Here is a 56,287-nt window from a genome sequence, read left to right as displayed (position 1 = left end):
CGAGGGCGTCGCGGCCGGCGGGGACGGCACCGGCGAGGCCGGCGAAGCCGTGGACCATGCCGTCGTACCGGGTGGTGGTGACCTCGACGGCGGCGTCGGCGAGGGCCGTGGCGTAGGCCTCGGCGTCGTCGCGGAACGGGTCGTGCTCGGCGGTGACGACGAGCGTCGGGGGGAGGCCGGCGAGGTCCGTCCGCGGCGGCACCAGCCCCTCACCGCCGGACGGGGCGTACATCGACCACCCCGACCGCACGAGGTCGGCGCTCACCAGCGGCACCCCGGACACGTCCGGCACGGCCTCGGTCAGCACCGGGTACAGCAGCGCCTGCGCGCGGAGGGACGGTCCGCCCTCGTCGCGAGCCCGACGGGCCGTCAGCGCCGCGAGCGTCCCGCCCGCCCCGTCACCGGCGATCGCGAGGGACGCTGGGTCGATGCCCAGTTCCTCGGCGTGCTCGGCGATCCAGGTCAGCGTCTCGAAGCAGTCGTCCGGCGCCGCGGGGAACGGGTGCTCCGGCCCGCGGCGGTAGTGCACGGCGATCACGGCGCAGCCCGACGCCGCGGCGAGCGAGCGACACAGGGTGTCGTGACTCTCGAGGTCGCCGAAGAAGAACCAGCCGCCGTGGACGAACAGCACCGCCGGCAACGCCCCCGCCGCCGGGCGGTAGAGCCGCAGCCCGATCCCGCCGAGCCGCCGCGGGATCGTCACGTTCCGCACCTCGGCGAGGTCCAGCGCCGGACCGGCGAGCCGGTCCGCGAACCGGGCGAACACACGCCAGCTCGGGACGTCGGTGGGCCGCACCTCGGCGGCGATCGACGCGAGCTCGGCCAGGGCCGCCTCGACGCCCTCCCCCACCTCCACGGTGCACGTCAGGGGCAGACCGGTCACGTCGCGCTCTCCTCCCGCAGCCACAGCGAGTCCAGGTGGGTGTCCGTGCCCGGCACCGTACCGACGAAGGGCGAGCGCCACCGGACCTCCGCACCGGCAGCGGCCACCGCCGCGTCGTGCGCGACACCGAACTCCGACGAGCCCTCCGCCGACGCGAGGAACCACAGCCCCAGCACCACGTCCATCGCCTCGGCGGGCCCGGAGCGGAAGTTCACCGCCCGCGGCACGTCCCCGACGACGAGACCGACGCCGGGCCGCTCGCACAACGTCCGCGCCACCGCGCGGTACACATCAACGGCACCGGAGACGAGCGTCAGCATCACCGCGGGATACCGGCGGTCCAGCGCCAACGCCGGCGGGACACCGGCGACGGCCGACGTCTCCGTCCACGGTGCGGGCAGCCACCACACCCGCTTCACCCTGCCGGGCGCGGTCATCCGGCCGGCCGCGGTCAGGACCGGGATCTGCTCCACGCACCAGGGCCAGAAGGCAGAGCCCTCGTCGGCGAGCCAGTACGCGTTGAGCAGCGTGCCGACGTCGGGCTCGTCGGCGACGCGGTCGCGCTTCTCGGCCGCCCGGGCCACGAACCGCCCGCCGGCGAGAACACCCGGCCCGAGCAGCACGCCCCCGTAGAAGTGGTCGCGCTCGTACCAGCGGTTGAACTCGACCTCACGGCCGCGATCGGGGTCGATCAGCGTCAGCAGCGCGCTGCCGAGCGGCGTCACGTAACCGGTCATGCCGCCACTCTGGCCGATCTACGCCGGCGCCGGACGCTCCGGGGGGTCCGCCGCGGTGCGGACCTGGTCCGCCACCTCGTGCAGCAGCGACCGGTGCTCGAGCTCGGTGAGGTCGGCCGGCAGCGGGATCGACCAGTTCGGCCGTCCACCGTCCGCCCCCGGGATGTTCGGACGATCCGCCGCGCCGGCGACGTCGTCGAGGGCGACGGTGAGTAGCAGGCTCGGGGTGCGGGCGAGCAGACCGTAGGCCCCCGCCACCGCCTCCTCGACTGACGCATCGTCAGCCAGGCTCGCGCCGGTCGCGAGGCGGTCGCGCATCTCCGCCGTCCCCTCCTCGTTCGGATCCATCCCGAGCTGGCGCTGCTCTCGCAGGTCCGACCCGGTCCACAACCCCGCCACCGTCGGAAGGTCGTGCGTCGTCACCGCGGCCATCGCCTGCTCGGGCCAGGACGCCGGCTCGTCGGACTCGAACCACAGCAGCCGGTAGGACAGGATGCCCCGGTCCGCCATCGCCTCCCGGACGCCGGGCTCGACGGTCCCGAGGTCCTCCCCCACGGCGAGCGCCCGGGCCCGCCAGCTCTCCAACGCGACGATGTCGAGCAGGTCCTCGGCCGGGTAGCGCACGTACGCCCCGTCGGCCGGCGAGGCGCCGCCCGGCACCCACCAGAGCCGGAACAGTCCCATGACGTGGTCGACCCGCAACCCGCCCCCGGTGGTCATCGACGCGCGCACGGTCTCGATGAACGGCTGGTACGCGGCGTCGACGAGACGCCACGGCACGAACGGGGGCAGACCCCAGTCCTGGCCCTTGGTGTTGAACTCGTCCGGGGGTGCGCCGACGCTGACGTTCTCGGCCAGCAACTCCGGCCAGGCCCACGCGTCGAACCCGCCCGGGTCGACGCCGATCGGCATGTCCTGGATCAGCGCGATCCCCTGGCTCGCATCCTTGAGCTGACGCTGCGTCAGCCATTGGAGCCAGCAGTAGAACTCGATGCGGTCGGCGTGACCGTGCGCGAAGGTCGTCACCGCCGACGACATCGGCGTCCGCAGCGGCACCGGCCACGACCGCCAGCCCGGCCCGAACTCCTCGCTCAGGACGCACCAGGTCGCGAACTGCTGCAGCGACGGCCCCGAGGTGCGCGTCCATGCCTCGAAGTCCGGGCAGGGGTCGCGCCGGCGGATCGCCCAGATCCGCTCCAGGGCCGCCAACTTCAGCCGCCACACCTCGTCCCGGTCCAGGTGCGGGTCGGCGTTCAGCGCGCGTCCCGCCTGGGCGGCCCGTTCGACCTCGACCACCCCGGCCGCACCCGGCACGTGCTCGACCGCGAGATAGAGCGGGTTCAGGAACCGCCGGCTCGCGGGGTAGTACGGGCTCGCCTGCTGGGGGATCGTCGGCGAGACCGCCTGCACCGGGTTGACGAGCACGAACCCGGCCCCGAGCTCACGGCTCGACCACCGCGCCAGCCGGCGCAGATCCTCCAGGTCACCCATCCCCCAGCTGCGCTCGGACCGCATCGCGTAGACCTGCGCGGCCCAGCCCCGCATCCGCCGGTCGGGCAGGTGCGCCCGCCCCGGTCCGAGGATGAGCCGCCGCGCGCGCCCGGCGGGGCCGATCATGGCGTGGTACCCGTACGGCAGGTCGGCCGGGAAGAAGTCGGCGACCTCGCGGGTCGACCCGTCCTCGAGGACGAGGTACGCGTGCCCGTCCGGCACCGGCTCGCCGGGGCGCGTGACCAGCGGCCGCGGCGGGCGGTCGTCCGGCGGAGTGCCGATGCGGTCCCGGACGGCCTCGAGGACCTCCGGCGCGATCGACCGCACCGTGCCGCCCGCGTCCAGGAACCGGTCGTCGATCCCCCACGCGTCGGTCACCGGTACGGACCTGTCGCCGGCGGACATGTCGTTGGAGGGAGACACCCGAAACCTCGCAGACCTGGAGCGGTGAGCAAGAACTCCCACCGAACCGGGCCCGGAAACCCCGTCCGCGGGAGTTCTTGGCCGGTAGCCCCGGGCGCCTCAGCGACGCAGCGTCGCGGCGTGCAGGACGGCCCGCTCCCGGGCCAGGCGGACCTTGCGGGGGTGGAGGCGCCGCCGCAGCGCGCGGGCCTCGGCGAGCTCGGCAAGGAGGATCTCGCGGCGGCGCAGCCGGAGCTCCTGCTGGGCGGCAGCCGCACGCCCCGGCTGATCGGTCTCGGAGGCCTCCGGCTCGACGTCGGACATGGTTAAACCCTGCCCGGCCCGCCGGGGTTACACCTCGAGGCCAAGAATTAAGCCGATTCAAAGGTCGTGGCGGGTCCTAAATCGGCAAAACCGGGGTACACCTGTACTCGGGATAGGAAGCCCGCAACCCACCCACAGCTCGGGCAGCAGGTCCGCCAGCCGGTGACTTGTAGCTGTGGGTTAAGGCACCCACCACGTTGTGGGTGCCTTTGCGTGTCCGGACCCGGGCGCCGGTGACCGTCATCGCGCGGCGAACCAGGTGTCCCAGTCGGGCCCCCGCCGGAGCGCGCCGGGACCGGGGACCATCGACCCGCCGGCCATGCTCGCCGGCGCGGGCACCGCCTCCACGCGCACCCGCTCACCGGTGCGCGCGACGACCCGCTCGACCAGGTCGACCAGCCGCTCCACCTGCGGCCCGGCGAGGTCGACGTCGCCGTCCACCTGCCCGGTCGCGGCCTCCAGCAGCAGCGCCACGACCTCGTCGGTGGACACCGGCTGGGTCGGGACGTCGACGATCCGGACCACGTCCCCGTCCCGGTTCCACTCCAGCATCTGCCCGGGGAACTCGTGGAACTGCGTCGCGCGGACGACGAGCGGCCCGGGTGCCGTGGCGCGGGTGGCCTCCTCCTGCGCGAGCTTGGCGACGTAGTAGCCGTAGTCAGGGCTGCGGTCGACCCCGACGATCGAGAGCACGACCGTGCGGCCCACCCCGGCCGCGCTCGCGGCCTTGCCGAGGTTCTCGGCCACGGTCACGAAGAACTCCGTCGCCTCCTTCTCGTCCAGCGCCGGCCCCTGCGTGACGTCGACGACGGCGTCGACACCGGCCAGTGCCTCCTCCAGCCCCACCGGGGCGAGCAGGTCGTACCCGGTGCTGCGGGCGAGGCCCACGACCTCGTGCCCCTGCGCGGTGGCGAGCGCCACCAGCTTGCGCCCGACCATGCCGGTGGACCCGGCGACGGCGATCTTCATATCCACTCCTTCGAGAACGCGACGACAAACGCGGATAACTACTATCCGGGTTCATCTAAACACGGACACTCGAAGTCCGCGATACCCTGGGGAGGTGAAGCTCGCCACCGGGGTCGAATGGGCCGTCCACTGCTGCGTCGTCCTGAGCGCGGCGGACGGGCCGGTGCCCGCGCCCCGGCTCGCGGAGTTCCACGGGGTCTCGCGGACGTACCTGGCGAAGAGCCTGCAGGCCCTGTCCCGGGCCGGCCTGGTCTCCTCGACCGAGGGCCGGGAGGGCGGTTACGTGCTGAACCGGCCACCGGCAGAGATCACCGTGCTCGACGTGGTGCTCGCGGTCGAGGGCGACGCCCCCGCCTTCCGGTGCACCGAGATCCGGCAGAACGGCCCGTTCGGCGCGCCCCCGGAGCGGTGCGTCCGCCCCTGCGGCATCGCGGCCGTGATGGCGCAGGCCGAGCAGGCCTGGCGCGACTCCCTCGCCGCGACCACGATCGCCGACCTCGCCGCCGCCGTGGCCGAGATCGTCCCGCCCGACGAGGCCCGCGCCGCCCGGGCGTGGCTGTCGCAGTAGGGGCCAGTCAGTCGCGGCCGCGCGTCAGGACGGCGCCGGGCCACCCGGGCCGGGCAGGGTCGGCCGGGACCCGGTGAACAGCCAGGTGTCGAAGAACCGGCCGAGGTCGCGGCCCGAGACCTTCTTAGCGTGCGCGACGAATTCGGAGATCGTCACGGCGTCGCCGGCGCGCTTGGTCGCCCAGCTGCGGAGCATGCGGAAGAAGGTCGAATCTCCCACGACCTGACGCAACTGATGGAGCGTCATGGCGCCCCGGACGTACACCGCGCCGTGAAACAGGTTCTCCGCGCCGGGGTCGCCGATGCGGACCGACCAGAAGTCCGGGTCGTCCGCGTAGGCCTCCCAGGTCTCGGCGAACCGCTTCGCCGCGGACTGCCCGCCGGTGCGCTCGGTGTAGAGCCACTGCGCGTACGAGGCGAAGCCCTCGTTCACCCAGATGTTGCGCCAGTCCGCGAGGCGGAGGTTGTCCCCGAACCACTGGTGCGCGAGCTCGTGCACGACCACGCCGACGCCCGAGCCGCCGGGCACGAAGAACTTCGGCGAGTACACCGGGCGGGTCTGCGTCTCGAGCGCGAACTCCGCGGCGGCGGCGTGCACGATCGCGCCGCCGATGTCGTACGGGTACGGCCCGAACATCTCGGCCAGGGTCGCGATCACCGTGGACTGCTGGGCGAGCGCGTCGCGCGCGAAGTTCGGGCCGAGGATGCGGTCGACGGCGTCCCAGTAGCGGATGCCCTCCTTCGTGTACGCCTTCAGGTCCAGGTCGCCGATCGCCAGCACGACGAGGTACGACGCCATCGGGTCGTCGGCGCGCCAGGTCCACACCGACCGCCCGGCCGCGCTGCGCCGCTCGGCGAGCACGCCGTTGCTGACCGCCGTCAGCCCGGCCGGCACGTCCACCGTCACGGTGTACGTCGCACGGTCCTTCGGATGGTCGTTGACCGGGAACCACGCCGTCGCCACGTGCGGCTGACCGGTGAACACCGCCCCGGTCAGGGTGCGGTGGAAGCCGCGGGCCTCGGTCCCGGACAGCGTCGGGTCGGGGATCCCGTCGTACGTGACGACGGCCGTGAAGGTCCGCCCCCGGATCAGCCCGGCGGCCGGGGTGATCTCCAGTTCCTGCCCGCTGCGGGTGAAGCGGGCCGCGGCGCCGTCGACCGTGACCTTGCGGACGTTCAGGCCGACCAGGTCGAGGTTGAACCGCGCGAGGTTCTGCGTGGCCTTCGCCCGGATGGTGGCGACCCCGGCGAGGTGTCCCGGGAGCGGGTCGTACCGGACGGCGAGGTCGTAGTGGTCGACGTCGTAGCCGCCGTTGCCGTCGCCGGGGAAGTAGGAGTCCCCGACGCCGGCGGCCCCGGGGACGAAGGCGTCCTGCGCCTGCGCGTTTCCCGGGGCCGTGAGCACCGCTCCGACGAGGGCGGCGGTCGCGAGGGCGAGCCCGGACCGCAGCGGCAGGCGAAATCGGCGCATAACGCTCAGAGTGCCATGCCGACCGCTGCGGTGCGGGCCGGTCCGTCAGTCAGTTCGCCAGCCCAGTTCGCCGGCTCAGTCCTGCGGCTCGACGAACTCGGTCAGGGCCTTCCACTCCTTGCCCGTGTACTGCGCGATGCGGGCGCCCTTGGTGCCGCTGTGGCCGCCGGGGAGCGCGCCGAACGTCACCGGCGGGATGAGGCCGGTCTTGAAGTCGGACAGCTTCTCGCCCTCGGCGCGGAACTTCGCCCAGCAGACGTCGTCGCCGAGTCGCTTGACGATCTCGAAGAAGACCTGCGCGGAGGCGTAGTTCTGCAGCGCGAAGGAGTTGTCGGCCTCGGCGCCGCCGCCGGCCTTCATCGCCTCGCGGTACTTCTGCACCTCGGGGGCGTCCGAGGTCGGGAACTCGAGGATCGCCGAGGAGATGAAGCCTTCCGCCGCGGGACCGGCCGGGCCGACGGTGCTCGGGCTGCCCGGGCCGCCGGAGGACGAGTTGCCGACGATGAGCGTCGACCACTTCAGGTCCCGCGCCTCCTTGAGCAGCAGCGCGGTCTGCGCGTTGTCGGTGCCGGAGATGACGGCGTCGGGGTTCTTCGCCTTGAGCTTGAGGATCGCCGAGTCGACGTCGGTCGAGTTCGGCTCCAGCTTCTCGTTGGCGACGAGCTTGACGTCGTGCTTGGGCGCCTGCTCGTCGACGGCCTCGGCGAAGGCCTTCCCGAGGTCGTTGTCCTGCGTCAGCAGCGCGACGGTCTTGACCTTCTTCTCCTTGGCCAGCCAGTCGATGATCACGCGGACCTGGTCCTTGTGACCGGTACCGAGCAGCCAGACCTCGCCCTTGTCGGGGTCCGGCGGGAGGACCGGGGCGAACATCGGCATGCCCTTGCGCTCCAGGTAGGAGAAGCTGCCGGGCAGGTTCGCCGTACCGGCCGGGCCGAGGACCGCGAAGACCTTCTCCTCCTCACCGAGGCGGCGGATGTTCGCCACCGACCGGGCGGCCTCGAAGCCGTCGTCGAGCACGACGAGGTCGACCTTGCGGCCGTTGATCCCGCCGTTGGAGTTGACCTCGGCGACCGCGGCCTTGAGCCCGGCCTCGAAGCCCTTGCCGGCCGTGGCCGCGCCGCCGGAGAGCGGCAGCGAGGTGCCGACCTTCAGCGCGGTGTCGGTGACGCCCTGCGAGACGCCGCTGCACGAGCCGTCCCCGCCGGCCTGCACCGCGGGCTTGTCGTCGCTCTGGGAACTGCAGCCGGCAGCCGCCAGCAGGATGGCAGCCGCGGCGAGCGCGGTCCGGCGCGTGGTCATCGAGAACTCCTTGCTCGGGTGGGATCCAGACGGGGGCAACGGGCGGGACAAGTTCCGGAACAGGGCATCAGTGCGCCCCGAGGTAGGCGCGGACGAGTCGGTCGTCGCCGGCGAGCTCGGCGGCGGGAGCCTCGAGCACGGTGCGGCCGCCGGCGAGGACGTAGGCGCGGTCGGCGATCGCGAGCGCCGCCGCGTGCTGCTCGACCATGAGGAAGGTCGTCCCCTCGGTGCGCAGCCGCTGCACCAGGCCGAGCAGTTCGTCGACCACGGAGGGTGCGAGACCGAACGACGGCTCGTCGAGCATGACCAGCCGCGGACGGGCGAGCAGGGCGCGGGCGAGGGCGAGCATCTGCTGCTGACCGCCCGACAACGCCGCGGCCGACTCCTTGAGTCGCGGCTTCAGCATCGGGAACAGCTCGAGCAGGTTCGCGCGGTCGGCCGCCACGGCCGCCGCCCCGTCCTTGCGCAGGACGGTGCCGAGGTCGAGGTTCTCCGCCACCGTCAGCCCGGCGAGGATGCCGCGGCCCTCCGGCACGTGGCCGAGACCGCGCGCAGCCCGCGCCTCGGGTGGCCCGGAGAACAGCCGGCCGTCGAAGGTGATCGACCCGGCGCGTGCCGCGACGACGCCGGAGATCGCTCGCAGCGTCGTCGTCTTGCCCGCACCGTTCGCGCCGAGCAGCAGGACGATCTCGCCGGGGGCGACGTCGAGCGAGACGCCGCGCAGGACGTGCGCGCCGCCGTAACCGGCTTCGAGATCACGGACCGACAGCAGCAAAGCCCGCTCCCAGGTAGGCGTCGACGACCTCCGGCTGCGCGAGGACCTCGGCCGGGGTGCCCAGGGCGATCACGCCGCCCTGGTGCAGCACGGCGAGCCGCGGACACAGCCGCGAGACCAGCGCGAGGTCGTGCTCGATGATCACGACCGCGAGGTCGTTGTCGGCGGCGAGTTCGACCAGCGGCGCCACCATCGCCTCGACGTCCTCGGCGCCGAGACCGGCCGCCGGCTCGTCGAGCAGGACGAGGCGCGGGCTGGCGATCAGGGCCCGCGCGACCTCGACGATCTTCTGCGTCGCGAGCGGGAGCGCCGAGGCCTCCTCGTTCGCGTACTCGACGATGCCGAAGCGCTCGAGCAGGTCCAGCGACCGCTCCCGGGCCGGGCGGGAGTCGCGACGCGACCCGGCGATCGCGCGCAGGTGCGCGAGCGGCCCGGCGCGCCCGTCGAGGCCGAGCATGACGTTCTCGACGACGCTGATCCCGGCCACGAGCTTCGGCGTCTGGAAGGTGCGCCCGACGCCGCGCCGCGCGATCGCGTCGGGGGCGACGCCGATCAGCGTCTCGCCCCCGAGCCGGACGTCGCCGCCGGCCGCGCGCACGTAGCCGGACACGACATTGAACACGGTCGTCTTGCCCGCCCCGTTGGGGCCGACGAGGCCGGTGAACCCGGTCGGCACCTCGAGGTCCACCGACCGCAGGACGTGGTTGCCGCCGAAGCTGACCGCCAGCTCCCGCAGCGTCAGCACCGATTCCGGAGTCGCGGCCGGAGTCGAGTCGGTCATCAGGCGTCACCCCCCGAGGAGGCCAGGGCGGGTTGTTCGCCCGCGGCCGGAGCGGACGGCGCGGCGGCGGAGCGCCGCGTCCGGAACCGGCGCCAGAGCGCCGGCAGACCGGCCAGGCCACTGGGCAGGAAGCGCACGACGAGGATCAGCGCGATCGCGTACGCGAGGCGCTGCCCGGCGCCGAGGTCCTGCAGCAGCTCGCGGGCGACGACGACGAAGATCGCGCCGAGCAACGGGCCGAGGAGGAACGTCACCCCGCCGACGAAGGCGACCACGAGGAACTGGATGAGCAGGCCGACGCCGAAGATCTCCGGCGTCAGGTAGGCCTGCAGCTGGCCGTAGACCGCACCGGCGAGCGCGCCCATCGCCGCGGACAGCGCGAAGGCGACCAGCTTGTAGCGGGCGGCGGAGATGCTGACCGACGCCGTCGCGACCTCGGCGTCGCGCACCGCGAGCAGGCACCGGCCGAGGCTGGTGACCCGGATCCGCCAGGCGACGAGCAGCGCGAACGCCGCCACGCTGAGCGCGAGGTACCACTGCGAGGCGGCGACGTCGAGGCCACCGAACTGCACGGGCTCGACGTCGGTGCCCGCGATGCCACCGGTGATCGAGTCGAGCTCGACGAACCCGCGGCGGACGAGCTCGGAGAAGGCGAGCGTGGCGATCGCGAGGTAGAACCCGTGCAGGCGCACGGCCGGGAACCCGATCACCGCGCCGGCCGCCGCCGCGGCGAGGCAGGCGAGCGCGGCCGCGAGCGGCCAGGGCATCCACTCGTGCCAGTAGGCCGTCAGATAGGCGCCCATCCCGAAGAAGGCCGCCTGCGCCAGGACGACCTGCCCGGTCCAGCCCATGATGATCGTCAGGCCCAGCCCGGCGACCATGTAGACGGCCACCAGCGAGACCAGGAACAACCGGTACGGGTTGACCAACGAGGGAAGCGTAAGAAGGACCATCACGACGGCCGTGACGGCGAGCGCCTTGACGACCGTCAGCGCCTTGATGTCGCGCAGCACCGGTCAGACCTCCCGTGTCCGTACCGTGCCGAACAGCCCCTGGGGGCGGAGCAGCAGCACGAGCAGGACGACGAGCAGCGCCACGGCCGGGCGCGCGGACGTCGAGATCCAGTAGCCGGCGAGGTTCTCGATCACGCCGAGACCGAGGCCGGCAGCGAGCGCTCCCCACACCGAGGTGAAGCCGCCGACGGTCGCGGCGACGAAGCCCTTGAGCACCATCGAGCCCGCGTTCTGGTCGGTCAGCAACGTCGACTGGCCCTGCAGGACCATGGCCAGCGTCGCGATGACACCGGCCACGGCCCACGCGGTCCGGAAGACCCAGGAGACGCTGACGCCGACCAGTCGCGGCGTCACCCGGTCCTCGGCGACGGCGCGCATACGAACACCGCCGGGAGAGCGGAAATACCTGGCCAGCGCGTAGGTCACGGCGATCGCGAGCCCGAGCGACACGAGCTGATTGGCCGTCACGCGGGTACCGAAGACGTCCCAACTGGCGGTGAACGGCGAGTCGACCTCACGCGGCTGCGAGCCCCAGAACAGCTGGGTCAGCGCGTTGAGTCCGACGAAGATGCCGATCGTCATCAGGACGCCGGCGAACTCGGACTCGGACAGCAGAGGCCGGATCAGCACCCGTTCGAGCACCACCGCCAGCAGCGCACCGCAGAGCAGGGCGATCGGGATCGCGATGAAGTACGGGATGCCGGCGTCCATCAGCGTCCAGAGCATGAACGCGCCGAACAGGCCCATCTCCGCCATCGCGAAGTTCGGCACGTTGGTGGCCCGCATGACCAGCACGAGAGCCAGTGCCATGAGGGCGTACCAACTGCCTGACTCCAGGCCGTTGACGACCTGTTCGCTCACGGGCGCCCCAGCGTCGTTGGATGGCTAGCGACTATAGGAGGGCCGCGGGAACCGTGACAAGGATTCGGCTCCGTCCAGGGGCTCCGCGGGACGCGGCGCGGCCCCTCCGGGTGACGCCGCCTCAGGCGTTGGTGACCCCGAGGCCGAGTCCGCCGTCGATGGTCAGGACCGCGCCGGTGTGCCACTCGGCCTGCGCGAGGTACTCGACCGACTCGGCGACCTCGTCCGCGGTCCCGGGGCGACCGATGGCGTGGGCGGGGCCGAGCGAGGCCATGCGCGCGGCGGCGGTGGCGTCGTCCATCAGACCGGCGCGCTGGTTGATCTCGGTGAGCACCCCACCCGGACGCACGCAGCTGACCCGCACGCCCTGCGGGCCGAGCTCGGCCGCGAGGACCCCGGTCAACGTCTCGAGTGCGCCCTTCGTCGCGGCGTAGGGCGAGGCACCGGGGAAGGCGCGCTGGGTGTGGACGGACCCGAAGAAGATCACCGCGCCGGCGCGTTCGCGCAGGTGGGGCAGGGCGAGGCCGGTCAGCAGCATCGGGGCGATGACGTTCGAGGAGAAGATGTCCTGCAGACCCTCCTCGGTCAGCTCGTCCACCGGTCCGCGGTACATGTTCGCGGCCGAGTTGACCAGGACCTCCAGCCCGCCGCCGAACTCGACCGCGGCCTCGATCATCGCCGCGCGGTCCGCCGCGGAGGTCACGTCGCCGGGGACGGCGAGGGCGTTCGGGCCGGCCTTCTCCGCCACCGTCTGGATCTTCTCGGCCCGGCGCCCGGTGAGCGTGACCTTCGCGCCCTTGGCGGTCAGGCGGTGGACACACGCCTCGCCGATCCCCGAGCCACCGCCGGTGACCAGGACCGACATCCCTTCGAGCCGACGGCCCATGATCAAGTTCCCTTCGTTGTCTGACGGATGTTCAGCGGCTGGTGCCGGTGCTCAGCGACCGGTCGTCCAGCGGATCGCCCGGCGCACGATCTCCCGGTGCGCCGGGACCTCGTACGAGGGCGGGTGGTGGCCGAGCGCGTCGTAGACGACGCGGCCGCCGCCGTACTCGCGGGACCAGAGCAGCGGGCGCGCCGGCCCCTCGGTGCCGGGCGCGACCGCGGTCAGCAGCCCCTCGACGTCGGGCCGCAGGTCGAGCTCGGAGTAGACCTCGTCGACGAGGTCGAACGGGTCGATGTCGGCGGTCAACGCGTGCTCGTCGGCCGCGTGCTCGACCGGCCGCACGGAGATCTCCGGCCCGATCTGCGGGTGCCAGGAGGTGCCCCACACCCACGCGCCGCCGAGGATGTCACCCCACTCCGGCCAGTCGTCGAAGCAGATGGCGGCGGTGTGCATCCCGAGCAGCCCGCCGCCGGCCGCCAGGTGGCGCGCGAGCGCCTCGCGGGCCGCGGGCGAGACCGTCCGGCCCTCGACGTCGGCGAGCACGCGGTACCGGTCGGGCGTCGCCCCGGTCATCGTCCAGCGCAGGGCGTTGACCACGAACAACGCGGCCCCGGGGAGCGCGGCGAAGGCCGACTCGACGTCGGTGTGGACGTCCGCGGTCACTCCCTGCGCGTCCAGCAGGTCCGCGAGGCACGCGGTCGTGGCCGGGAAGTCGTGGGTGAGACCGCCGGACAGAACGACCGCTCGCACGAAGCAACTCCTGGAACTCTACGGTGATGCCGAACGTTTTTCACGATCAGCGTGCGGACGTCAGGATGACGCTAGCGACGACCCCGGACCCGAACAAGGAGCCTCGGAAAGCGTCCAGGTTCAGCTCAGGGACTGCGCAACCCTTGAGTGATGGCCCTCATAGTAGCTACCTTCGTAACGACTAGTCCAGTGGTACGGCGAAAGGCGGACGAATGAGCGTCACCGCAGAGGTGTCGCGGCCGATCGTGCTGAGCACGTACGCCGACGTGCGGGAGGCGCTGCGCGCCCGCGACCTCAAGCAGGCGCTCTACGACGCCGGTGGCGCGGTCATGTCCGGCGCGCTGATCACCCTGCACGGGGACGAGCACAAGCTGCGCCGCCGCGTCGAGAACCGACTGTTCCGCCGGGGCACCTTCCGGTACTGGGAGCTGACGCTCGTCCCGGGGACCATCGAGCAGAGCTACGCGCCGGTGCTGGCCGACGGGTCGACCGACCTGGTCCACCTCGGACGGCGGACGATCATGTACCTGACCGCGCTGGTCGCCGGCATCGACCCGCCGGAGAACACGGACCGCGCCGACCGGCTCGAGGACCTCGCCCGCGTGTTCAGCGCCGGCGCGACCGCGATCCACTCCACCCGCGACCCGGCCGAGCTGCACGCCGAAGTCACCGCAGCGATGGAGGTCTTCGAGACCGAGTTCCTGCGCCCGTCCCGCGAGCGCCGCGAGCAGCTGCTCGCCGACCTCGCCGCCGGCCGGATCACCGAGGAGGACCTCCCCCGCGACGTCCTCACCGCGCTGCTGCGCAACCGCGCCGAGCTGGGCGTCGACGACGGCCAGATCCGCCGCGAGGTCGCGTTCTACCTGCAGGCCGGGTCGCACAGCACCGCGAACCTGTTCACCCACTCCGCGCACCAGGTGTTCCTGCGGATGGACGACCCCACGTTCGCGGCCCGCCTCGACGACCGCCGCTTCCTGCAGCGGTGCGTGCTGGAGACCCTGCGCCTGAACCCGGCCTCGCCCGTCGCCTGGCGGACCGCGGTCGAGGACATCACCCTGCGCAACGGCATGGAGATCCCCGCCGGGTCGCTCGTCGAGCTCGACCTCAAGTCCGCCAACACCGACCCCGCCGTGTGGGGCCCGGACGGCGAGCTCTTCGACCCGGACCGCGAGCTCCCCGACGGCGTCCCGCCGTGGGGCCACTCCTTCGGCGGTGGCATGCATGCCTGCATCGGCATGGAACTCGACGGCGGGGTGCAGAACACCGGTGCTCCCGACGACCACGAGCCCGTGTTCGGCACCGTCACGCTCATGATTCACGCTCTGCTGCGCAGCGGCGCCCGTCCGGACCCGGCGAACCCGCCGCGGCTGGACTCCGACTCCAAGCGTCACAACTTCGCCAGCTACCCGGTCGTGTTCGAGGAGGCCCTCCGATGACCGTCACCGCTCCGTCCACGCCCGAGGCCAAAGAGCCGCTGGTCGTCAGCACGTTCGCCGAGGCGAAGGAGGTCTACCGCGCGAAGGACCTGCGGCAGGCCCTCTACGACGAGGGTGAGGTCGTCATGGGCGACGTCCTCGTCAACCTCCACGGTGCCGAGCACCGCGCGCGGCGCCGCGCGGAGAACAAGATGTTCCGGCGCGAGGTCTTCGAGCGCTACGAGCGTGAGCTCTTCCCGCAGGTCATCGAGCGCACGCTCGCCCCGTACGTCGAGGCCGGTCGCGTCGACCTGGTGACGCTCGGCCACGAGCTCCTGCTGAACCTCGCCGCGCTGACCGCCGGCGTCGACCGGCCCCAGGGCACGGCCGAGGAGACGCACCACCTCTACAGCTACATGATGCTGTTCATCGAGGGCGCGACCCTGGCGCACTCGACGGGCGACAAGGACGCCCAGCGCAAGTGCATCTACGCCGGCCTGCTCGACTGGGACCGTGACTTCCTCGCCCCCTCGATCGAGCGTCGCCGCGCGCTGCTCGAGCGCAAGGCCGCGGGTGAGGACGTCGAGCTCCCGCGCGACGTCCTCACGACCCTGCTGGAGAACTGGGACGAGCTCGAGCTCACCCACGAGGTGCTCCGCCGCGAGATCGCGTTCTTCCTCCTCGCCGGCGCCCACACGACCGCGACCGCGTTCGTGCGCTCGATCGACCACATCCTGAGCTGGGTCGAGAAGCACCCCGAGGACCTCGAGGTCATCCGCACCGACCAGCTGTTCGTGCAGCGCTGCATCCACGAGACGGTGCGCCTGAACCCGTCGAGCCCGATCGGCAAGCGCCGCGCGCTGGCGCCGGTGTCGCTGTCGTCCGGCGAGGTGAACGAGGGCGACTTCGTCATCCTCGACCTGCAGAACATCAACCGCGACCCCGAGGTGTTCGGCGAGGACGCGGCCGAGTTCAACCCGCGCCGGCCGCTGCCGCCGGGCGTCGCGCCGTTCGGGCTGAGCTTCGGTGGCGGCATGCACGTCTGCATCGGCCAGGACCTCGCCGCGGGCGTCGTCCCGCGTGCGGACTTCGAGGCCGACAACCACCTGTTCGGTCTGCTGACCGGATCGGTGCAGGCCGTGCTCACCGCCGGCGTCCGCCGCGACCCGGACAACGCGCCGGAGCGCGACAAGAACACCCTGCGCCCGTACTGGGGCAGCTACCCGGTCCTGCTCGGGGACGGGTCGTGAGCGGCTTCCGGCACGTCGTGATGTTCCGCTGGCAGCCCGAGGCGACGGCGGAGCAGCGGGAGGCGGCAATCTCGGCTCTCGGCCGCCTCAAGGAGGAGGTCGCGGACCTCGGCCGCCTGAGCGTCGGTCTCGATGCCGGGCTGGCCGAGGGCAACGCGGACGTCGTCGTGGTCGGCGACTTCCCGAACTCCGAGGCCTACCTCGCCTACCAGTCGGACCCGCGGCACACCAAGGTCGTGACCGAGTACCTGCGCCCGATCATCGCGGAGCGCGTGGCGCTGCAGTACGAGCTCTGACGCTCCCCCGCGCCGCACCCTTGCCGGCGGCCTGCCGCACCAGCGGCAGGACCCGCCGCGGGATGCGCTGCGTCAGCGCGACCTGCGAGCGCGTCCGCACGACGCCGGGGATCGCGATGATGCGCTGCACCACGTGCTCCAGCTCCGGGGTGTCGCGCGCGACGACCTGACAGAGCAGGTCGCCGTCGCCGGTGACGGTGTGCGCCTCGATGACCTCGCCGATCTCGGTGAGCGCCTCGACCACCGAGTCCAGGTGACCCTGCGCCAGGTCGAGCTGGATGAACGCCGCGACGGGGTAGCCGAGCGCGCGGGTGGAGACCTGCGGCGCCAGGTCGGTGATCACCCCCGTCTCCTGCAGACGCAGGAAGCGCGCCGCCACGGTGCCCCGCGCGACGCCCAGCACCCGTGCGTACTCCCGCAGCCCCGCTCGGGGGTGTTCGAGCAGTTCCAGCAGCAGGGCACGGTCGAGGTCGTCGACGGACATGGACAGGTGCTCCGTTCGGCGCGGTCGGGGTGGACTCGGACTGAGCCAATGGCCCAGTTTCGAAAACTGTAGCTGGACGAGTGCCCGATTCGTGCCTAGCGTCCGAAGCACGATGTCGAATCTCGCCCTCTCCGACCGCTACGTCGCCACGGGCGACGTCGTCCACCTGACGGGTATTCAGGCTCTGGTCCGCCTGCTGCTCGACCAGCGCCGGGCCGACCGCGCTCGCGGCCTGAACACCTCGACCTTCGTCTCGGGCTACGAGGGGTCCCCGCTCGCCGGTTTCGACCTCGAACTCGGCCGCCGACGCCAGCTCCTCGACGCGCACGACGTCGTCTTCACACCGGGCCTGAACGAGGAGGCCGCGGCCACCGCGGTGCAGGGCAGCCAGCTCGCCGCCGTGGCCGGCGGCATGCGCCCCGACGGGGTCGTCGGCGTCTGGTACGGCAAGGCCCCCGGTCTCGACCGTGCGACCGACGCCATCCGTCACGCGAATCTGATGGGTACTCACTCCACGGGCGGGGTGCTGGCCGTGGTCGGTGACGACCCGGCCGCCAAGTCCTCCAGCGTGCCGTGCGCGTCGGAACTCGCCCTCGCCGACCTCGCGATCCCGACGCTCTACCCGGCGGACCCCGCCGAGGTGATCACCTTCGGCCTGCACGGCATCGAGCTCTCCCGCGCGTCCGGGCTGTGGGCCGCCCTCAAGATGGCCACCGCCGTCGCGGACGGCTCGGCCACGGTCTCGGTGGAGCCGTTCACCTTCGTCGCACCGGACCGGACGATCGACGGCCGTCCGTTCACCCACACCGTCACCGGCCGGCTCCTGCAGCCCACGCTCGGCCCGCTCGAGCGTGACCTGCACCGGGCCCGGCTGGAGATTGCCCGTCGCTACGCCGCGGCCAACCCGATCAACGAGATCGTCGCGCGCTCCGCCGACGACACGATCGGGTTGGTCGCGGCGGGCAAGACGTGGCTGGATCTGCGCCACGCCCTCGCCCGGCTCGGCCTCGGCGAGGAGGACCTGCGCCGCCGCGGGATCCGGCTGCTCAAGCTCGGCATGGTCCACCCGCTCGAGCCCGGCATCGTCCGGACGTTCGCGCAGGGTCTGCGCGAGATCGTCGTCGTCGAGGAGAAGCGGGCGTTCCTCGAGTCCGCGATCAAGGACGCGCTCTACGGCGTCCCGAACGCCCCGGCGGTCTCGGGCAAGACGAGCCCCGACGGTTCGCCCCTGCTCCCGCCCCACGGCGAGCTCGACCCCGAGAGCATCGCGAAAGCCCTCGCGGCTCGGCTCGGCCTGACGGCGCCCGCCCCCGCGCGGAGGACGTCGGGTCCGACGCCACTGCCGCTGCTGCCCCGGACCCCGTCGTTCTGCTCCGGCTGCCCGCACAACAGCTCCACGCGGCCGACCGAGGGATCACTGGTCGGCGCCGGAATCGGCTGCCACGCCATGGTGCTGCTCATGGACCCGCGCCAGGTCGGCGACGTCGTCGGCCTGACGCAGATGGGCGGCGAGGGCGCGCAGTGGATCGGGATGGCGCCCTTCGTCGAGACCCCGCACCTGGTGCAGAACCTCGGCGACGGCACGTTCTTCCACTCCGGCAGCCTGGCGATCCGCGCCGCGGTCGCCGCCGGGGTCTCGATCACCTACAAGCTGCTCCACAACGGCACCGTCGCCATGACGGGGGGTCAGGACGCCGTCGGTCAGCTGTCGGTCCCCGCCCTGACGCGGCTGCTCGCGGCCGAGGGTGTGGCGCGCACGATCATCACGACCGAGAACCCACGCCGGTACCGCCGGACCCGTCTCGCGCCGGGTGTGCAGGTGTGGAAGCGCGAGCGCCTCGACGAGGCGCAGCGCGTCCTGGCGGCGACGCCCGGCGTCACCGTGCTGATCCACGACCAGGAGTGCGCGACGGAGCTGCGCCGCGCGCGCAAGCGCGGCCTCGCCCCCACGCCCACGAAGCGCGTCGTCATCGACGAGCGGATCTGCGAGGGCTGCGGCGACTGCGGCGCGAAGTCCGGCTGCCTGTCGGTGCATCCGGTCGCGACCGAGTTCGGCCGCAAGACTCGCATCCACCAGGGCTCGTGCAACCTCGACGCCACCTGCCTGGCCGGCGACTGCCCGTCGTTCGTCACCGTGGAGCCGGGCGCCGACTCCGCCGGCGTCGCGAAGGCCCGCCGCGCTCCGGCCCTCGACGACGCCGAGCTGCCCGCCCCGCCGGCCTCCCGGCCGGACGAGGTGCGCGTCCGGCTCGCCGGCGTCGGCGGCGCCGGTGTGGTGACGGTGGCTCAGGTCCTCGCCAACGCCGCAGTGATCGACGGTCGCCACGTCCGCGGCCTCGACCAGACCGGCCTCGCTCAGAAGGGCGGTGCGGTCGTCTCCGACCTCACGCTGAGCACCTCGCCGCTCGACGTCCCGGGCCGCCTCGCCGCCGGTGAGGCCGACGTCCTGATCGCGGCCGACCTGCTCGTCGCCGCGGACCCGGCGCGCCTGTCCGCCGCCGACCCGAACCGCACGGCCGCGGTGGTCTCGACGGCCCAGATCCCGACCGGGTCGATGGTCGTCGACCCGACCGTGCAGTTCCCGGTCGTCGACGAGGTCCTGAGCCGGATCGCTGCGGCGACCCGGACCCAGTTCACCCTCGACGCCCACGGCCTGTCCGCGCAGCTGCTCGGCAGCGACCAGTACGCCGCGATCCTGCTCGTCGGCGTCGCCTGCCAGTCCGGTGCGCTGCCGCTGCCCCCGGCCGCGATCGAGCGCGCGCTCGAGCTGAACGGGGTGGCGGTCGCGGCCAACGTTCAGGCCTTCCGCCGCGGCCGGCAGGCCGTCGCCGACCCGGCCGGTCTCGCCCGCGCCCTGGGCGCCGAACCGGAAACCTCCCCGGAGACCTCCCCGGAGACCGACGACCTCGACGCGCTGCTCGCCGTGCGGGTCGCCGACCTGACCGGGTACTCGGGGCCGGAGTACGCCGCCGAGTACGCGGCCGTGGTCGACCGCGTCCGCGCCGCGGAGGCGGCCGCGGTCCCCGGCAGCACCGCGCTCGCGGCCGCCGTCGCCCGGAACCTGCACAAGCTGATGGCCTACAAGGACGAGTACGAGGTCGCCCGGCTCGCGCTGGACCCGGCGAACCGCGCCGCCCTGACCCGCGAGTTCGGCCCGGGAGCCCGCGTCACCCGCCACCTGCACCCGCCGGCGCTGCGTGCACTCGGCCTGAAGCGGAAGATTCCCGTCCCCGAGCGGGTCGCCGACCCTGCCTTCCGGGCCCTGGTCCGGGCCCGCCGCCTGCGCGGCACCCGGTGGGACCCCTTCGGCCGCGCCGAGGTGCGCCGCGTGGAGCGCGAACTGGTCGCGGAGTACCGGACGGTGATCGAGCGGCTCCTGAGCGGCCTGTCCCCGGCGGCGCTCCCCGCGGCGGTCGAGATCGCGGACCTGCCCGACGAGGTCCGCGGCTACGAGGAGATCAAGCTCGCGAACGTCACCCGCTACCGGGAGCAGCTCACCCGGGCGCTCGCGGCCTACCCGCCGGCGCCCGCGCCCGGCTCCGGCGACGCCGTGAGCACGTCACCGAGCCGCTCCCTCCAGGTCGCCAGGTCCACGTAGTCGCGGAACGCCGTGATCAACCCGGCCGCCGGGTCGATCTCGGCGACGCCGTTGCACTCGATCGCGTACTCGCGGCCGTCGATCCAGAACCGGTCGACGCGTTCGAGCCACGCCCGGTCCGCGGTGTACGACGCCGAGACCAGGTCCCAGCGGACCCGTTCGGAACGATTCAAAATCGGCGAAAGCAGCCCCGCGACGCCCGCCGGCCCCACCACGGGCGGGTGCGGCATGTTGGCGTAGGTGGCCCCCGGCGCGAAGCAGGCGCCCGCCGCCACCGCGTCCCTCGCAGCTACGGCAGCCAGGAAGCGGGACACCGTCGCAAATGCGGTGCCGGACTCCGCGGTAAATGACATCGACGTCACCCTTGATCCCGAGGGGGAGTTGTGGTTCTAGCGACGCCCAGATTCCCTGGTCCTACGCTGAGAAGCAAAACCCTGGCCCATATCGTCGCTAGAACCTTGACTCCGCCTTTTCGCCTCAGGCAGGGTCATAACCTGAGAGACGTAGACCACAGGGGTGCTTTCGCCCGGCACACAGGAGAGTCGAGGTCATGGTCGACGCACAGAGCACCATCGGTGCTGCCCCCAGCAGTGCGCCCGCGGAACCCGCCGCCGGCGAGGTCCGGCTGGGCCGCCGCACGTTCCTGACCTTCCTCGTCGGTGTTCCCGCACTGTCGCTGGCCACGTCGGTGACGCTCGACGGCTTCCTCGGTGACGTCGCGGAGGCGGCCACCGGCAGCACGCAGGCGGTCCCGTCCGGTCAGTCGATCGAGGAAACGTTCGACATCGCCGACGCCATCATCATGGCGGGCGCGCCCACGATGCCGCTGCTGAAACTGGACATCGGCACCGACGGGATCGTGCGCTTCGACATCCCGCGCATCGAGATGGGTCAGGGCATGACCACGTCGATGGCCATGCTCATCGCGGAGGAGCTCGACTGCCCGCTCGAGCAGGTCAAGGTCACCTGCGCCGACGCGCGCCCGGAGCTCGCCTGCAACCAGATGACCGCCGGCTCCTGCAGCCACCGGCAGTTCCACGACCCGCTGCGCGTGCTCGCCGCCACCGCCAAGATGCGGATGACGGCCGCCGCCGCGCAGCAGTGGGGCGTCGACCCCTCGACGCTGTCGGTGCACGACGGCGTGATCGTCTCCGGCGACGGCCGCACCGCCACCTTCGGTGAGCTCAGCCGCGCCGCCGCCGACCCGAACCTCAAGATCGGCCAGGTCCGCCTCAAGGAGGCGAGCCAGTACAAGATCGTCGGCAAGCCGACCCGTCGCGTCGACGCGCTCGACATCGTCACCGGGCGCAAGAAGTTCACGATGGACCTGCAGGTCCCCGGCGCGCTGCCCACCATGGTCCGGCGCGCGCCGACGCTGAACGCCGAACTCCAGGAGTTCCGGAACAAGGCGCAGGTCGAGAAGATGCCCGGCGTCATCGCCACGGCGCTCCTCAAGAACGGCGTCGCGGTCGTCGCCGAGACCTTCGAGCAGGCCCGCGCCGGTGCCGCCGCCGTCGAGGCCGTCTTCGACTCCGGCCCGGTCGCGAACGAGTCGAACGAGACCGTCGGGCAGAAGCTGCGCGCGAGCATGCTCCCGTTCATGGCCCCGCCGGCCGGCGAGAACACCGTCGAGGCCGAGTACGAGTGGGCCCCCGCCGCCCACGGCTTCCTCGAGGTCGAGTGCGCGATCGCCGACATCCGCTCCGACGGCGGCGACCTGTGGAGCGGCTTCCAGGCTCCGATCGTCGCGGCCCAGCAGGTCGCACTGGCCTGCGGCCTGCCGATCGAATCCGTCAAGGCGCACGTCGTCCCCGTCGGCGGCGGTTTCGGCCGGCGCGTGTTCTTCGACGCCGCGATGGAGGCCGCGCTGGTCTCCAAGCAGGTCGGCCGCCCGATCAAGCTGATGTGGACCCGCACGGACGACTTCCGGCACGGCCGGCACCGCCCGCAGAACGTGCACCGCTTCCGCGCCACGATCCTGGACGGCAAGGTCGTCTCGTCCGAGCAGCGCGTCGCCGGTGTCTCCACCGACTACCGGCACGGCCTCGGCGAGATCTTCTCCGCGATCATCACGGAGATGCCGCAGGGCGCGAAGCAGGCGATCGTCAACGACGGGTTCGGCCAGGGCGTCTTCACGACGATGGTGTCCTCGCCGTACAACCTCGGCGCCCAGGACAAGCGTCAGCTCGAGGTCTCGCTCGGCATGCCGACCTCCTCCTACCGCAGCGTCCCCTGCCAGACGGCGCGCGGCAGCGAGGAGATGTTCATCGACGAGCTCGCCGAGAAGCTCAAGGTCGACCCTTACGAGTTCCGGCGGGCCCTGCTCAAGTCCGACCGCTCGCGCGCCGTCCTCGACGCCGTCGCCGAGCGCGGGCAGTGGGGCAAGGCGATGCCGGAGGGCCACGCCCAGGGCATCGCGTTCCACTCGGAGAGCCGGTCGCACACCGCGGCGCTCATCGAGCTGGACGCCCGCAACCCGAAGCTGCCGCGGGTGACCAAGGCCGTCATCGCCATCGACTGCGGCAAGCCGATCAACCCGCTCGGCATCATCGCGCAGATGGAGGGTGGTCTCGCCGAGGCCATCTCGCTGACGCTCAAGGCCGGCCTGCACATCGTCGACGGCCTGCCGCTCGAGGGCAGCTTCTCCCAGTACAAGTGGCTGCGGATGCGGGACATGCCCTCCGACATCCAGGTCATCGTCATGCCCGACAAGGGTGACCCGATCGGTGGGACCGGCGAGGTCGGCATGGCCGCCCCGACCGGCGCGATCGCCCAGGCCTACGCCAAGGTGACCGGCATCCGCCCCCGTAAGTTCCCGATCATCCATCCGGTCGACTTCGAACCGTTCGCGCCCGGCCAGCTGCCCCCGCCGGCGTTCTCGTAGAGAAAGGGTGTTCCGTGCCCAAGTACACCTTCCGGCTGAACGGCAAGAACGTCACCGTGGACACCCCGAGGGACCTCCCTCTGCTGTGGGTGCTCCGGGACAAGCTCGCCATCACGGGCCCGAAGTACGGCTGCGGCATCAATGACTGCAAGGCCTGCACGTCCCTGCTCGACGGCCAGGCGATCACGCCTTGCTCCGTCAAGGTCTCGGAGGTCGCCGGCAAGTCCGTCACGACCATCGAGGGCCTGGCCAAGGGCGGCAAGCTGCACCCGGTCCAGGAGGCCTGGATCGAGCAGGACGTCCCGCAGTGCGGGTTCTGCCAGCCCGGCCAGATCATGAACGCGGTCGCGCTGCTGAAGCGCACGAAGAAGCCGACCGACGCGCAGATCCGTTCCATCCAGAACGTCTGCCGGTGCGGCACGTACTTCCGCATCCGCAAGGCGATCGAATCGGCAGCGCGAAAGATGGCCGCCAAGTCGTGACATCGGGACTGCGGCAGGGAACCAGCACCACTCTGCTCGTCGGTGGAACTCTGATCGACGGGACGGGGGCGGCGGCCCGCCCGGGCGAGTCGGTCCTCATCCGGGACGGACGGATCGCCGCTCTCGGCCGGGCCGCCGACGACGAGGCCGCCGCGAACGGTGTGGACGTCCGCATCGACGCGACCGGCCGCACCGTCATGCCCGGCCTCATCGATGCGCACACGCACCTCACGTTCGGCGAGCCCACCGGCAACGACGAGCTGTTCCACCACCGCACCGAGGCCTACAGCTCGATGCTGTCGGCGTACAACGCCCGCAAGGTCCTCCGTGCCGGCGTGACGAGCGTCCTCGACGCTGACTGCCTGTGGAACATCGGCGTCGAGCTCCGGGACGCGATCGAGACCGGCATCGTCGAGGGTCCGCGCATGCGGGCCGGCGGCCAGGCGCTGATGACGATGCTCGGTGGCACCGCGGGCCGGATGATCAAGGACGAGGGCACCACCGGGTACGCGACCGTCGTCCACAACCGGGACATGATGGTCAACGAGATCCGGCGGCAGATCAAGTACGGCGTCGACTGGATCAAGATCATGGTCACCGGCCTGATCCCGTCGATGAAGGGCCCCGAGGTCAAGGTCTGGAGCTTCGACGAGCTCCGTACCGTCTGCGACGCCGCGCACGAGCTGAACACCAAGGTCGTCGCGCACTGCCGGAACTCCGAGAGCACGCGCGAGGCCGCGCTGGCCGGGGTCGACCTGATCTACCACGCGTCCTACATGGACGACCGCGCGCTCGACGCCGTGCTGGAGTCCGGGTCCGCGCTCTGCCCGACGTTCACGCTGCTCGGCAACCTCGCCGACTACGGCCTGAAGATCGGCACCGCACCCGAACTGCTCGACGTGTTCCGCGCCGAGGTCGAGGTGACGGCCAATCAGATGGCCAAGGCGCACGAGCTCGGCGTCACGTTCCTCGCGGGGTCCGAGACCGGATTCGCCGTCACGCCGGTCGGCGAGTGGCACGCCCGCGAGCTGGAGATGTTCGTCCAGTACATGGGCATGACCCCGATGGACGCGATCGTCGCGGCCACCCGCAACGGCGCCTTCGCCATGCGGATGGAGGGCCAGCTCGGCACGCTCGAGGTCGGCCGCATCGCCGACGTGCTCGTCATCGACGGCAATCCGCTGGCCGACATCACGATCCTTCAGGACCAGTCGAAGATCGTGGAGGTCATCAAGGAGGGTCGGCGCATCGACCTCACGACGCCGATCCCCGAGCGGAAGATGCGCAGCAGCGATCAGGTCCGCATGCTCGCCTCCTGTCCGCTGACCCGCGGCCTCGCCCTGACCGAGGAGCAGCTCGAGAAGCTCGCTCGTGTCTGACGTCGCGTCAGCTTCAGGCTCCACGCGGGTCGTCGACGTCCACGCCCACGCGGTGCTCGAGGTCAGCCTCGGCGCCGCGGGGGCGGCGGGACCGGAGCTCGGCGTCGCCGAGGACGGCACGCCCTTCTACCGCGTCGGCGAGTACGTGCTGCGCGGCGTCCGCTACCGCGGCTCGCCGTTCATGGACGTCGACGTCCGGCTCGCCGCGATGGACGCGGCCGGCATCGACGTCCAGCTGCTCTCCCCGAACCCGCTGACCTACTTCGGCCGGCTCGACGCCGACGCGGCCATCGGGTTCGCGCGCACTCACAACGACGCCCTCGCCGAACTCGTCGGCAAGCACCCCGACCGTCTGCTCGGTTCGGCCCAGCTGCCGATGCAGGACGTGCCCGCCGCGATCGCCGAGCTGCGGCGCAGCGTCCGCGACCTCGGCCTGCGTGCGGCGTACATCGACACCGACCCGGCCGGGCGGACGCTCGACGACCCCGCGCTCGACCCCTTGTACGAGGCGCTGGTCGAGCTCGACGTCCCGCTGTTCGTGCACCCGACCCCGCTCGGCGAGCAGGGCCCGCCGGACGACGTACGGCTGCGCCGGTTCGACCTCGACCTGCTGTTCGGCTTCGCCCGGGACGAGACGCTCGCCGTCGCCGCGCTCGTCTGCGGCGGCGTGCTGGAGCGGCACCCCGGCCTCGACGTGTGCATCAGCCACGGCGGCGGGGCGGCCGCGTTCCTCGCCGGCCGGCTCGCCCGCGCGGTCGAGGTCCGGCCGTGGGCCTCGAAAGCGCTGCGGGAGAACGGTTTCGCGCACTACTACCGGCAGCTGTGGTTCGACACCCACGTCCACGACGCGGGCTCGCTCGACCTGCTCGTCTCCCACGCCGGCACCGAGCGCCTGGTGTTCGGCACCAACTTCGCGGGCTGGGACTCCGGCGCCTCCGACGGCCCCGGCGCCCTCGCCCCGACCCTCGCCGCCAACGCCGCCCGGCTCCTCCGCCTCCCCTGACCGCCCCCTGCACTGGAGATGACATCTCTAGTGCAGGGTGAGCCGATCTGCACCGAGTGCGCAGTTGAGCACGGGTGCCCGCGCCGCGACCGGTGCTGATCTGCGCACTCGGCGCAATCGGGCACCCGGCCCCGACGCCCTGCACTGGAGATGACATCTCTTGTGCACCCACCCCTGCACTGGAGATGACATCTCTTGTGCAGGGGAAGGCGGGGTTACTGGAGGGCGCGGTTGGCGCCGCCGTCGGCGGGGATCGCGGCGCCGGTGATGTACGCGGCGAGGTTCGAGCAGAGGAACGCGACGAGCGCGCCGAACTCGGCCGGTTCGCCGAGGCGGCCGGCGGGGACCCCGGAGAGCTGGGCCGCGAGGGCCTGCTCGTCGAAGACCCGGCGGACGCGGTCGGTGGCGTGGACACCGGGCTGCACCGAGTTGACGGTGACGCCGTCGGCGGCGACCTCGGTGGCGAGGGTGCGCAGGAAGCCGGTCGCGCCGGCGCGGGCGGCGTTGGAGAGCGCGAGGTTCGCGTACGGCTGGCGGACCCCGAGCGAGGTGATCGCGACGATCCGGCCCCACTGCTGCGCACGCATGTCGGGCACGGCCGCGAGGCACTGGCGCACGACCGCGAGCAGGCTGCGGTCGAGCGCGGCCTGGTACGCGTCGGCCGGGGTGTCGAGCGCGGTGCCCGCCGCGGGACCGGGGCCGTTGACGACGAGGACGTCGAGCCCGCCGAGCCGTTCCTTGGCCTCGTGCACGAAGCGCTCGGCCCCGAGGGGGTCGGCGAGGTCGGCGACGAGCCACTGCGTCCCGCCGCCGAGCTTGTTCGCGGCGGCCTCGGCGCGGCCGGCGTCCGACCCGCAGATCACGACCTGAGCGCCCTCGGCGACGAGAGCCTCGGCGCAGGCGTACCCGAGTCCGGCGCTCGCGGCGCCGACGGCCGCGCGGCGGCCGGAGAGTCCGAGATCCATGACGTCAGGCTTCCACCTCGACGCCGTCCTCCTGCAGGTGGATGGCACCGGCCGGGCAGTTGCGCACGGCGGCGACCAGCAGGTCACGGTGGGCGTCGAACTCGGCGTCGATGTCCGCGTCGGGGACGAGTTCGGCGATCTCCTCGTCGTCGAAGCGGAACACGCGCGGCAGGTCGGCGACGCAGCGACCCGAGCTCATGCAGACGTCGGAGTCGATCCAGAGCTTGGCGGTCATTTCCACGCACCTCCTCGGGGGCGGACGGTCGGGGGCGGCGAGGTCGAACTGTAATCGCTCGGCCCCGGGGTCAGCTAGGCCGACGGCTCACTAGTAGCTAGGCCCTTAGCGTCTTCGGGCGCGCAACCCATCACTGCGCCAAAAATCGGCGTTACACGCATGTATCAGCGAACAAATGCGCGGGACGACGCTGGACGATCGGTCGGCGAGGAAGTAGCGTCGTTACAAGAACAACGTCGCATGGGCGCCGTCCGGATCGGTAGCGGTCCCACGGGGTGAGGAGGGGCTCGCATGACCGAGAAGTGGGCGGTGGTCACCGGCGCCGGGAACGGCATCGGCACCGTCATCGCGCGGTCGGCGGCGAAGCTCGGTTACCGCATTGCGGCCTGGGACGTGAACGCCGCCGGCGTCGAGGAACTCGCCGCCGAGCTCGGTGACATCTGCGTGCCCCGTCAGGTCGACGTCGTCGACGAGGCCTCGGTCGAGGGCGCCGTCGCCTCCCTCCCCGACGCCCCGGCCCTGCTCGTCAACAGCGCCGGCATCGTGCGCTTCGGCCCGCTGCTGGACGTCTCGCTCGCCGACTGGGAGCAGGCCCTGCGCGTCAACCTCACCGGCACCTTCCTCGTCGGGCGCACCGTCGCCCGCCGGATGGCCACCGTCGGTGGCGGCGCGATCATCAACATCGCCTCGGTCAACGGCGTCGCGGCCGCCCCCAACGCCGGCGCCTACTCGGCCTCCAAGGCGGGCGTGATCCGGCTGACGGAGCACCAGGCGATGGAGTGGGCGTCGCTCGGGATCCGCGTCAACTGCGTCGCCCCGGGCCTCATCGACGCCGGGATGTCCGACGCGATCTACGCCGACCCCGAGGTGCGCCGGCTCCGCCAGGCGCGCGTCCCGCTGGGCCGTCTGGGGTCGAGCGAGGACATCGCCGACACCGTCCTGTTCCTCGCCTCGGAGAAGGCCACGTACATCACCGGTCAGGTCCTGGCCGTCGACGGTGGCCTGCTCAAGAGCACCCTCGCCAGCCTGCCGCGACCGAAGTCGGTCGACTCGGTCGGCCCGGACGACGACTCCCTGGCCTAGGACCGCGGTGTCCGTCTCCCCGTGGGCCGCGGGGCGCTACCCCCGGCACGCGTTCGCGGGGTGGAATGATGGCGGGATGTCGCAGCAGAACGTCATCGAGGAGCTGCAGCGACTCGGCATGTCCGGCTACGAGGCGAAGGCGTACGTCGCCCTCGTCGCGGCCGGGGCGCCGCTGAACGGCTACGAGGTCGCGAAACGCTCCGGCGTCCCCCGCAGCACGGTCTACGAGACGCTCGCCAAGCTCGTCGCGCGCGGCGCCGCGTACGAGGTCCGCGCCGGTGAGGACAACGTCGGCTACATCTCGCTGCCGCCGTCCGCGTTGCTCGACCGGATGCGGCGCGAGTTCGACCAGTCGATGGACACCCTCCGCGAGGCCCTCCCCGAGATCGCGTCGCCGTCGCAGGTGCGCCTGGTCCACAGCCTCTCCGACCGCTCGTCGCTGCTGGCCCGGGCCGAGGACGTCATCGCCGCCGCGCGGACCGACGTCTTCCTCTCCGGCTTCCCGGCCGAGCTCGACCCGCTCAAGCCCGCGGCGCGCCGGGCCGAGGCCGACGGGGTCGACGTCTCCGTCGTCACCTTCGGCGAGGACAAGGACCCGGTCGGGAACACCACCCCGCACCGCTTCTCCTCGCCCGAGGTCGTCCTCGAGAACCTCGGCTGCCGCCTGCTCGTCGTCTCCGGCGACCGGGAGCAGGCCGTCATCGGCGGCGTCGTCAACGGCGACGCCTGGGGCGTCTACACCGATGACCCCGCGGTCGTCCTCGTCGCCGTCGAGTACGTCCGGCACGACATCGCGATGCACCTGATCGCCGAGCGCTTCGCCCCGGACGAGTTCGAGTCGTTCTGGACCGAGAACCCCCGCCTCCGCCGCCTCCGCGCCGACCACGGCGCCCCCGCCGCGGTCCTCAAGCGGGGCGCCGGCACCGGCACCCCGCCGCGCCGCCCCCGCCGCTAGGCCACCCCCGCCGCGACACCGCGCCCCGCTGTGAAAAAAGGGTGACACCCCTTACTGCGCAGTAAGGGGTGTCACCCTTTTTTGACCGGGGTGGCGTCAGACCAGGCCGTGGGCGTGGACGGCTTCGGCGACCTGGAGGAAGCCGGCGACGTTGGCGCCGAGGACGAGGTTGCCGGGGTCGCCGTACTCCTCGGAGGTGGCGTGGCAGCGCTGGTGGATGTCGCGCATGATCTCCTCCAGCCGGGTCTCGGTGCGCTCGAAGCTCCAGCGGTCGCGGGAGGCGTTCTGCTGCATCTCCAGCGCCGAGGTCGCGACGCCGCCGGCGTTCGCCGCCTTGCCGGGTCCGAAGCCGACGCCGGCCTCCTGCAGAACGCGGACCGCCTTCGGGGTCGTCGGCATGTTCGCGCCCTCGACGACGATGCGGCACCCGTTGCGGACCAGCGCGACGGCGCCGTCCTCGGGCAGCTCGTTCTGGCTGGCGCTCGGGATCGCGACGTCGCAGGGGACGTCCCAGATACTGCCGTCGGCGGCGGGTACGAACACCGCCCCCGGACGGCGGGCGGAGTACTCGCTGATGCGGGCCCGCTCGGAGAGCTTCACCTGCTTGAGCAGGTCCAGGTCGATCCCGTTCTCGTCGACGACGTAGCCGCTGGAGTCCGACACCGTGACGACCCGCGCACCGAACTGCTGCGCCTTCTCGACCGCGTAGATCGCGACGTTCCCGGAACCGGAGACGCTGACGGTCTTGCCCTCGAACTCCTCGCCGCGGACCGCGAGCATCTCGGACGCGAAGAACACCGCGCCGTAGCCGGTCGCCTCGGTGCGGACGAGCGCACCGCCGTAGGAGAGGCCCTTGCCGGTCAGCACGCCCGCCTCGTAGCGGTTGGTGATGCGCTTGTACTGGCCGAACAGGAACCCGATCTCCCGGGCCCCGACGCCGATGTCGCCGGCCGGCACGTCGGTGTACTCGCCGAGATGCCGGTAGAGCTCGGTCATGAACGACTGGCAGAACCGCATGACCTCGGAGTCCGAGCGGCCTTTGGGGTCGAAGTCCGAGCCGCCCTTGCCGCCCCCGATGGGCATGCCGGTCAGGGCGTTCTTGAAGATCTGCTCGAACCCGAGGAACTTCACGATCCCGAGGTTCACCGACGGGTGGAACCGCAGGCCGCCCTTGTAGGGGCCGAGCGCGCTGTTGTACTCGACGCGGAAGCCGCGGGCGATGTGGACCTCGCCCCGGTCGTCCTGCCACGGGACGCGGAAGATGATCTGCCGCTCGGGCTCGCAGATCCGCTCGACGGTCTTGTGCGCGGTGAACTCGGGGTGGCGCCCCAGCACGACCGCCAGGGACTCCAGGACCTCGCGGACCGCCTGGTGGAACTCGGGCTCGGCGGGGTTGCGACGGATCACGTCGGCGTAGATACGTGCCACTTCAGCGTCGACGTCGACCTTCACGAACTCTCCTGGGGCCAGGTGGTGGGGGCCCCTCAACGGTAAACACCGTGTTTCCGACCTCTCACTCCGGCTGGTCAGACGACCGCGACGGGCGCCTCCGCCCCGTGGACGACGGCCATGCTCACCGAGCCCGCGATCATCCCCGTGAAGGCCCCGCGGCCCCGGGAGCCGACCACGACCATCCCCGCGCCGGCGGCGGCCGCGAGCAGCACCTCGGCCGCCGGGCCCTCGGCAAGCCGGGTGCGTACCTCGACCTCCGGGTGGGCCACGGCGACGGCCGCCTCGGTCACGGCGAGGATCTGCCGGGCCGCCTCGTGCGGGTCCATGGTCGTGACGCCGTAGAGCGGCGGCTCCCCCGTCGAGCAGAGGACCTCCAGCGCCGCCCCGGAGCGCTCGGCGACCCCGGCGGCGAACTCGACGGCACCCGCCGCGTGCTCGGAGCCGTCGGTGCCGACGACGACCCGACGCTCCGGCCCGGGGCGCGTCCGCGCGCACGCCGGCTTCACCACGACGACCGGGCACGCCGCCCGGGCCGGGACGATCAGGGAGATCGAGCCGAGCAGGGTCCCGAGCAGCGGGCCGTACCCCCGGGACCCGATCACGAGCAGCGCCGCATCCTCCGAGGCCTCCATCAACGCCCGGGTGGGGCTGGTGACCTCGGTCCGGCCGGAGACGGCGAGGTCCGGCTGTAGCGCCAGGGCCTCGGCGACGCCGCGGGTGGTGACCTCGTTCGCCGCGTCCAGCGCACCGGGCTCCAGCTCGATGCTCGAGCCGGGCGGGGTGATCATGCCGGGATAATTGGCGGCGAACAGGACCTGGAGTGGCCTTCCCCACGCCGCTGCCTCGTCCGCCGCCCAGGCGAGCGCCTCGCGGGAGTCCTTGCGGTCGTGGTACCCGACGACCACCGGCCGTGCGTCCATGTGCTTCCTTTCGCCCGCCTAGGCTGATCATGTCCGTCCGGCTATCGAAGGCGTACCCCTTTGCTCGCGATTCTTGCTGCGCACTTCGCCGTCGCAGCGGTCGCGCCGTGGCTCGTCCACCTGCTGCGCCGCCGGGCGTTCCTCGTGCTCGCCGTCGTCCCGCTGGTCTCGTTCGTGTGGCTGCTCACCCGGGCCGACGTGGTGCACGACGGCCGGCCGCCGACCGAGACCTACGGCTGGGTCCCGACCCTCGGGATCGACATCGCGCTGCGGATGGACACCCTCGCCTGGGTGCTCGCCCTGGTCGTGACCGGCGTCGGCGCGCTCGTGCTCGCCTACTGCGCCTGGTACTTCGACGACGACCACCCCGGCCTCGCCCTGTTCACCGGCACGTTCACCGCGTTCGCGGGGTCGATGCTCGGCCTGGTCCTGTGCGACGACCTGCTGGTCCTCTACGTCTTCTGGGAACTGACGACGGTCTTCTCGTTCCTGCTGATCGGGACCGACCCCACCAAACGCGCCGGCCGGCAGGCCGCGATGCAGGCGCTGATGGTGACGACGTTCGGCGGCCTGGCGATGTTCGTCGGCATGCTGCTGCTCGGCCGGGAGGCCGGCACCTTCCGGATCAGTGAGATCCTCGCCGCCCCGCCGTCGGGGACGCCGACGACTGTCGCGGTGGTCCTGCTCCTCGTCGGAGCGCTGAGCAAGTCCGCGCTGGTCCCGTTCCACTTCTGGCTCCCGGGCGCGATGGCCGCCCCGACCCCGGTCAGCGCGTACCTGCACGCCGCCTCGATGGTGAAGGCCGGCGTCTTCCTGGTCGCGCTCCTGGCCCCGGCCTTCGCCGGGACGCCGGGCTGGCACGAGACGGTGCTGATCCTCGGCGTCGGGACGATGATCCTGGGCGGCTGGCGGGCCCTGCGGCAGCAGGACGCGAAGCTCCTGCTCGCCTACGGGACCGTGAGCCAGCTCGGCTTCCTCATCGTCGTGTTCGGCGTCGGGACGCGGGCGAGCGCCCTCGCCGGCCTCGGCCTCCTGGTCGCGCACGCGCTGTTCAAAGCGACGCTGTTCCTCGTCGTCGGCATCGTCGACCACCAGGCGAAGACCCGCGACATCCGCGTGCTGTCGGGCGTCGGCCGTACCGCCCCGGCGCTGTTCGTCGTCGCGCTGATCGGCGGGGTCTCGATGGCCGGCCTGCCGCCGCTGCTCGGCTTCGTCGGCAAGGAGAGCGTGTTCGCCTCGCTCCTGGACGTCGCCCGCGACGGCGACCGCGCCGACCTGAGCTCGACCGCCGGCTGGCTGGTGGTGCTCGGCGTGATCGTCGGCTCCGCGCTCACCGTCGCGTACACCGCCCGGTTCCTGTGGGGCGTGTTCGCGACCAAGCCCGACGTGGAGCCGACGAACTTCCCCGCGGTGCCCCTCGGCTTCCTCGGCGCCCCGCTGGTGCTCAGCACCCTGACGGTCGCGCTCGGGTTCGCGGGGCACCCGCTGACGACCGCGTTCGAGCCCCACGCCGAACAGTTCCCCGCGGGCGTGCACCACGCGGAGCTCGCGCTCTGGCACGGGTTCGAGCTGCCGTTGGCGTTCTCGGCGATCACCGCCGGCGTCGGTCTGGTGCTGTTCGCGTTCCGCCGCCCGATGGCGCGCTTCCAGCACCGGGTGCGATTCCGCTGGACCGCGGACGGCGCCTACCGCTTCGGGATGCGCACCGTCGACCGGTGGGCGGTCGAGGTCACCAGTGCCGTGCAGCGCGGTTCGGTCGCTGAGTACCTCGTCGTGATCCTGCTCGTGGTGCTGCTCCTGCCCGGCATCGCGGTGACGATCGCGCTCGACGACGCCGTCGACGTCGAGCTGTGGGACACGCCCGCGCAGGCGCTGGTCGGCCTGGTCACCTGTCTCGCCGCCTTCGCCGCGGCGCGGTCCCGGCGCCGCCTGCGCGCGGTGATGCTCGTCGGCGTCACGGGCTACGGGACGGCCCTGCTGTTCGTGCTCCACGGCGCCCCGGATCTGGCGCTCACTCAGGTTCTGGTCGAGACGTCGAGCCTGGTCGTCTTCGTGCTCGTCCTGCGGCGGCTGCCCCCGTACTTCACCGACCGCCCGCTGTCCCCGCGCCGCTACCTGCGCATGGTGCTCGGCGTCCTCGTCGGCGCGACCGTCGCGGTCGTCATGTTCGTGACCACCGGCGCCCGGACCGCCGAGCCGGTCTCGGCGACGTACCCGACCGAGGCCGTCGAGTTCGGCGGTGGCTACAACATCGTCAACGTCATCCTCGTCGACATTCGCGCCTGGGACACGATCGGCGAGATCTCCGTGCTGGTCGCCGCCGCGACCGGCGTCGCGAGCCTGTTGTTCCTCAACACCCGGCGCTCCGGGATCCGCCGCATGGTCGACGCCGACACCGAAGTCGTCGACCGCGTCCGGGACGCGACCGGCAAGCACATCTGGCTGCCGGGGCCGCGGACGCTGCCCCCGGACCGGCGCTCGATCCTGTTCGAGGTCGTCGCGCGCCTGCTGTTCCCGATCGTCGTCGTCTTCTCGATCTACCTGCTGTTCGCCGGCCACAACTTCCCCGGCGGCGGCTTCGCCGCAGGCATGGTCACCGGCCTCGCGCTGATGGTGCGTTACCTCGCGGGCGGCCGGTACGAGCTCGACGAGGCCGCCCCGATCGACGCCGGTGTGCTCATGGGCCTGGGCCTGTCGGTCGCCGCCGCGTCCGCCCTCGCCCCGCTGGCGTTCGACGGCGCGATCCTGCAGAGCGCGATCGTCGACCTGCACATCCCCGTGGTCGGCGACATCCACTTCGTCACGTCGACGTTCTTCGACATCGGCGTCTATTTGGTGGTCGTCGGCCTCATCCTCGACCTGCTGCGCACGCTCGGAGCTCGCATCGACACCCAGATCCTCGCCGAGGAACAGGAGGCGGCCCTGCGATGAGCGGCAACCTCACGCTGATCCTCACCGCGTCGTTCCTCATCGGCTGCGGCGTGTACCTGATCCTCGAACGCAGCCTGACGCGGGTGCTCGTCGGCCTCCTCGTGATGGGCAACGGCGTCAACATGCTGTTCCTCGTCGCGGGCGGCCGCGCCGGGTCGGCACCGATCGCCAACGAGTACCCACCGGCGGAGATGTCCGACCCCGTCCCCCAGGCCCTCGTGCTCACCGCGATCGTCATCGCCCTCGCCACGACCGCGTTCCTGCTCGCGATGGCGCACCGCAGCTGGCAGCTCTACGGCAACGACGACGTCCAGGACGACGTCGAGGACGCCGCGATCCGCCGCCTCGCCGCGGCGGACGAGGCGTCCGACAGCCACGACCTGATGTCGCAGGGCGTCGACCTCCCCGAGGACGACCTCGAACGGCTGCGCGAGGAGGAGACGGCGTGAACGTTCTCGTCCCCCTGCCGGTCCTGCTGCCGCTGTTCGGCGCCGGCGCCGCGCTCGCGCTCTCCCGGCACCCGAAGATGCAGCGGGCGATCACGGTCGCCGTGCTGTCCGCGATCGTCGTCCTCGCCGCCGCCCTGATGGTCCGCGCCGACCAGCAGGGCCCGCAGGTCGCGTGGATCGGCGCGTGGACGCCCCCGCTCGGCATCAACCTCGTCGCGGACCGGCTCTCCGCGCTGATGCTGCTCGTCTCGGCGGTCGTGACCCTCGCCGTCCTCCTGTACTCGATCGGACAGGGCCTGACCGACGACGACTCCGAGGCCCCGGTCTCGATCTACCACCCGACGTTCCTGGTCCTCGTCGCCGGCGTCTCGAACGCCTTCCTCGCCGGCGACCTGTTCAACCTGTTCGTCAGCTTCGAGATGCTGCTGTTCGCGAGCTACGTGCTGCTCACGCTCGGCGGCACGGCGACGCGCATCCGCGCCGGGACGATCTACGTCGTCGTGAACATGCTGTCCTCGACGCTGTTCCTGATCTCGATCGCGGCCGTGTACGCGGCGACCGGGAGCCTGAACTTCGCGCAGCTCGCCGGACGCCTCGACGACCTGCCCGACGGCGTGAGCCTGACGCTGCAGCTGCTGCTGCTCACGACGTTCGCGATCAAGGCGGCGGTGTTCCCGCTCTCGCTGTGGCTGCCCGACAGCTACCCGACGGCACCAGCCCCGGTCACCGCGGTCTTCGCCGGGTTGCTGACCAAGGTCGGTGTCTACGCGATCCTGCGGACGCAGACGCTGCTGTTCCCCGACAGTCCGCTCTCGGACCTGCTGATGTGGGCCGCGCTGGTGACGATGGTCGTCGGCATCCTCGGCGCGATCGCGCAGTCGGACATCAAGCGAATGCTGTCCTTCACGCTGGTCAGCCACATCGGCTACATGATCTTCGGCATCGGCCTGGCGACCGAGGCCGGCATCTCCGGCGCGATCTTCTACGTCGCGCACCACATCACGATCCAGACCGCGTTGTTCCTCGTCGTCGGTCTCATCGAACGAAGAGCCGGCAGCACGGCCCTGCTCCGTCTCGGTGGGCTGGCGCGGCTCGCGCCGCTGCTGGGAATCCTGTTCTTCGTGCCCGCGATGAACCTCGCCGGGATCCCGCCGATGTCCGGGTTCCTCGGCAAGGTCGGTCTGCTGCAGGCCGGCCTGGAGGTCGGCGGCTGGCTCGCGATCACCCTCGTGATCGGCGGGACGGCGACGAGCCTGCTGACGCTCTACGCCATCGCGAAGACCTGGTCGGCCGCGTTCTGGCGGACGCCGGAACAGGCGCACGACATCGCGCAGTCGCTCGCCGCCCCCGACCCCGAGCAGGACTCCGGCGACTCCGGCGCCCGGATCGTCCGGCACCGCGGACACGTCCACGTCGGCGCGACGGCGTTCGGTGACCGGGAGATCGCGGCCGCGCGGCGCGTGGTCGACGACGAGTCCTCGGACCGTGACCTGCACCAGCTGCTCCGGGACGGCGACCTGCCCTCCCGGCTGCCGGCGGCGATGGTCGGGCCCGCCGCGGCGCTGGTCGGCGTGAGCCTGATCTTCACGTTCCTCGCGGGTCCGTTGTTCCGGTACACCGACCGCGCGGCCGAGGACCTGATGCTCCGCTCGCCCTATCTCGAGGCGGCGCTGAACCCGGACGACACCCGCGGCGACCCCGACTCCGGCGCCCGCGGGATCGGGGGTGACGGATGACGCCCACGTCGGTGGTCCGCTTCCGGTCACGCTTCGGCTTGTTGCAGTGGCCGATGCTGCTCTGGCTGACCGCGGTCTGGATGCTGCTGTGGGGCCAGCTCTCGCTGCTCACCGCACTGGGTGGGCTCGCCGTCGCGGTCGTCGCGTCGATCGTCTTCCCGCTGCCGCCGGTGCGGCTGAACCTGCGGGTCCGTCCGCTCGCGCTGGTCCGGCTCGTGACGAAGTTCTTCACCGACGTCGTCGTCTCGAGCATCCAGGTCGCGCGGGTGGTGCTGCGTCCGCGGCAACGACCGCTGCGCAACGCGATCGTCGAGGTGAACCTCAAGACCCCGTCGGAGTTCGTGCTCACCGTCGTCGCGGAGATGACCTGCCTGATCCCGGGCAGCCTCGTCGTCGAGGCCCGCCGCTCGACGCACACCCTGTTCCTCCACGTGCTCGACGTCGGGGACGCCGAGGGCGCCGAACGGTTCCGACAGAGCGTGCTCGCCCAGGAGGACCGCGTCGTGCGTGCGCTCGGCGCGGAGATCGCGCACCTCGACGACCTGCCCGACGACCCGGCCGACCACCCCGCCGGAGGGAAGCGATGACCGCCGTCCTGTCCGTGTGCCTCGCGATGCTCGCCGTCGCCGCGGTGTGCGTGCTCGCGCGCATCGTGCGGGGGCCGACCGTCCTCGACCGTGCGGTCGCACTCGACATGCTCGTCGCCGTCGGCATCTGCGCCCTCGCGATCGAGGCCGCCTGGAACCGGCACTCGCACACGCTGCCGATCCTGCTCGTCCTGACGCTGCTGGGTTTCGTCGGTTCGGTCAGCGTCGCCCGCTTCACCCGCGGCAGTGACGACATCGAGGTGGAGCGGTCATGAGCGCGGCCGACATCGCGGACGTCATCGCCGCCACCTGCCTGCTGAGCGGAGCGGCGCTCGCGCTGATCGCCTCGATCGGCGTCCTGCGCCTGCCCGACCTGCTCAGCCGGATGCACGCCGCCACCAAGCCCCAGGTGCTGGGTTTGACCCTCGTGCTGATCGGGCTGGGATTCCGGCTCCGGGAACCGGGCGCGATCGGCGTCCTGATCCTGATCGGGTTCTGCCAGATGATGACGTCCCCGATCGGCAACCACATGGTCGGCCGTGCCTCCGTCCGCGCCGGTCAGGTCCGGGAGGACCTGCTGGTGGTCAACGACCTCCGCGCGGTCCTCCCCGACCCCGGCCCGGATCCGGACCGGCCCGTCTAGCGGTTCTGCAGCGCGTCCGTCAGCAGCGAGACCAGCGCCTCGAGCTGGACGTCGACGGAGGACGAGACCTCCTCGTCGGAGCCGTCGAGGGCGCGGGCGGCGAGGCCGGCCTTGCTGTCGATCAGCTCCGCGATGCGGGCGTCGAGAGTCTGCGCGGCGATGATGCGCCACGCGGTGACGGGCTCGGTCTGGCCGATGCGGTGGCAGCGGTCGATCGCCTGCGTCTGCTCCGCGTCGGTCCACGACAGCTCGGCGAGGACGATGTTCGACGCGACCTGCAGGTTGATGCCGACACCGGCCGCGGTCAGCGAGCAGACCGCGACCGAGACCTCGGGGTCGTTGGTGAACGCGTCGACCTGCTTCTGCCGTGCCGCGGAGGTCTGGTCGCCGCGGATCGAGGAGAACCGGATGCCGGCCTTGGTGAAGGTCTCCTCGGCGGCGTCCATGACGTCGATGTGCTTGGCGAAGAACACGACCTTGCCGGCGCTGCGGGCCAGCTGGGCGGCGTAGTCGGCAGCGAGCACGGCCTTGGACTGGCCGATCTTGCGCATCAGGCCGAACACGTTGCCCTCGGTCTTGCTGTTCGTCGCCTCCTTGCGCTCACGCGTGGCGATGAGGCGGACGAGGTCGTGGTCGATGCCGTCGGCGATGTGACCGCTCGTGCGCGCCTCGAGGGCGGCCTCGTACCGCGAGACCATCCGCTTCGCAAGGCGCTGCTCGGCCTGCCGGATCGACTTGCCCAGCTTGTCCTCGAGCTCGACGGGCAGGTCGGCGATGCGACGGGCCGGGATGTCGGCGGCGACGTCCACCTTGCGGCGCCGGACGATGCCCATGTCGATGACGCAGCGCCGGGCCGCGGGGTAGAACTCGCGGTCGATCGGCGTCAGGCCGGTCTCCTCGAGACGGGCCATCAGCTCGCTGCGCGGCTTCTTCGCGTCGATCCAGCCGAGGAACTCCCAGATCGCCTGGAAGTCCTCGATGTCGTTGATCAGCGGCGTACCCGTGAGCGCCATGAGCAGCGGGCGGACCGACCGGTTGCGGATCCGCTCGGCCAGCTCCAGGACGTGCTGGGAGCGCTGCGAGGTCTTGTTCTTGATGAAGTGCGCCTCGTCGACGACCATCCCGCGGAAGCCGAAGTCGCCGATCCAGCCGACGTGCCGGTCGAGCACCTCGTAGTTGACGATGACGACGTCGGCGAAGCCGTCGATCGTGTCGCCGTTGCCGTGGATCACGGTGGGCTTGCGGTTGGCCGTCCAGATGCCGACCTCACGGGCCCAGTTCGTCTTGACGACGTTCGGGACGACGCACAGCAGCGGGTAGGCGTTTGCCGCCTCGGCGGCCAGCAGGGCCTGGGCGGTCTTGCCGAGACCGGGCTCGTCGGCGAGCAGGAACGTCCGGTGGCCGGCGGCGGCCGCCGCGATGACCCGGGACTGGTGCGGCATCAGCTCGCGACCGGACAGGACGCGCAGGTCGCCCGGCTCGGGCAGCGGCATGCAGGCGGAGTCGCCGCCGGTAGCCTCCTCGAACGAGCGGAAGAGCGGCTCGAGCAGCTCCCAGGTCGCGAGGTGGCGGGTCCGCGGAGCGGCCGGCTGTGCCGCGGCCGCGGAGAAGTCGGGGGCGAGGAACGGGTTGGCCAGCTGCCGCTGCATCACCGACTGGGGCACGACCCGCTTCTCGGCGGCCGGCGTGGTGGGAGTCGGAGCGGGGCGGGTCTCCTCCTCCGGCGGGGCCTCGAGCCCGGCGTCGGTGAGCATCGCGCGCACCATCGCCCGGGTGTCGGAGGAGACGACCGCGTCGTCGGCCAACAGGGCGAGCAGCGAGGGCTCGCGGACCGAGGTCTGGGCGAGGATCATCGCGATCCCGTCCAGGCGCTTGAGCATCTCGGCCTTCTGGGCCTCCCCGGCGGAGCTGTCGCTCTTGACGCGCGCCCGCTCCTGGCGGACCAGCAGGGCCACGCTCTGGAACTTGGTGCGCACGGAGGGCGAGATCGACCCGCGGTTCACCGACGCCTCGACGGCCCGTACGGCACGGGCCAGCACCGGGATGATGCCCTCGTCCGAGCGTGCTTTCGGCCGGCGGTCCGGCCGCGGGACGGGACGACGAGCACCCGACGGTGCCTGCCGAGGTCGAGCCACGCGCTCCTCCTTGGCCCGGGTCGCTCCCGAGCACGATGCGCCAGCCGGCTCCCGGGCGATTTCGGTCCAGGACCGACCCGCTCCCCAACTGGTGGAACTTCGGGCGAGTTCCGCGGCCCATATCGGCGCGCCCGGATCGTCAAGCCCGACGGCCCTGGTGGGGGCCGTGTGCCCCCAGTATGGCGTATGGGGGCCGAAATGCGCGCTGCGACCTGCGTTACGCGCGTCGGCCGACCTGTTGAAGGTGCCGAATCGTGATCCCGAACGAGCTGACCAGCGGTTCTTCCGCGTAGGGAAGTCCGAGGTCGGAGCAGTGCGCGCGGACCAGCGGCTGGGCCGCACGCAGGTTCGGCCGCGGCATGCCCGGGAACAGGTGGTGCTCGATCTGGTAGTTCAGGCCACCCAGGAACCAGTCGGTGGCCGGTCCGCCCTGGACGTTCCGCGTGGTGAGGACCTGTTTGCGCAGGAAGTCCCAGCGTGCGCCCGGCGGCGGCATGACCATGCCCTTGTGCCCCGGGGCGAAGGCGCAGCCCAGGTGCAGCCCGACCAGAGCCTGGTGGACCAGGAGGAAGACCACCGCCTTGCCCGGCCCCATCGCCCACAGCAGCAGCCCGAGATAGGCGGCGACGTGCGCGGTCAGCATCGCGAGTTCCCGCGCACTGCGGGCCACCCGGGCGCTGCCGATGTGCAGATTCAGCGCCTCCAGCATCAGCAGCGGGAAGAACAGTCGGCCCTGGTGCCGGCCGAGCCAGGTCATCACCGGGGAGCGGCCCATGGCCTGGTCGGTCGTCCAGCACAGGGCGCCCGTGCCCACGTCGGGGTCCCGACCGACCTGGTTCGGGTTGGCGTGGTGGCGGGAGTGTTTGTCGATCCACCAGCGGGCGCTCAGACCCAGCAGGACGTCGCCCACCAGGTACCCGGCGACCTTGTTGACCCGCGAGGTCCGCGCCACCTGGCGGTGGCCGACGTCGTGAGCCACGAAGATCATCCGGACCGTGAAGATCGCCAGCGGCAGCGCCAGGAACAGTTGCCACCAGGTGTTCCCGACGACCTGGATGGTCGCCCAGACGCCGGCGAGGGCCAGCAGGTCGCACGCGATCATCACCACGTAGCGGCGGCGGCGCAGCCGGAGCAGGCCGCTGGTGCGGACCTGGTCCAGCAGGGGGGCGAAGTCGCTCGCGGAGCGCGCGGGCGGGTCGAGCAGAACATCGCTCAAGAGAGCACCGGGTTCCGTCGGCGTACAGCGACCGTGTGCCGCCAGGTCCGGACGTGGGCTGCCCGATCTCTCACGGTAGCCGGATCCCGCGCGACCCGCCCGGGGCCGAAGGTCCCCGATCCTGGTCAGCGGTGTTCGGGGTTGGGGAAGTCGAAGCGGCAGCCGGCGTCCCAGGCCGAGCGCTGGTTCCCGTGCGCGGGGATGCCGCCGGCGTCCTTGATCATCCGCGCGAGGTGGAGCAGGTTCCAGGTCGCGAAGGTCGTGTTCCGGTTCGTGAAGTCGTTCTCCGGGCCGCCCGACCCGGGGTCGAGGTAGGACGGGCCCGGGCCCGCCTCGCCGATCCACCCGGCGTCGGCCTGGGGCGGAATGACGTACCCGAGGTGCTGGAGCGAGTAGAGGACGTTCATCGCGCAGTGCTTGATCCCGTCCTCGTTCCCGGTGACCAGGCAGCCGCCGACCCGCCCGTAGTAGGCGTACTGCCCGGCCTCGTTGAGCTGCCCGGAGTTGCCGTAGAGCCGCTCGATGACACGGGTGCAGACCGAGGACTTCTCCCCCAGCCAGATCGGGGTGGCGAGGACGAGGATGTCCGCGGCCATCACCTGCTCGAACAGGGCGGGCCACTCATCGGTGGCCCACCCGTGTTCGGTCATGTCCGGCCAGACGCCGGGAGCGATGTCGTGGTCGACCGCTCGAATCTGGGAGACCGTCACGCCCTGGCGGCGGAGGATCTCCGCCGCGAGATCGATCAGTCCCCGGGTGTGGGACATCTCGGGCGAGCGCTTCAGCGTGCAGTTCACGAACAGCGCGCGCAGGTCACTGAAGTCCCACCGGTCCTGCCGGCAGAGCTCCTCCTGCTGCGGTGTCAGGTCGACCACGACAGATCCTCCGGGTTCAGGGCCGAGCTTCGAGGATGAGGTTGAACGGGGTCTCCGTCGCCCGGCGGACGCGCGTGAAGCCGGCGGCGTGCAGGACCTCGGTGAGGCGGGCCTCCCCGGCCTGGGCGCCGAGCGCGGCGCGCGGTGGAGCGGTGAGGGAGTGCGGGACACAGATGACGGTCGACGCCGTGTAGAACAGCCGGCCGATCGGGTGCTGGTTGTCGGACAGGTCGTCACCGGCCATGGGTTCGACGAGCAGGAACGTACCGTCCGGGGCGAGGGACTCCCGAATGTGCGTCGCGGCGCCGACGGGGTCGGGCATGTCGTGCAGGGCGTCGAAGATCGCGACCAGGTCGTAGTTCTCGCCGGGGAAATCGGCGGCCGCGGCCAGGACGAACTCGACGTCGACACCCGCCTCGGCGGCGAGCGCACGCGCCCGTTCGACCGACGGGCCGTGGTAGTCGAAGCCGGTGACCTTCGAGTTCGGGTACGACTGCCCGAGCAGGATCGTCGAGGCGCCGTGCCCGCAACCGACGTCGGCCACCTTGGCGCCGGCCCGCAGCTTCTCGTCGACGCCGTCGAGGGCCGGGATCCACGAGGACACGAGGTTCAGAACATAACCGGGGCGGAAGAACCGCTCGGTCCCCTCGAACAGGCCCGCGTCGTGCTGGTGCCAGCCGAAACCCTCGTCGTGGGCGATCGCGTCGGCGATCGTGTCGATGTTCTTCGTCACCGCGATCGGCAGCGCGAACGCGGAGGCGATCTGCATCCCGCCCGGGTCGGCGAGTGCGAAGTGCTGCTCCGGGGTGAGGGAGAACTTCTCCGTGACGGCGTCGTAGGTGATGTAGCCGCCGGCGGCCTGACCGCGCAGCCACTCCAGGGCGTAGCGCTCGCCGACCTTCGCACGCTTCGCGACGTCGGCGGCGGTGGCGGGCATGGTGTCGGCGAGCGCCGCGTACAGGCCGAGGCGGTCGCCGACAACGGCGCTGATGGCGTGGAAGCTTCCGCCGAGGTCGGTCACGAAGCTGCCGAGCAGGTCGTGGAGCTTGGTCTCGTCGATGTGCATCTCCGGCCTCCGATCCGGTGTGGTTCGTCTGGCGGTGCACGAGCGGGACGACTCTCCTCCGGGGAGACGGTCGACCACAAGGAGGCGGCCCATTACCAGGTTCTGACGGCCCGTTTCCAGTCGCGATCGACGGGGCGTCAGATGCCCCGTCGTGGGTAACGTGACGCGCATGCGCGTATTGGTCACCGGCGGGGCCGGGTTCATCGGGTCCCACGTCGTCGAGGCGTTGCTGGCCGCCGGGCACGAGGTGCGCGTGCTCGACGCGCTGCTGCCGGCGGTCCACTCCACGTCGCCGACGCTGCCCGTCGAGGCCGAGGTGCTCGCCGGGGACGTCCGCGATGCCGAGGCGGTCGAGCAGGCACTCGACAACATCGAGGCCGTCTGCCACCAGGCGGCGATGGTCGGACTCGGTGTCGACTTCGACGACGCCCCCGACTACGTCGCGAGCAACGACTGGGGAACCGCGGTCCTGCTCGCCGGCATGGCGCGGATGGGGATCCGGCGCCTGGTGCTCGCGAGCTCGATGGTCGTCTACGGCGAGGGCCGCTACGAGTGCCCGAACGACGGCGTCGTCGCCCCGGGCCCGCGGACGCCGAGCGCGCTGCGCGACGGGCGGTTCGAGCCCCCGTGCCCGCGCTGCGGCGCCGACCTGGAGTCCGGACTGGTCGACGAGACCGCGGCACCCGACCCGCGCAACGTCTACGCCGCGACCAAGCTCGCACAGGAACACCTCGCGGCCGCGTTCGCCCGCGCGACGGGGGCGCGCGTCGCCGCACTGCGGTACCACAACGTCTACGGGCCCCGGATGCCGCGCAACACCCCGTACGCCGGCGTGGCCAGCCTGTTCCGGTCCAGCCTCGCCGCCGGCCAGCCACCCAAGGTGTTCGAGGACGGCGCGCAGCGGCGCGACTTCGTCCACGTCCGCGACGTCGCGGCCGCCAACCTCGCCGTGCTCGACGCCGTGTCCGGCCCGGGGCCGGTCGAGGCCGGAGCGCTCCGTGCCTACAACGTCGGGAGCGGGACGGTCCGGACCGTCGGCGAACTCGCGCTCGCCCTGTCCCGAGCGTGCGGCGGTCCCGAGCCGATCGTCACCGGCGGCTTCCGCCTCGGCGACGTCCGGCACATCACCGCCTCCTCGCTCCGCCTGCGCACCGAGCTCGACTGGTCGCCCCGCGAGGACTTCGACGCCGGCATGGCCGAGTTCGCCGCGGCGGCGATGCGGGTCTGAGGCTCAGGCTCAGGCGAGCGCGGGCAGCGAGACCTCGAACCGACAGCCGCTGCCGGTGTTCGCAACGGTGATCTCGCCGGCGTGAGCCTCGACGATGCCGCGCACGATCGCGAGGCCGAGGCCGGCACCGCCGTCCGCCCCGGGGGTTCGGGCGTTGTTGCCCCGCCACGCGACGTCGAAGACGCGCGGCAGGTCCTCCTCCGGGATGCCGCCGCACCCGTCCGTGACCGCGATCGTCGCGCGGCCGTCGCGCTCGACGAGACTGATCTCGACGGCGCCATCGGCCGGGGTGTGCCGGATCGCGTTGACGACGAGGTTGCTCATCAGCCGCGACAGCTCGCGGCTGTCGGCGCGGACGGCGACGTCGGTCAGGGCGTGGCCGCGCAGGGCGATGCCGCGCTCCCGGGCCAGGGCGTCGGCGCCCGCCAGGGTGTCGCTGACGAGATCGGAGAGCGAGATCTTCTCCAGCGAGAGCTTGAGCGCGCCGGCCTGGATCACGGAGAGCTCGAAGAGGTCGTCGACCAGGCCGGCGAGGCGGTCGACGTCCATGCGGATCTGCTTGCGGTAGCGGTCCGGATCCTCGGCGACGCCGTCCTCGAGCGCCTCGGCCATCGCCCGGATCCCGGCCAGCGGCGAACGCAGGTCGTGCGAGACCCACGCGACCAGCTCGCGTCGCGCGGTCTCGAGCGCCTGCTCGCGGGCCCGGGACTCGGCGAGCCGGGTACGGGCGGCGTCGAGCTCCCGACTGAGCGCGGCGAGCTCGGCGCTGGCGGGGGCGCGGTGCGGCGTCTCGGCGGACAGGTCGAGGGTGGCGATGTCGCCGATGGCGCGGGTCTGCTCGGTCAGAGCCCGGCTGCTCTCGGCGAGGTTGTGCGCGAGCAGACCCGAGACGCCGGCCATGAGCACCGCGACGACGACGCTGACGAGCAGCAGGACCTCGAAGTCGTGGTCGGAGAGGAACATGGCGTGAGCGGTGCCGATGGTCGCGGCGATCACGGCGGCGACCGTCGTCAGACAGAGGGCGAGCAGGGACGCACGGACCGATCGGCCCCGGAGCGCACGGAGCAGTCCCGCGCCCGCGATCGCCACCGCACCCGACCACCCGAGCGCGATCAGGACGATCTCGACGCGGTCACTCACGCCGGTGCGCCCTCCGACGGTGCCGGCACCGGCGGGTCCAACCGGTAGCCGACGCCCCACACCGTGACGAGCAGCGTCGGGTTCGCCGGGTCGGGCTCGATCTTCTCCCGCAGCCGCCGGACGTGGACGGTGACGGTCGACTGGTCGCCGAACTCCCACCCCCACACGGTCTTCATGAGTTCCTCGCGGGTGAACGCCTGGCCCGGGTGGGCGAGCAGGTGCGCCAGCAGGTCGAACTCACGGGTCGTCAGGGCGAGCGGTTCGCCGTGCAGCGTGACGCGGTGCGCGGTCACGTCCATCCGGATCGGCCCCGCCGTCAGCACGGCCGGCGCGTCCGGATGAACCGGCGGGGGGCCGGCGACGCGGCGCAGCACCGACTGCACACGCAGCGTCAACTCGCGCGGGCTGAAGGGCTTCGTCACGTAGTCGTCGGCGCCGACCTCCAGACCGACCACGCGGTCGTTCTCCGAACCCAGCGCCGTCAGCATGATCACCGGAACCGCGCCGGTCGTCCGGAGCCGCCGGCAGACCTCGAGGCCGTCGATGCCGGGCAGCATCAGGTCGAGGACGACGAGATCGGGCCACGCACGTGCAGCGGCGTCCAGTGCGGCCTGTCCGTCGGGGGCGTGCTCGACCTCGTAACCGGCGTTCTTGAGGTAGGTGACGACCACTTCCGCCACCGTCACGTCGTCCTCGACGACCAGCACGCGACTGCCCACACGCGGAGTCTAGGGAGATCCGGCCCGCGCGGGACCGTCGCTTTCGTGCCGTCAGAACTCTGTAAGCCCCGTTCCGCCTGTGAGCCAGGACTCAGAACCGGCACCCACTTTCACCAAGCCCGCCGGGCGCGACCTGCGAATGGAGGCCATACGGACAACGCCCCCGAGAGGAAATCATGCGCACCCACGTTCTCACCCGCTCCGCGACAGCACTCGCCATCGCCGGCACCCTGGTCCTCGGTCTCGCCGCGTGCGGTGAGGACGACAAGGCCGAACCCACCGCGGCGACCGCAGCGACCGCCGGCGAGCCGGTGGCCGCTCTGACCAACCTCACCGGCAAGATGACCGAGGTCGTCGTCGACCCCGGCTTCCTCGAGGGCCTGACCTCGCTCAAGCTCACCCCCGGCGTGGTCGGCACGGCCAAGCTCAAGGACGGCACGCTGTCCTTCCCGATCACCGGCGGCTCGGCGACGTACTACACGCCCGGCTCCCGCACCCCGTACGTCGAGAGCGCGATCGCCCACGACGGCAGCGGCATCAGCCTCACCGACGGCAAGACGAAGGTGGAGCTCACCAACTTCCTCGTCGACGCCGGCACCTCGATGCTCACCGGCGACGTGTCCGCGAACGGCAAGTCGGTCGTGAAGGGCGCGCCGCTGTTCTTCCTGGACGGTCGCACCCTGGAGCCGCTGCAGGTCAACGAGGCCAAGAACCAGGCGGTCCTCTACGGGACGACGGTCAGCCTGACCGCCGCCGCTGCGGACCTGCTCAACGCCACCTACAAGACCGACGCCCTGACCGAGTTCTTCAAGGTCGGCATCGCGCGCATCACGCTCAAGCTGGCCTGATCCGCCGGGGCCGCCACCGGCGGCCGACCGGCTCTTCCTGAGCGATCCGGACGGGAACGACCGCACTGCCGGTCGTTCCCGTCCTCTCTTGTGGGCAGGACTTACTCATGCATCCGACGTCAGAACTCCGTAACCGCTGCGAGGTACCCCCGCAGACCCCGCCGCCCTACGGTTTCACCGTGACCTCGGCCCACCTTCCGTCGGACTCGGTGCTTCCGGTCGTCGACGTGGTTCTGCCCTGTCTGGACGAGGCGGCGGCGCTGCCGTGGGTCCTCGAGCGCATGCCGCCCTGGGCGCGCGCGATCGTGGTCGACAACGGCTCCACCGACGACTCCGCCGCGGTGGCGGCGGCGCTCGGGGCCCTCGTCGTCTCCGAACCCCGCCGCGGCTTCGGTGCCGCGGCCCACGCGGGTCTGCTCGCGGCCACCGCCGACGTGGTGTGCTTCTGCGACTGCGACGCCTCCATGGATCCCGGCCAGCTCGAGCGCGTGACCGCCCCGGTCCTCGCCGGGACGGCCGATCTCGTGCTGGGTCGACGCCGGCCCGCGCGCGGATCATGGCCGGTGCACGCGCGGCTCGCCAACCGCGCCCTGGCAGTTCTGATGACCCGCCACTCGGGCGTCCGCCTGCACGACCTGGGGCCGATGCGGGCGGCACGGCGGACGGAACTGGTCGACCTCGACCTGCGTGACCGCCGCTTCGGCTACCCCCTGGAGATGGTGCTGACGGCGGCCCGGGCCGACTGGCGGATCGAGGAGCGCGACATCGACTACCGGCCCCGCATCGGCAAGTCCAAGGTGACCGGAACCCTCCGCGGCACGGTGCGGACCGTCCGGGACATGCGGGCGGTGCTCGCGACGTGACGAACCTGCTCGTGGTGGCCAAGTCGCCGGTGCCGGGCCGGGTCAAGACGCGACTGTGCCCCCCGTTCACCCCCGCCGAGGCCGCCGCGCTGGCCGAGGCTGCCCTCCGCGACACCCTCGACCTGGTCGTCGCCGCGCCGGCGACCCGGCGGGTGCTCGCCCTCGAAGGCGAACCGGGTCCGTGGCTGCCCGCCGGGATCGAGGTCCGCCCGCAACGCGGCGCGGGTCTGGACGAGCGGATCGCGAACGCCCTCGCCGACCTGACCGGGCCGACACTGCTCGTCGGCATGGACACCCCGCAGCTGACGATGCGTCACCTGACGGTGGACTTCGCCAACCACGACGCCTGGTTCGGCCCGGCGGCCGACGGCGGCTTCTGGGGCCTGGGCCTGCGCGGCCCCGACCCCGCTCTCGTGCTGGGCGTCCCGATGTCCCGGGACGACACCGGTGCGGTGCAACTGGCCCGGCTCCGGTCGGCCGGTCTGCGGGTCGGCCTGCTGCCGGTTCTTCGCGACGTGGACACCGCTGCCGACGCCGGCGCGGTCGCCGCGGAGTGCGCGGCCACGGGCGCCGGTCGCCGGTTCGCGACCGCGTACGACGCGCTGTCCGCCGCCCTGACCGTGCCGGCAGGTGCCCGTGTCGGTTGAGGCGCTGCCGGTCGCGGACGATCGGACCTGGGGCCCTGCCGTGCTCACGCGTTACCACGACGCCCTGAGCCGCGGACTGCCGCTGCGGATCAGCGACGAGACCGGTGCGACGCTGTCCTTCGACGTCGGCCGGTGGCTGCGGTCCTCCGACGCCGACGACGAGACCGTGCTGGCCCGTTGCACGGGTCCCACCCTCGACATCGGCTGCGGTCCCGGCCGGTTGGTCCGCGCACTGCTCGTCCGCGGCGTGCCGGCGCTCGGGGTCGACGTGTCCGAGGCCGCGGTCGGCATCGCCCGCCGCAACGGTGCGTCCGCGCTACGTCGCTCCGTGTTCGACGAACTCCCTGGTGAGGGCCGCTGGACGTCAGCGTTGCTCGTCGACGGCAACATCGGCATCGGCGGCAATGCCCCCCGACTGCTGTCGCGCGTCCGCGATCTGCTCGCTCCGGGCGGACATGTCCTCGTCGAGGTCGAGTCCGGTTCCGCCTACGTCCACTTCACCGCGATCGTGCGCGGGCCCGACGGCGAGGCGGTCGGTTCGTTCCCCTGGATCCGGATCGGAGCGGTCCCCCTGACCGCCCTGGCCGAGCCCCTCGGCTTCACCCTCACCGAGACCTGGTCCTCCGACCACCGGCACTTCGTCGGGCTGCGGCGATGGTGACCTCGCTGCGTTCGCGCGTGGCCGCTGCGAACACCTGGGTCGCCGACCGTCCACCGCCGGGCCCGTTCCGGGCGGGGTTCTGGCGCAGCCCGATCCGCGGTCCCTGGCTGACCTCGGTCCTCGGCGCCGTGCTGCTGGTCGGTCTCCCGGTGATGTTCGCGACCGGGCTGCTCTCCTACCTCGCCTACAACCCCTGGCTGCCCGGAAACGACGGACGGCACGCCTCCGGCGTCCTGACGTTCGTGCCCTTCCACTGGCCGGCCTCGCCCGCGTGGGGCTATCGCGTGACCCAGGGCCTGCACGTCACGCTCGGTGTCGTGCTGGTGCCGGTGATCCTGGCCAAGTTGTGGTCGGTGATCCCGAAGCTGTTCGTCTGGCCGCCCGTCGCGTCACCGGCGCAGGCGCTGGAGCGCCTGTCGTTGTTCCTGCTCGTCGGTGGCGCGATGCTCACCTTCGCGACGGGGCTGCTGAACATCCAGTACTGGTACCGCTTCCCCGGGTCCTTCTACGTCCTGCACTTCTACGCCGCCTGGGTCTTCGTCGTCTCCGCCGCCGCCCACGTCGCGCTGAAGATCCCGACGATGCGCGCGGCGCTGCGCGAGCGCCGGGTGCGCGACGAACTACGGACGCCGCTGGCGGGGACGACGCCCGAGCCGTACACCCCGAACGGTCTGGTCAGCGCCCGCCCGGCCGCGCCCACCATCTCCCGCCGGGGAGCACTCGGCCTCGTCGGGGCCGGCTCCCTCACAGCGTTCGTCATGGTCGCACCGCAGACCGTGGGCGGTCCGGTGAGCCGACTCGGGCTCCTGTCCCCCCGCGGCGGCTACGACCCCGGCGGTGGACCCAACGACTTCGGAGTGAACACCACCGCGGGCGAGGCCCGCATCACGCCGGCCCTGGTCGGCGGGCTGTGGCGGCTGGAGATCGCCGGCGGCCCGAGCCCGATCGTGCTCAGCCGCGCGGACCTGGCCGCCATGGAGCAGCACGAGGCGACCCTCGCGATCGCCTGCGTCGAAGGCTGGTCCAGCGGCAACCAGCGCTGGCGCGGGGTCCGACTCCGGGACCTGGCCACGCTCTCGGGAGTGGCCGACCCCGCCTCGGTCCACGTCGAGTCGCTGCAGGACGGCGGAGCCTTCGGCCGTGGACGCCTGGCCGGCAACCAGATCGCGGCCGGCGACAGCCTGCTCGCGCTGCAGGTGAACGACGCCGACCTGTCGCTGGACCACGGCTTCCCGGCGCGGATCATCGTCCCCAACAACCCGGGCGTGCGGAACACCAAGTGGGTCAAGCGCCTGACCTTCGAGACGTGACCGCCGTGCGCAGGTTCTACGGCGAGCACCCCGCCCACGCGCTGGTGCTCATGCTGTCGTTCGTCCCGGCGGCGCTCGCGCTGCGCGAGTTGCTGAACGAACGGACGCTCGACGTCGCGGGGTGGTTCGCCGCCGGCGCGGTCCTCCACGACGGCCTGCTGCTGCCGGTGTACGTGCTGCTCGACGTCGCCCTCGTGACGTTGTGGCGCCGGCGGCCCGGACGCGTCGCGTGGCTCAACTTCGTCCGCATCCCGCTCGCGGTCTCCGGCATCCTGCTGCTGATGTTCTCACCGCTGATTCTCCGTCAGGCCGAGAGCTACGAGTACAAGACCGGCCGCCCGATCGACGAGTTCGTCGGCCGGTGGCTGCTGGTCACCGCGATCCTCGCCGCGATCTCGGCGCTCTGGTACGCCGTGCGGGTGGCGTTCGTTCGACGGGCCGCCTCGACGTGACGGTTCGTCAGCGCGCCGCCGTGGCCGTTCTCGCGTTCGTGGGCTCGGTGGTCGCGGAGGTCGGCGCGCTACGCGTCGGTGCCCCGAACGCGGACTCGGTCGAGCGGATGCTCACCTGGTACGCCTCGGCCGCCGTCCTGTTCGTCGCCGGGGCCTGGGCGGTGCGGGGGCTGCCGCTGCGCGCGTCGCTGAGCGCGGCCCTGGCCGGCGGGGCGCTGCTGCAGGTCGTCGCGGTCGGGTACTCACCGACGACGACCGACGACTTCTGGCGCTACCTGTGGGACGGCAAGGTCCAGGCGGCCGGGATCGACCCGTACCGGTACACCCCGCTCGACCCGGCGCTCGCCCACCTCCGCGACGACGAGTTGTTCCCACCCGATCCGCGAACACCCGAGCAGGCGGCCGCCGCCGTCGCGTCCGGTCGGACCGATGCGTGCACCACCCGCGGCGTCCCGCACGACTGCACGTGGATCAACCGGCCGCACGTCCGCACGATCTACCCGCCGGTGGCCGAGGGCAGTTTCCTGCTGCTGCACGTCGCATCACCCGAGGAGCACCGGGTGCGGGCGTTGCAGGTCGCGCTCGGCGCACTCGCCGTGGCGGTGACCGCCGCGCTGGCCTGGGCTCGGCAGCGGGCGGGGCGCGACCCGCGCGCGGCGGTGTGGTGGGCGTGGTGCCCGGTCGTGTGGCTGGAGTGCGCGAACAACGCCCACATCGACGTGCTCGGGGTCCTGCTGCTGGTCGGCGCGCTCGGGCTGCTGGCCGGGCGGCGCCTGGTCGCGGGCGGGGCCCTGTTCGGGGCGGCGGTCGCGGTGAAACTCGTGCCGGTGCTGCTGGTGCCGGCGCTGCTGGTGCGGCGGGGGCATCGGGTGCTCGCCGCGGCCGCGGGGGTGTTCCTCGTCGGGTACGTCCCGCACGTGGCGGCCGTGGGCACGGACGTGCTCGGGTACCTGCCGGGCTATCTGGAGGAGGAAGGGTACTCCGGCGCGCAACGGTTCGGGACGGTCCGACTGCTGACGCCGGACGCGGCGGCGCCGGCCGTCGCGGTCGCGCTCGGCGTCGCGGTGGCGGTGTGGGTGTGGCGTCGGGCCCGGGAGGTCCCGTCGGCGGCGGACGCCCTTCTGCTGGCTGGCGTCGCGTTCGTTCTCGTCGGGCCGAGCCAGCCCTGGTACGGGTTGCTGATCGTCGCGCTGGCCGCCCTGGCGAACCGGCCGGCGTGGCTCGCGGTGGCGGCCGCGGCGTATCCCGTCTACCAGGCGGGCAACCTGGGCGTGGACAACACCGCCATGCAGCAGTGGTGCTACCTGACGGCGGCCGCGGTCGTTGCGGTCGGCGAGGCCGTCAGACGCCGGCGGGGGTCCGCTTTGACGGAGCCGCCGCCCAGCTCGGCTCCTCCGCGGGCGCCGGCTTCGCGTCCGGCGCGGGGGTGAAGACCAGGCGCGTCATCTTGAGGTGTCGGTCCGGCGAGCCGTCGGGGCAGTCGGGGTGGTGGTGCACGATCCACACCGGGCGCGTCCGGAGCTGCTCGGCGTTGGCGTTGAGGAAACGCTCCAGCTCGGCGCGGCCGGCACTGGAGGGGCGGGCCCACCCGATGTAGGTGGCCGCGTACGACGCGATGGACGTGACCCGGCTGAGCGGCTTGACGTCAACCTCCAGGTCGGGGACGTCCGCGATCTGGTTCGCGATGTCGGTCGCGCAGGCGCTGTCGCACCCGGTCCCGCTGGCGTACGCCACAAGCACACCTGCGCTCACGACGGCCTCCTCCCACGAACGCCCTCGCGGGCGGCTGGGAGGCGACTACCCACCGGAACGAGCTCTCACACGAAAGGGTGAGCAAGATTGCAGTCAACGCTCCGACGGACCGCCGAACGGTCACTGTTCGCGCCGGACGGTCACGCCAGACGGGGCGGGAAACCCCCGGTCGCGGCCGGTCCCCAGCGCGTGGGCGTGATCCGGAGCAGGGATTTGTTCTGCGCGACCATCGCCTGCCGGTACTCGTCCCAGTCCGGGTGCTCGCCGGAGATGCAGCGGAAGTACTCGACGAACGGCTCGACGTCCTCGGTCACGTCGATGACCTCGGCGGTCCCGTCGACCTGCACCCAGGCCCCGTTCCACTCGTCCGAGAGCACCACGACGCTCACCTGCGGCCGCTCCCGCGCATTGCGCGTCTTCGCCCGCTCCGGGTACGTCGCGATCACGATCCGGCCGCCGGTGTCGACGCCCCCGGTCACCGGCGACGCCTGAGTCGTCCCGTCCTGGCGCGTGGTCAGCAGGATCATCCGGTGCCGGGGCCGTACGAACTCCAGCAGCTGGTCCCGGTCGAGCTTCGTGTTCGTCGCGATCGTCCGTGCCATGCCCCCGACTCTGCCTCAACCGAGGCGAACCAGCGACTGCAGGTACTCCTGGGGCAGGACGAGAGTGCCGTCGTGGGCCTCGTTGCGGCGGCGCCAGACGTCGAGGACGGCGGCGCGGAGGTCGGCGAAGCGGTCGCCGAGCATGCGGGCGGCCACGACCATCATCGGGAAGTTCGTCAGAAAGTAGTCGGCGAAGTCCTCGGGCGAGCCCCACTCGACGGTGGCGGTGAGCTCGGTGAACTCGACGTCGGTGGCGCTGGGGAACATCGCGCGGACGTGGTCGCGGGTGCCCCACAGCACGGGCGGGGAGGCGAAGGGCGGGGGCGGAGGCAGGAACGAGGCCGAGGTCGCGAAGACCTCGCCGACCGTGCCCTCCGGCGTCCAGCAGCAGATCGCGATCAGTCCGCCGGGGCGGGTCACGCGCGCCATCTCGGCGGCCACGACGTCGTGGCGGGGCGCGAACATGTGACCGAAGGTCGAGAACACGACGTCGAACGAGTCGTCGTCGAACGGCAAGGCCTCGGCGTCACCCTCGACCCAGGTGATCTCGACCCCGGCGTCGGCGGCCTTCTTGCGGCCCGCGTCGAGCAGGGCGGGGACGAGGTCGAGGCCCGTGACCGTCGCGCCGGCGCGGGCGGCGGGAAGCGCCGCGTTCCCCGCGCCGCAGGCGACGTCGAGGACCGCCGCCCCGGCGACACCTGCGCGGCCTCCACCACCCGCACCCCGACGTGCTCGATGTGCCGGGAGAGTTCGGCGTAGTTCCCGGCGGCCCAGGCTTCCTTCGCCATGGCCTTGACCTGCTCCAGCGACGGACTGTTCACGGCTCACCTCCACAGCGGGCCGGCGCACCACCGGGCGCCGGCGGTTCCGCGGCCAGTATCGAGCCGCGAGGTGCCCGGGAACCCTTACGAGTCCGTGACGCCGCGTCAGCCCGGATGGGTCAGCCGCCGAGGACCTCGCCCGCCCGCCGGACCAGCGCGAACTTCTGCACCTTGCCGGTCGGGGTGGTGGGGAGCTCCGCACCGTCGAGAAGCAGGACGTGCTTGGGGACCTTGAACCGGGCGAGCTTGTCCCGGCACAGGGCGAGGACGGCGTCGGGGTCCACGGTCGCGCCGGGCTCGGGAACGATCCACAGGCACCCGACCTCGCCCCAGCGCTCGTCGGGGACGCCGACGGCGTAGGCCTGACTGACCCCCGGCATGGCGGACACGAGCTCCTCGATCTCCTTGGGCATCACGAGTTCGCCACCGCTCTTGTAGAGCTCCTTGCTGCGGCCCGTCAGCTGCAGGTAGCCGTCCTCGCGGACGAGGCCGAGGTCGCCCGAATGGACCCAGCCGTCCCGGATGGCGAGCGCGGTCTCCTCGGGTTTGTCCCAGAACCCGTGCATGTGCGTCGGGCCGCGGGAGACGAGTTCACCCTCGGCCCCGGCGGGGAGCGGCTCCCCGGTGAGCGGGTCGACGGTGCGGTACTCGCACAGCGCCCCGCCGACGGGGTCGGACGGGTCCAGTCCCGCGACGCCGGCGAGCTTCGGGCGGCCGACGGTGGTCGAGTGCTGCTCGAGCGGATCCTCCGGCACGGACAGCGTCATGGCGCCGCCGGTCTCGGTCATGCCGTAGCCGGTGACGATCTCGGAGATGCCGAGCTCGCTGCGGACCTTCTCCCACAGCCACACCGGGGCCGGGGCCGCACCGGAGAGGATCGCGAACACGGAGGACAGGTCGCGGGTCCTCCGGTCCTCGTGCTCGACCAGCGCGACGGTCATCGTGGGGACGCAGAGGATGTCGGTCGCGCGGTGCCGCTCGATGCCGGCGAAGTAGTCGGCGGGCGTGAACGTCAGACGGGGCACGATCGCGCCACCGACCATCATCGAGGCGATCAGACCTTCGACGTAGCCGAACATGTGGTAGCACGGCAGCGAGAACAGCACGCGGCGGCCGTCCTCGAAAGCGCGGGTGAGCGCCGAGGCGTAACCCGTTCGCTGGACGGCGTCGTGACTGACCATCACACCCTTGGGCGAGCCGGTCGTCCCAGATGTGTAGAGGATGTCGCCGACGTCGGAGGGGTCGACCTCGTGCGTCGCCGCGCCAGGGTGCGCGTCCCCCAGTTCGCCGAGACTGCCGACGGTGTGGACCCCGGCCCGCTCGCGTCCGTCGGTCGACAGGACGACGACGGCGCGCAGGTCCGGCAGCGCCTCGGTGGGACCGTCTTCCCAACCGGGCGCGATCTGGTCGAGCATCGCGAGGTAGTCGAGGTCGCCGAAGCCCGTCATCGTCACGAGCACGTTGCACCGCGACTGCCGCAGCACGTACGCGAGCTCGTCGACGCGGTAGAGGAAGTTGAACGGGATCGCCACGGCGCCGGCCCGCGCGATCGCGAACTTGCACGGGACGAACTCGAGGTGGTTCGCCATCAGCATCCCGACCCGGTCGCCGGGGCGGACACCCAGCGCGGCGAGCCCGTCGGCGAGGCGGCGGGACTCGGCCGCCGCGCCGGTGTAGCTCAGCGTCCGGTCGTCGGTGAGGACGAGGGGGCGGTCACCGAACTCGGCGGCGCAGGAGTCGAGGAAGGCGTCCAGGGTCCGCGGTTCCCAGACCGGGAAGCGGGCCGCGAGCGCCGAACGTCGTTGATCTGGGCTCGTCGGGAACATCTCCCCACTCTGCCAACCAAACCCCCCTTGCGTCAGCGGGACCGTGCGCAATAGCGCCCGATCCCGCTGACGTTACGGGGGTCAGGCGGTGCGGGCGGTCGTGGTGGTGGTGTTCGTGCCGGCGTAGGCGGCGAAGATCTCGTCCTCGCTGAACTGGTCGGAGCGACCGG

The 56,287-nt window shown here is 72.0% G+C and carries 54 protein-coding genes (1 of these 54 cut by a window edge); 25 read left to right on the top strand and 29 right to left on the bottom strand.

Annotation, left to right across the window (positions count from 1 at the left end):
- The 5 genes from ABD401_RS03370 to ABD401_RS03350 form a co-directional block, all read right to left on the bottom strand.
- Positions 1-883: the 5' portion of an alpha/beta hydrolase gene (locus tag ABD401_RS03370; RefSeq protein WP_344601593.1), read on the bottom strand. 35 nt of this gene lie to the left of the window's left edge; 883 of the gene's 918 nt are visible here — the first part of the coding sequence; the start codon lies at positions 881-883; the stop codon falls past the left edge of the window.
- Positions 880-1,620: a hypothetical protein gene (locus ABD401_RS03365; RefSeq protein WP_344601591.1), complete on the bottom strand. Its 741-nt coding sequence runs from the start codon at positions 1,618-1,620 to the stop codon at positions 880-882. Before ABD401_RS03365 ends, ABD401_RS03370 begins: the two co-directional genes overlap by 4 nt.
- A gap of 18 nt (positions 1,621-1,638) precedes the next feature.
- Positions 1,639-3,489, bottom strand: coding sequence for a 4-alpha-glucanotransferase (gene malQ, locus ABD401_RS03360; RefSeq protein ID WP_344601589.1), 1,851 nt, complete (start codon positions 3,487-3,489; stop codon positions 1,639-1,641).
- Positions 3,490-3,633: 144 nt separating this feature from the next.
- Positions 3,634-3,837 (bottom strand): hypothetical protein, encoded by a 204-nt coding sequence (locus tag ABD401_RS03355; protein ID WP_344601586.1) that lies wholly within the window; start codon positions 3,835-3,837, stop codon positions 3,634-3,636.
- A 240-nt stretch (positions 3,838-4,077) separates the two neighbouring features.
- The gene (locus ABD401_RS03350) at positions 4,078-4,806 is read right to left on the bottom strand and encodes an SDR family oxidoreductase (protein ID WP_344601584.1); all 729 of its coding nucleotides are present in this window, start codon (positions 4,804-4,806) and stop codon (positions 4,078-4,080) included.
- 94 nt (positions 4,807-4,900) lie between these two features.
- On the opposite strand from ABD401_RS03350, the gene ABD401_RS03345 reads away from it, so the two are divergent.
- Positions 4,901-5,374, top strand: a complete 474-nt coding sequence (locus ABD401_RS03345; RefSeq protein ID WP_344601582.1) for an RrF2 family transcriptional regulator — start codon at positions 4,901-4,903, stop codon at positions 5,372-5,374.
- A gap of 24 nt (positions 5,375-5,398) precedes the next feature.
- Here the strand turns inward: ABD401_RS03345 and ABD401_RS03340 are convergent, their stop codons facing one another.
- The 8 genes from ABD401_RS03340 to ABD401_RS03305 all read right to left on the bottom strand — a co-directional run bounded on the left by ABD401_RS03340 (position 5,399) and on the right by ABD401_RS03305 (position 13,209).
- Positions 5,399-6,844: a M1 family metallopeptidase gene (locus ABD401_RS03340; protein ID WP_344601580.1), complete on the bottom strand. Its 1,446-nt coding sequence runs from the start codon at positions 6,842-6,844 to the stop codon at positions 5,399-5,401.
- Between the two features lie 75 nt (positions 6,845-6,919).
- On the bottom strand, positions 6,920-8,143 hold the full coding sequence (locus ABD401_RS03335) for an ABC transporter substrate-binding protein (RefSeq protein ID WP_344601577.1): 1,224 nt from the start codon (positions 8,141-8,143) through the stop codon (positions 6,920-6,922).
- 67 nt (positions 8,144-8,210) lie between these two features.
- Positions 8,211-8,918 (bottom strand): ABC transporter ATP-binding protein, encoded by a 708-nt coding sequence (locus ABD401_RS03330; RefSeq protein ID WP_344601575.1) that lies wholly within the window; start codon positions 8,916-8,918, stop codon positions 8,211-8,213.
- Positions 8,899-9,699 (bottom strand): ABC transporter ATP-binding protein, encoded by an 801-nt coding sequence (locus tag ABD401_RS03325; RefSeq protein WP_344601573.1) that lies wholly within the window; start codon positions 9,697-9,699, stop codon positions 8,899-8,901. The genes ABD401_RS03330 and ABD401_RS03325 overlap by 20 nt, the downstream gene beginning before the upstream one ends.
- Positions 9,699-10,712: a branched-chain amino acid ABC transporter permease gene (locus ABD401_RS03320; RefSeq protein WP_344601571.1), complete on the bottom strand. Its 1,014-nt coding sequence runs from the start codon at positions 10,710-10,712 to the stop codon at positions 9,699-9,701. The genes ABD401_RS03325 and ABD401_RS03320 overlap by 1 nt, the downstream gene beginning before the upstream one ends.
- A 3-nt stretch (positions 10,713-10,715) precedes the next feature.
- Complete coding sequence (locus tag ABD401_RS03315) at positions 10,716-11,573, bottom strand: branched-chain amino acid ABC transporter permease (RefSeq protein ID WP_344601569.1); 858 nt, start codon at positions 11,571-11,573, stop codon at positions 10,716-10,718.
- A 121-nt stretch (positions 11,574-11,694) separates the two neighbouring features.
- On the bottom strand, positions 11,695-12,459 hold the full coding sequence (locus tag ABD401_RS03310; RefSeq protein ID WP_344601567.1) for an SDR family NAD(P)-dependent oxidoreductase: 765 nt from the start codon (positions 12,457-12,459) through the stop codon (positions 11,695-11,697).
- 51 nt (positions 12,460-12,510) lie between these two features.
- A complete protein-coding gene (locus ABD401_RS03305; protein ID WP_344601565.1) occupies positions 12,511-13,209 on the bottom strand; it encodes a ThuA domain-containing protein in 699 nt (232 codons plus the stop codon).
- A 212-nt stretch (positions 13,210-13,421) separates the two neighbouring features.
- On the opposite strand from ABD401_RS03305, the gene ABD401_RS03300 reads away from it, so the two are divergent.
- The 3 genes from ABD401_RS03300 to ABD401_RS03290 are packed head-to-tail and all read left to right on the top strand — an operon-like array spanning position 13,422 to position 16,170.
- Positions 13,422-14,645 (top strand): cytochrome P450, encoded by a 1,224-nt coding sequence (locus ABD401_RS03300; RefSeq protein WP_344601563.1) that lies wholly within the window; start codon positions 13,422-13,424, stop codon positions 14,643-14,645.
- The gene (locus tag ABD401_RS03295) at positions 14,642-15,874 is read left to right on the top strand and encodes a cytochrome P450 (RefSeq protein ID WP_344601561.1); all 1,233 of its coding nucleotides are present in this window, start codon (positions 14,642-14,644) and stop codon (positions 15,872-15,874) included. The genes ABD401_RS03300 and ABD401_RS03295 overlap by 4 nt, the downstream gene beginning before the upstream one ends.
- Positions 15,871-16,170, top strand: a complete 300-nt coding sequence (locus tag ABD401_RS03290; protein ID WP_344601559.1) for a Dabb family protein — start codon at positions 15,871-15,873, stop codon at positions 16,168-16,170. The genes ABD401_RS03295 and ABD401_RS03290 overlap by 4 nt, the downstream gene beginning before the upstream one ends.
- Here the strand turns inward: ABD401_RS03290 and ABD401_RS03285 are convergent.
- Entirely contained in the window at positions 16,133-16,654 is a 522-nt protein-coding gene (locus ABD401_RS03285; RefSeq protein ID WP_344601557.1) for an Lrp/AsnC family transcriptional regulator, read from the bottom strand. The genes ABD401_RS03290 and ABD401_RS03285 overlap by 38 nt on opposite strands.
- Before the next feature lie 112 nt (positions 16,655-16,766).
- Here ABD401_RS03285 and ABD401_RS03280 point away from each other — a divergent pair, with 112 nt between their 5' ends.
- Positions 16,767-20,252 carry an indolepyruvate ferredoxin oxidoreductase family protein gene (locus ABD401_RS03280; RefSeq protein ID WP_344601555.1) on the top strand — a complete coding sequence of 1,162 codons (3,486 nt, stop codon included), beginning with the start codon at positions 16,767-16,769 and terminating at the stop codon, positions 20,250-20,252.
- Here the strand turns inward: ABD401_RS03280 and ABD401_RS03275 are convergent.
- Positions 20,168-20,605, bottom strand: a complete 438-nt coding sequence (locus ABD401_RS03275) for a nuclear transport factor 2 family protein (protein WP_344601553.1) — start codon at positions 20,603-20,605, stop codon at positions 20,168-20,170. The genes ABD401_RS03280 and ABD401_RS03275 overlap by 85 nt on opposite strands.
- A gap of 197 nt (positions 20,606-20,802) precedes the next feature.
- On the opposite strand from ABD401_RS03275, the gene ABD401_RS03270 reads away from it, so the two are divergent.
- From ABD401_RS03270 to ABD401_RS03255, 4 genes are read left to right on the top strand one after another with little or no spacing between them, the layout of a single operon-like run.
- A complete protein-coding gene (locus tag ABD401_RS03270; RefSeq protein WP_344601551.1) occupies positions 20,803-23,136 on the top strand; it encodes a xanthine dehydrogenase family protein molybdopterin-binding subunit in 2,334 nt (777 codons plus the stop codon).
- Between the two features lie 14 nt (positions 23,137-23,150).
- Positions 23,151-23,618, top strand: a complete 468-nt coding sequence (locus ABD401_RS03265) for a (2Fe-2S)-binding protein (protein ID WP_019873879.1) — start codon at positions 23,151-23,153, stop codon at positions 23,616-23,618.
- Positions 23,615-24,997: a metal-dependent hydrolase family protein gene (locus tag ABD401_RS03260; RefSeq protein ID WP_344601548.1), complete on the top strand. Its 1,383-nt coding sequence runs from the start codon at positions 23,615-23,617 to the stop codon at positions 24,995-24,997. Before ABD401_RS03265 ends, ABD401_RS03260 begins: the two co-directional genes overlap by 4 nt.
- Positions 24,990-26,000, top strand: coding sequence for an amidohydrolase family protein (locus tag ABD401_RS03255; RefSeq protein WP_344601546.1), 1,011 nt, complete (start codon positions 24,990-24,992; stop codon positions 25,998-26,000). Before ABD401_RS03260 ends, ABD401_RS03255 begins: the two co-directional genes overlap by 8 nt.
- A gap of 215 nt (positions 26,001-26,215) precedes the next feature.
- Here ABD401_RS03255 and ABD401_RS03250 read toward each other — a convergent pair whose 3' ends face one another.
- Positions 26,216-26,965 carry an SDR family oxidoreductase gene (locus ABD401_RS03250; RefSeq protein ID WP_344601544.1) on the bottom strand — a complete coding sequence of 250 codons (750 nt, stop codon included), beginning with the start codon at positions 26,963-26,965 and terminating at the stop codon, positions 26,216-26,218.
- Positions 26,966-26,969: 4 nt separating this feature from the next.
- Entirely contained in the window at positions 26,970-27,200 is a 231-nt protein-coding gene (locus ABD401_RS03245) for a ferredoxin (protein ID WP_344601542.1), read from the bottom strand.
- A gap of 291 nt (positions 27,201-27,491) precedes the next feature.
- Between ABD401_RS03245 and ABD401_RS03240 the strand changes: the two genes are divergently transcribed.
- Both ABD401_RS03240 and ABD401_RS03235 read left to right on the top strand, forming a co-directional pair.
- A complete protein-coding gene (locus tag ABD401_RS03240) occupies positions 27,492-28,283 on the top strand; it encodes an SDR family NAD(P)-dependent oxidoreductase (protein ID WP_344601540.1) in 792 nt (263 codons plus the stop codon).
- Between the two features lie 76 nt (positions 28,284-28,359).
- Entirely contained in the window at positions 28,360-29,238 is an 879-nt protein-coding gene (locus ABD401_RS03235; RefSeq protein ID WP_344601538.1) for a TrmB family transcriptional regulator, read from the top strand.
- 96 nt (positions 29,239-29,334) lie between these two features.
- Here ABD401_RS03235 and gdhA read toward each other — a convergent pair whose 3' ends face one another.
- Together gdhA and ABD401_RS03225 are read right to left on the bottom strand one after the other, a co-directional pair.
- Complete coding sequence (gene gdhA, locus ABD401_RS03230) at positions 29,335-30,690, bottom strand: NADP-specific glutamate dehydrogenase (RefSeq protein ID WP_344601536.1); 1,356 nt, start codon at positions 30,688-30,690, stop codon at positions 29,335-29,337.
- 74 nt (positions 30,691-30,764) lie between these two features.
- Entirely contained in the window at positions 30,765-31,610 is an 846-nt protein-coding gene (locus ABD401_RS03225; protein ID WP_344601534.1) for a universal stress protein, read from the bottom strand.
- 60 nt (positions 31,611-31,670) lie between these two features.
- Here ABD401_RS03225 and ABD401_RS03220 point away from each other — a divergent pair, with 60 nt between their 5' ends.
- The 6 genes from ABD401_RS03220 to mnhG are packed head-to-tail and all read left to right on the top strand — an operon-like array spanning position 31,671 to position 37,956.
- Positions 31,671-34,541 carry a Na+/H+ antiporter subunit A gene (locus ABD401_RS03220; protein ID WP_344601532.1) on the top strand — a complete coding sequence of 957 codons (2,871 nt, stop codon included), beginning with the start codon at positions 31,671-31,673 and terminating at the stop codon, positions 34,539-34,541.
- Positions 34,538-34,990: a Na(+)/H(+) antiporter subunit C gene (locus tag ABD401_RS03215; RefSeq protein WP_344601530.1), complete on the top strand. Its 453-nt coding sequence runs from the start codon at positions 34,538-34,540 to the stop codon at positions 34,988-34,990. The genes ABD401_RS03220 and ABD401_RS03215 overlap by 4 nt, the downstream gene beginning before the upstream one ends.
- The gene (locus tag ABD401_RS03210; protein WP_344601527.1) at positions 34,987-36,726 is read left to right on the top strand and encodes a Na+/H+ antiporter subunit D; all 1,740 of its coding nucleotides are present in this window, start codon (positions 34,987-34,989) and stop codon (positions 36,724-36,726) included. Before ABD401_RS03215 ends, ABD401_RS03210 begins: the two co-directional genes overlap by 4 nt.
- On the top strand, positions 36,723-37,313 hold the full coding sequence (locus ABD401_RS03205) for a Na+/H+ antiporter subunit E (RefSeq protein WP_344601525.1): 591 nt from the start codon (positions 36,723-36,725) through the stop codon (positions 37,311-37,313). The genes ABD401_RS03210 and ABD401_RS03205 overlap by 4 nt, the downstream gene beginning before the upstream one ends.
- Positions 37,310-37,588, top strand: coding sequence for an MrpF/PhaF family protein (locus ABD401_RS03200; protein ID WP_344601523.1), 279 nt, complete (start codon positions 37,310-37,312; stop codon positions 37,586-37,588). The genes ABD401_RS03205 and ABD401_RS03200 overlap by 4 nt, the downstream gene beginning before the upstream one ends.
- Entirely contained in the window at positions 37,585-37,956 is a 372-nt protein-coding gene (gene mnhG, locus ABD401_RS03195; protein ID WP_344601521.1) for a monovalent cation/H(+) antiporter subunit G, read from the top strand. The genes ABD401_RS03200 and mnhG overlap by 4 nt, the downstream gene beginning before the upstream one ends.
- Here the strand turns inward: mnhG and ABD401_RS03190 are convergent.
- The 4 genes from ABD401_RS03190 to ABD401_RS03175 all read right to left on the bottom strand — a co-directional run bounded on the left by ABD401_RS03190 (position 37,953) and on the right by ABD401_RS03175 (position 43,248).
- Complete coding sequence (locus ABD401_RS03190) at positions 37,953-40,091, bottom strand: DEAD/DEAH box helicase (RefSeq protein ID WP_344601518.1); 2,139 nt, start codon at positions 40,089-40,091, stop codon at positions 37,953-37,955. The genes mnhG and ABD401_RS03190 overlap by 4 nt on opposite strands.
- 217 nt (positions 40,092-40,308) lie before the next feature.
- Complete coding sequence (locus ABD401_RS03185) at positions 40,309-41,307, bottom strand: fatty acid desaturase family protein (protein ID WP_344601516.1); 999 nt, start codon at positions 41,305-41,307, stop codon at positions 40,309-40,311.
- 125 nt (positions 41,308-41,432) lie between these two features.
- Positions 41,433-42,182, bottom strand: a complete 750-nt coding sequence (locus ABD401_RS03180) for a flavodoxin family protein (RefSeq protein WP_344601514.1) — start codon at positions 42,180-42,182, stop codon at positions 41,433-41,435.
- Positions 42,183-42,198: 16 nt separating this feature from the next.
- On the bottom strand, positions 42,199-43,248 hold the full coding sequence (locus ABD401_RS03175) for a class I SAM-dependent methyltransferase (RefSeq protein WP_344601512.1): 1,050 nt from the start codon (positions 43,246-43,248) through the stop codon (positions 42,199-42,201).
- A 169-nt stretch (positions 43,249-43,417) separates the two neighbouring features.
- Between ABD401_RS03175 and ABD401_RS03170 the strand changes: the two genes are divergently transcribed.
- On the top strand, positions 43,418-44,476 hold the full coding sequence (locus ABD401_RS03170; RefSeq protein WP_344601510.1) for an NAD-dependent epimerase/dehydratase family protein: 1,059 nt from the start codon (positions 43,418-43,420) through the stop codon (positions 44,474-44,476).
- Positions 44,477-44,485: 9 nt separating this feature from the next.
- On the opposite strand, the gene ABD401_RS03165 is transcribed toward ABD401_RS03170, so the two are convergent.
- A complete protein-coding gene (locus ABD401_RS03165; RefSeq protein WP_344601508.1) occupies positions 44,486-45,616 on the bottom strand; it encodes a sensor histidine kinase in 1,131 nt (376 codons plus the stop codon).
- Positions 45,613-46,335 (bottom strand): response regulator transcription factor, encoded by a 723-nt coding sequence (locus ABD401_RS03160; RefSeq protein ID WP_344601506.1) that lies wholly within the window; start codon positions 46,333-46,335, stop codon positions 45,613-45,615. The genes ABD401_RS03165 and ABD401_RS03160 overlap by 4 nt, the downstream gene beginning before the upstream one ends.
- Positions 46,336-46,511: 176 nt before the next feature.
- On the opposite strand from ABD401_RS03160, the gene ABD401_RS03155 reads away from it, so the two are divergent.
- The 7 genes from ABD401_RS03155 (at position 46,512) to ABD401_RS03125 (ending at position 52,546) form a co-directional block, all read left to right on the top strand.
- Positions 46,512-47,183, top strand: coding sequence for a hypothetical protein (locus ABD401_RS03155; protein ID WP_344601505.1), 672 nt, complete (start codon positions 46,512-46,514; stop codon positions 47,181-47,183).
- Positions 47,184-47,362: 179 nt separating this feature from the next.
- A complete protein-coding gene (locus ABD401_RS03150) occupies positions 47,363-48,046 on the top strand; it encodes a glycosyltransferase (RefSeq protein WP_344601504.1) in 684 nt (227 codons plus the stop codon).
- On the top strand, positions 48,043-48,693 hold the full coding sequence (locus ABD401_RS03145) for a TIGR04282 family arsenosugar biosynthesis glycosyltransferase (RefSeq protein ID WP_344601502.1): 651 nt from the start codon (positions 48,043-48,045) through the stop codon (positions 48,691-48,693). The genes ABD401_RS03150 and ABD401_RS03145 overlap by 4 nt, the downstream gene beginning before the upstream one ends.
- Positions 48,677-49,354 carry a class I SAM-dependent methyltransferase gene (locus ABD401_RS03140; RefSeq protein ID WP_344601500.1) on the top strand — a complete coding sequence of 226 codons (678 nt, stop codon included), beginning with the start codon at positions 48,677-48,679 and terminating at the stop codon, positions 49,352-49,354. The genes ABD401_RS03145 and ABD401_RS03140 overlap by 17 nt, the downstream gene beginning before the upstream one ends.
- A complete protein-coding gene (locus ABD401_RS03135) occupies positions 49,348-50,664 on the top strand; it encodes a molybdopterin-dependent oxidoreductase (RefSeq protein WP_425566052.1) in 1,317 nt (438 codons plus the stop codon). The genes ABD401_RS03140 and ABD401_RS03135 overlap by 7 nt, the downstream gene beginning before the upstream one ends.
- Positions 50,661-51,116: a hypothetical protein gene (locus ABD401_RS03130; RefSeq protein WP_344601496.1), complete on the top strand. Its 456-nt coding sequence runs from the start codon at positions 50,661-50,663 to the stop codon at positions 51,114-51,116. Before ABD401_RS03135 ends, ABD401_RS03130 begins: the two co-directional genes overlap by 4 nt.
- Positions 51,113-52,546, top strand: a complete 1,434-nt coding sequence (locus ABD401_RS03125) for a glycosyltransferase family 87 protein (RefSeq protein ID WP_344601494.1) — start codon at positions 51,113-51,115, stop codon at positions 52,544-52,546. Before ABD401_RS03130 ends, ABD401_RS03125 begins: the two co-directional genes overlap by 4 nt.
- Here ABD401_RS03125 and ABD401_RS03120 read toward each other — a convergent pair.
- From ABD401_RS03120 to ABD401_RS03105, 4 genes are all read right to left on the bottom strand, one after another.
- On the bottom strand, positions 52,458-52,868 hold the full coding sequence (locus tag ABD401_RS03120) for a hypothetical protein (RefSeq protein WP_344601492.1): 411 nt from the start codon (positions 52,866-52,868) through the stop codon (positions 52,458-52,460). The genes ABD401_RS03125 and ABD401_RS03120 overlap by 89 nt on opposite strands.
- 140 nt (positions 52,869-53,008) lie before the next feature.
- Positions 53,009-53,470, bottom strand: coding sequence for a PPOX class F420-dependent oxidoreductase (locus ABD401_RS03115; protein ID WP_344601491.1), 462 nt, complete (start codon positions 53,468-53,470; stop codon positions 53,009-53,011).
- Between the two features lie 15 nt (positions 53,471-53,485).
- Entirely contained in the window at positions 53,486-54,298 is an 813-nt protein-coding gene (locus ABD401_RS03110; protein ID WP_344601490.1) for a class I SAM-dependent methyltransferase, read from the bottom strand.
- Between the two features lie 112 nt (positions 54,299-54,410).
- Entirely contained in the window at positions 54,411-56,117 is a 1,707-nt protein-coding gene (locus ABD401_RS03105) for a class I adenylate-forming enzyme family protein (protein ID WP_344601488.1), read from the bottom strand.
- Positions 56,118-56,287 lie beyond the last annotated feature (170 nt).

It is taken from the genome of Sporichthya brevicatena, assembly GCF_039525035.1.
In the GTDB taxonomy this organism is placed as follows: domain Bacteria; phylum Actinomycetota; class Actinomycetes; order Sporichthyales; family Sporichthyaceae; genus Sporichthya; species Sporichthya brevicatena.
The sequence above is the reverse complement of the archived record's forward strand: the minus strand, read 5'-3'. Positions and strand labels throughout refer to the sequence as shown.

What these genes read in the sequence shown, in the direction of transcription:
- ABD401_RS03365 (WP_344601591.1), bottom strand. Translation starts at nt 1,620, where the DNA reads ATGACCGGTTACGTGACGCCGCTCGGCAGCGCGCTGCTGACGCTGATC.
- ABD401_RS03355 (WP_344601586.1), bottom strand. Translation starts at nt 3,837, where the DNA reads ATGTCCGACGTCGAGCCGGAGGCCTCCGAGACCGATCAGCCGGGGCGT.
- ABD401_RS03350 (WP_344601584.1), bottom strand. Translation starts at nt 4,806, where the DNA reads ATGAAGATCGCCGTCGCCGGGTCCACCGGCATGGTCGGGCGCAAGCTG.
- ABD401_RS03340 (WP_344601580.1), bottom strand. Translation starts at nt 6,844, where the DNA reads ATGCGCCGATTTCGCCTGCCGCTGCGGTCCGGGCTCGCCCTCGCGACC.
- ABD401_RS03335 (WP_344601577.1), bottom strand. Translation starts at nt 8,143, where the DNA reads ATGACCACGCGCCGGACCGCGCTCGCCGCGGCTGCCATCCTGCTGGCG.
- ABD401_RS03325 (WP_344601573.1), bottom strand. Translation starts at nt 9,699, where the DNA reads ATGACCGACTCGACTCCGGCCGCGACTCCGGAATCGGTGCTGACGCTG.
- ABD401_RS03310 (WP_344601567.1), bottom strand. Translation starts at nt 12,459, where the DNA reads ATGGGCCGTCGGCTCGAAGGGATGTCGGTCCTGGTCACCGGCGGTGGC.
- ABD401_RS03300 (WP_344601563.1), top strand. Translation starts at nt 13,422, where the DNA reads ATGAGCGTCACCGCAGAGGTGTCGCGGCCGATCGTGCTGAGCACGTAC.
- ABD401_RS03295 (WP_344601561.1), top strand. Translation starts at nt 14,642, where the DNA reads ATGACCGTCACCGCTCCGTCCACGCCCGAGGCCAAAGAGCCGCTGGTC.
- ABD401_RS03285 (WP_344601557.1), bottom strand. Translation starts at nt 16,654, where the DNA reads ATGTCCGTCGACGACCTCGACCGTGCCCTGCTGCTGGAACTGCTCGAA.
- ABD401_RS03280 (WP_344601555.1), top strand. Translation starts at nt 16,767, where the DNA reads ATGTCGAATCTCGCCCTCTCCGACCGCTACGTCGCCACGGGCGACGTC.
- ABD401_RS03275 (WP_344601553.1), bottom strand. Translation starts at nt 20,605, where the DNA reads ATGTCATTTACCGCGGAGTCCGGCACCGCATTTGCGACGGTGTCCCGC.
- ABD401_RS03270 (WP_344601551.1), top strand. Translation starts at nt 20,803, where the DNA reads ATGGTCGACGCACAGAGCACCATCGGTGCTGCCCCCAGCAGTGCGCCC.
- ABD401_RS03250 (WP_344601544.1), bottom strand. Translation starts at nt 26,965, where the DNA reads ATGGATCTCGGACTCTCCGGCCGCCGCGCGGCCGTCGGCGCCGCGAGC.
- ABD401_RS03245 (WP_344601542.1), bottom strand. Translation starts at nt 27,200, where the DNA reads ATGACCGCCAAGCTCTGGATCGACTCCGACGTCTGCATGAGCTCGGGT.
- ABD401_RS03240 (WP_344601540.1), top strand. Translation starts at nt 27,492, where the DNA reads ATGACCGAGAAGTGGGCGGTGGTCACCGGCGCCGGGAACGGCATCGGC.
- ABD401_RS03235 (WP_344601538.1), top strand. Translation starts at nt 28,360, where the DNA reads ATGTCGCAGCAGAACGTCATCGAGGAGCTGCAGCGACTCGGCATGTCC.
- ABD401_RS03225 (WP_344601534.1), bottom strand. Translation starts at nt 31,610, where the DNA reads ATGGACGCACGGCCGGTGGTCGTCGGGTACCACGACCGCAAGGACTCC.
- ABD401_RS03215 (WP_344601530.1), top strand. Translation starts at nt 34,538, where the DNA reads ATGAGCGGCAACCTCACGCTGATCCTCACCGCGTCGTTCCTCATCGGC.
- ABD401_RS03205 (WP_344601525.1), top strand. Translation starts at nt 36,723, where the DNA reads ATGACGCCCACGTCGGTGGTCCGCTTCCGGTCACGCTTCGGCTTGTTG.
- ABD401_RS03200 (WP_344601523.1), top strand. Translation starts at nt 37,310, where the DNA reads ATGACCGCCGTCCTGTCCGTGTGCCTCGCGATGCTCGCCGTCGCCGCG.
- mnhG (WP_344601521.1), top strand. Translation starts at nt 37,585, where the DNA reads ATGAGCGCGGCCGACATCGCGGACGTCATCGCCGCCACCTGCCTGCTG.
- ABD401_RS03175 (WP_344601512.1), bottom strand. Translation starts at nt 43,248, where the DNA reads ATGCACATCGACGAGACCAAGCTCCACGACCTGCTCGGCAGCTTCGTG.
- ABD401_RS03170 (WP_344601510.1), top strand. Translation starts at nt 43,418, where the DNA reads ATGCGCGTATTGGTCACCGGCGGGGCCGGGTTCATCGGGTCCCACGTC.
- ABD401_RS03155 (WP_344601505.1), top strand. Translation starts at nt 46,512, where the DNA reads ATGCGCACCCACGTTCTCACCCGCTCCGCGACAGCACTCGCCATCGCC.
- ABD401_RS03135 (WP_425566052.1), top strand. Translation starts at nt 49,348, where the DNA reads ATGGTGACCTCGCTGCGTTCGCGCGTGGCCGCTGCGAACACCTGGGTC.
- ABD401_RS03115 (WP_344601491.1), bottom strand. Translation starts at nt 53,470, where the DNA reads ATGGCACGGACGATCGCGACGAACACGAAGCTCGACCGGGACCAGCTG.
- ABD401_RS03105 (WP_344601488.1), bottom strand. Translation starts at nt 56,117, where the DNA reads ATGTTCCCGACGAGCCCAGATCAACGACGTTCGGCGCTCGCGGCCCGC.